Raw genomic sequence first — 55,444 nt, forward strand, 5'->3', positions numbered from 1 at the left:
GTCATGAGCGAGCTGTTACTGATAGATGATGACCAGGAGCTGTGCGAGCTGCTCGGCAGCTGGCTGACCCAGGAGGGGTTTACCGTGCGCGCCTGCCACGATGGCCAGAGCGCACGTCAGGCCTTGGCCACACATGCCCCGGCGGCCGTGGTGCTGGACGTGATGCTGCCCGACGGCAGTGGCCTGGAACTGCTCAAGCAGTTGCGCAGCGAGCATGCCGAACTGCCGGTACTGATGCTCTCGGCCCGCGGCGAGCCGCTGGACCGCATCCTCGGCCTGGAACTGGGCGCCGACGACTACCTGGCCAAACCTTGCGACCCGCGTGAACTCACCGCTCGCCTGCGTGCCGTGCTGCGCCGCAGCCACCCCACCGCCACCACCAGCCAGGTGGAGCTGGGCGACCTGGTCTATAGCCCTGCCCGTGGCGTGGCCAGCATCGATGGCCGTGAAATGACCCTGACCCTGTCCGAAAGCCGCATTCTCGAAGCGCTGCTGCGCCAACCCGGCGAGCCGTTGGACAAGCAGGAACTGGCGCAGATCAGCCTGGGCCGCAAGCTGACCCTGTACGACCGCAGCCTGGACATGCACGTCAGCAACCTGCGCAAGAAGATCGGCCCCCACGCCGATGGCCGGCCACGCATCGTCGCCCTGCGCAGCCGTGGCTATTACTACTGCCTCTGAACATCTTTACCGAGCCTTTACCATCCACTGACCGCGCTTGACGGTGATCTCCCTAGACTGTGCTCATCCGGTAACCACCGGCCCATGAAAGGAGAGACACCATGCGCAAGACCCTTATCGCCCTGATGTTCGCCGCCGCCCTGCCGACCGTGGCCATGGCCATGCCTGAAGGCGGCATGCGCCACGATGGCCCACATCATCGCGGTGATGCGCCTTTCCACCAGCTGGACCTGAGCCGTGACCAGCGCCAGCAGATCGGCAAGCTGATGGGCGAGCAGATGAAACAGCGCCGCGACATTACCGAGCGCTACCTGTCCAAACTGCCGGCCGCCGACCAGAAGGCGATGAAGGACGAACTGCAGGCCAACCGCGACAAGACCGACAGCGCGGTCCGCGCCCTGCTCAAGCCTGAGCAGCAGAAGAAATTCGACGAACTGCAGAAGGAACGCGCCGCACGGAAAGCCGAGTGGCAGGAGTTCCAGGCCTGGAAAGCTGAAAAAGGCAACAAGGCCCAGTAAGCTGTCCGCCCGATGCCCGGCCCGCCTCAGTGCGAGCCGGGCTTTTCTTGTTAGCAGGAGGTGCACTTGCGTTCACTGTTCTGGCGCATCCTGGCCAGCTTCTGGCTGGCCATCACCCTGGTTGCGGGCCTGTCGATCCTGCTGGGCCATATGCTCAACCAGGACGCCTGGATCCTCAGCCGCCACCCGGGCCTGAATACCCTGGCCAGCAAGTGGGCCAAGCATTACGAACAGGAAGGCCTGGCTTCGGCACAGCACTTCCTGGAACGGCGCAAGGACCGCTACAAGATCGACGTGCAGGTGCTCGACGACAGTGGCGAAGCCGTGGTGCCCGGCACCTTCCCGCGCCGTGCGGCGGCCTTCGAGGCGCGCCAGCACAATGACCAGCGGCGCCTGCCGTGGCGCCGGCTGACCGAGGAATACACCAGCCCCGACACCGGCCAGACGTACCTGCTGATCTACCGCATCCCCCACCCGGCGCTGGATGCCTGGCACCGCGAAAGCCTGCTGTGGCCGCTCAGTGCGCTGGGCATTGCCCTGGTGGTGCTGACCCTGTTCAGCCTGCTGGTGACCCTGTCCATCACCCGCCCGCTCAGCCGTCTGCGCAGCGCCGTGCATGACCTGGGCCAGACCACCTACCAGCAGAACAGCCTGGCGCAGCTGGCGGCGCGGCGTGACGAATTCGGCGTACTGGCCAAGGACTTCAACAAGATGGGCGCGCGCCTGCAAAGCACCATCGGCAGCCAGCGCCAGTTGCTGCGCGATGTGTCCCATGAATTGCGTTCACCGCTGGCCAGGCTGCGTATTGCCCTGGCCTTGGCCGAGCGCGCCGAGCCTGAGCAGCGTGAGGCGCTGTGGCCACGCCTGACCCGCGAATGCGACCGCCTGGAAGACCTGATAAGCGAAATTCTCGCCCTGGCACGGGTCGATGCCGAACAGGCCCATGCCGAGCCGGTGGACCTTAACGCCCTGCTCGGCAGCGTGCGCAAGGATGCCCAGCTCAGCGCACCGGAGCAGGATGTGCGCCTGGAGGCTCAGCCGGGGTTGACCTTGCAAGGTTGGCCAACGCTGATCGAGCGTGCCGTGGACAACCTGCTGCGCAATGCCCTGCGCTTCAACCCGCAGGGCCAGCCGATCGAAGTCAGCGCCGCGCGCGAGCAGGACCGTATCCTGATCAGCGTGCGTGACCATGGGCCGGGGGCGGCGGCGGAGCACCTTGCGCAGTTGGGGGAACCGTTCTTCCGTGCACCGGGGCAGGATGCGCCGGGACATGGGCTGGGGCTGGCGATTGCACGCAAGGCGGCGGAGCGACACGGTGGCAGCCTGGTACTGGAGAACCATCCACAGGGGGGCTTCGTGGCGCGGCTGGAGTTGCCTGTGACTGAAGCGACAGGCAGTTGATTTGATGTAAATGCATCCGGCCTCTTCGCGGGTAAACCCGCTCCCACAGGTAACCGCGCAAGGCCTGAAACTTGCGCCACACCCTGTGGGAGCGGGTTTACCCGCGAAAGGGCCGGATGCCTTGATACTGCAATCAGCCCAAGGCTGCGTTACTCGCCCCAGGCACTGACGAAATCAGCGGTTTCCAGAATCGGCGCGGTGCGCGGCTCGGTCAGCGGCGTACCCACATACAGGTAACCGATCAGCTCCTCGTTCGCGGCCAGCCCCAGGCCCTTGTGCACATGGGCATCGAAAGCCATGTCCCCGGTGCGCCATACCGCACCGATACCTTGCGCATGCGCCGCAATCAGGATGCCGTGCGCGGCACAGCCCGCCGCCAGCCGCTGCTCGGACTTGGGCACCTTGAAGTGGTCCTGCAGCTTGGCAATCACCACGATCAGCAACGGCGCCCGCAGGGGCATGGCGCGGGCCTTGTCCAGAGCTGCCTGGGTGGCATCCCCCTTGTGCTGCAGCGCTTCGGCGAACAGCTCACCCAGCTTCTCGCGGCCCTGGCCTTCGATGGTGAGAAAGCGCCACGGCCGCAGCTGGCCGTGGTCCGGGGCGCGCAGGGCGGCCTGGAACAGCGCCTCGCGCTGGGCGGCATTGGGCGCCGGGTCGGTCAGGCGTGGCACGGAAACACGGTTGAGCAATGCGTCGAGAGCCTCCATCGGCTACCCTCCTGGCAGGTAAATGTGCGGCCATTCTAGCGTTTACATCACCAGACCCATAGGTAGAATGGCGCCCTTCCGTTTCGAGTCAGAGCAGATCACATGGCGTTGCCGACCTTAAGGATCATTGGTTTCATCATCGGCATCTTCCTGATTACCCTCGCCGTCAGCATGGCCGTGCCCATGGCGACCCTGGTGATCTTCGAACGCACCCGTGACATGCCGTCGTTCCTCTGGTCGAGCCTGATCACCTTCATTGCCGGCCTGGCCCTGGTGCTTCAGGGTCGCCCCGAGCATGTGCACCTGCGCCCGCGCGACATGTACCTGCTGACCGTCAGCAGCTGGCTGGTGGTGTGCGTGTTCGCCGCCCTGCCTTTCCTGCTGACCCAGCACATCAGCTACACCGACGCCTTCTTCGAAAGCATGTCGGGCATCACCGCCACCGGCGCCACGGTGCTCAGCGGGCTGGACAACATGTCACCGGGCATCCTGATGTGGCGGTCGATGCTGCACTGGCTCGGCGGCATCGGCTTCATCGGCATGGCGGTAGCGATCCTGCCGCTGCTGCGCATCGGTGGCATGCGCCTGTTCCAGACCGAATCGTCCGACCGCTCGGAGAAGGTCATGCCGCGCTCGCACATGGTCGCCAAGTCGATCGTGGGGGTATACGTCGGCTTCTCGATCCTGGGCGCACTTGGCTTCTGGTGGGCCGGCATGAGCCCGTTCGATGCGATCAACCACGCCATGTCGGCGATTTCCACTGGCGGGTTTTCCACCTCCGACCAGTCGCTGGCCAAGTGGGATATCCCGGCCGTGCACTGGGTCGCGGTGGTGGTAATGATCCTCGGCAGCCTGCCCTTCACCCTTTACGTGGCGACCCTGCGCGGCAACCGCAAGGCACTGATCCGCGACCAGCAGGTGCAGGGTTTGCTGGGCATGCTGGTGGTTACCTGGCTGGTGCTCGGCACCTGGTACTGGGCCACCACCAACCTGCACTGGCTCGACGCGCTGCGCCACGTGGCGCTGAACGTGACCTCGGTGGTCACCACCACCGGCTTCGCCCTGGGTGACTACAGCCTGTGGGGCAACTTCTCGCTGATGCTGTTCTTCTACCTGGGCTTCGTCGGCGGCTGCTCCGGCTCGACGGCGGGTGGTATCAAGATCTTCCGCTTCCAGGTCGCCTACATCCTGCTCAAGGCCAGCCTCAATCAGCTGATCCACCCACGCGCGGTGATCAAGCAGAAGTACAACGGCCACCGCCTTGACGAAGAAATCGTGCGTTCGATCCTGACCTTCTCGTTCTTCTTCGCCATCACCATCTGCGTCATGGCGCTGCTGCTGTCTTTGCTTGGCGTGGACTGGATGACCGCCCTGACCGGCGCTGCGGGTACGGTTTCGGGTGTGGGGCCGGGCCTGGGTGAAGTGATCGGCCCATCGGGCAACTACGCCACGCTGCCGGATGCTGCCAAGTGGATTCTCGCCAGCGGCATGTTGCTCGGCCGATTGGAAATCATCACCGTGCTAGTGTTGTGCATGCCGGCGTTCTGGCGCCACTGACCACCTCGGGCTCGGCGCCCAGGCGGGCGCGGTACTCGCTGGGCGTGACATGGAACCAGCGGCGAAACGCACGGTAGAAATTGCTGGGGTCGGCAAAACCCAGCAGGTAAGCGGTTTCCAGCAGGGTCATGCCCGGCTGCGCCAGGTACTGTTCGGCCAGTTCGCGGCGGGTGTCGTCAAGCAGGGTCTGGAAGCTGGTGCCCTCCTCCTGCAGCCGCCGCTGCAAGGTGCGCTGCGACAGGTGCAGGGCCTGGGCCAGGGTTTCGCGCTTGGGCTCGCCCTGCGGCAGGATGCGGCACAGTACCTGGCGCACCCGGTGGGTGACCCGGCTTTCCGAGAAACGCGCCAGGTATTCGCCGGCAAAACGGTCATGCAGTATCGCCATGGCTTCATTGGCGGTGGGCAGCGGTGCCTCCATGTCGGCGCGCTCGAACACCAACGCATCGTGCGGCGCACCGAACACCAGCGGCGAATGGAACGCCACCTTGTAGGGTTCGATATTCTTTGGCTGCGGCCCTTGCACCAGCACCCGGCGCGGTTGCACCGGGCGACCGCTCAGCCAGCTGCACAGCGCCAGCGCACAGGCCAGCGATGCTTCGGCGCTGTGCCGGGTCGGTGGCAAGTGGTCGCCGTGTACGGTCAGGATCAGCGAATAGCCCTCGGGGCCGAGGACGAAGCTGAGGTCGGAGCTTTCGGCAATGATGCGCTGGTAACGCACCAGGCGCTCGAAGCCTTCGGCCAGGGTGCGGCTGGACATCAACGCATAACCCACCACATGGAACGATGCCGGGCGCACCACCCGCGCCATGTTAAGGCCTATGGCCTCGTTGCCCGACAGCTCCACCGCCAGTTGCCACAGCCGGGTCATGGAGTCCTGGGGGAAGCGCGCGTCGGGGTCGTCGAGGGCAGCGAAATCCAGCCCCAGCTGCTTGAACATGGCCCGGCAGTCCAGCCCTTCCAGTTCGAGTGCCTTCACGATCCCTGATGCCCAGCTGGCTGACGTGGTTCTTTCGCTCATGACAGGCTTCTTATGCTGACCGCTCCTGCGGTGAACCCCAAGGATATTCAATTGGCGCCTATTGTCACTGATAGGCTTCGCCAGTCACTCTAGACTCGAATCAGGCTCCACGCCGTGCATCTTGTCCAGAAGTGTTAATCCCGGAGCACAGCCATGAACCGCACAGCGCAGTTTCGCAGTTTTGCCGAGTTCTATCCTTACTACCTGGGGGAACACAGCAACCCCACCTGCCGCCGCCTGCACTTCGTCGGCACCAGCCTGGTGATTGCCCTGCTGGCCTACACCATCGGCAGTGGCAAATGGTTGCTGCTGCTGGCCTTGCCGGTGTTCGGCTACGGCTTTGCCTGGGTCGGGCATTTCTTTTTCGAAAGGAACCGACCTGCGACCTTTACCCATCCGCTGTACAGCCTGATCGGGGATTTCGTGATGTTCAGGGATATCCTGCTGGGCAAGATCAGCCTGTAGATCTTTTGGGGCTGCTTTGCAGCCCCTGGGCTATCAAGCCCTAAGCCGGTTCGCGCACCGCCGCTGCTGCCTTCACCTCTCGCGCCTGTGCTTCCGCCAGCCGATAAAGCTCGATCGTGCCATCCCAATGCTCGATCAACGCCGTGCACGACTCCACCCAATCCCCGCAATTGAGGTACTCCACCTCCCCCACCTGGCGAATCTCGGCATGGTGGATATGCCCACACACCACCCCATGAAAACCGCGGCGGGTGCACTCGTGGGCAATGGCATCTTCGAAGTCGCTGATGAAGTTCACCGCACCTTTGACCTTGTGCTTCAGGTACGCCGACAGTGACCAATAGCCGTATCCATAGCGGGCACGCCAGTGGTTGAGCCAGCGGTTGAGCACCAGGGTGAACTCGTAGGCACGGTCACCGAGGAACGCCAGCCAGCGGTGGTAACGGGTAATCACGTCGAACTGGTCGCCATGGATCACCAGCAGGCGGCGGCCATCGGCGGTCAGGTGCTCGGCCTCGTCCACCAGCTGGATGTTGCCGAGGATCAGCCTGGAGTAACGGCGCAGGAATTCGTCATGGTTGCCGGTGACGTAGATCACTTCGGTGCCACGCTTGCTCATGGTCAGCAGGCGGCGAATCACGTTTGTGTGGGCTTGAGGCCAGTAGATACCACCGCGCAGCTTCCAGCCGTCGATGATATCGCCCACCAGGTAGATACGGTCGGCCTGGTAGCCCTTGAGGAACTGCGACAGGTGTTCGGCCTGGCAGTCGCGGGTGCCCAGATGCACATCGGAAATCCACAGAGTACGCACGCGTTGCTTGCGCGAGGGACGTGACAGTTCGGCATGGGTCATGGGCAGGCTCCGGCGCAGTTTGCTGGAGACTGGCAGGCGCGGATGACAGATCGGTGGCAAAACCGTTACGAGTGATGGACTGCGGGGATTGAGGCACAATGCGGTTCTGCCCTGCGAGGACGACTCTCCCCATGACCGCCGGCCCGATCCTCTCGCTGCGCCATTACCGCGACAGCCTGATCGCCCACAGCCACGAACACCCGCAACTGGTGTTCGGCCTGCGCGGTCGTCTGGACTTCGAGGTGCAGGGGCATGGCGCCGGGATCGATCGACAGGGGTTGATCGTGGTACCGGCGGGCGCCCATCACACCTGCGCCAGCGATGGCGGCAGCGATTGCCTGGTGCTGGATGTACCAGGGGACCATTGGTTGCGCGAGCAACTGGGCGAACATGCAGATGCCAGCCGCCGCCTGCTCGACCGCCCCGCCGCCCTGGGCCTGGATGAGCGCCAGCAACAGTTGGTGGACTGGCTGGCGGCCAGCCCCATGCACGACCCGCTGATTGCCCGGCAAGGGGCAGCGCTGCTGCTGGCCAGCCTCAACCCCACGGCGGCCGCCAGCGTCACAGCCAGCCAGCGTCTGCCCTATGCCGCCTTCGATGCACATATCGAGCGGCATGCCGCCTACCCGCTGCAAGTGGCTGACCTGGCGCGCATCGCCGGGTTGTCCAGTGCCCGCCTGCATGCGCGCTTTACTGCGGAATGCGGGATGACGCCGATGGACTACATTCGCCAGCGGCGCTTGCTCAAGGCGCGACGGCTGGTGATGCAGACCTTGCTACCGATGGGGGAGATTGCGGCGCAGGTGGGGTACAGCTCGCAAAGTGCGTTTTCGGCGGCGATGTTGCGGGCGTTCGGGTGTACGCCGTTGGCTTTGCGGCGAGAGTCTGGCGACAAACCACACTAGCCTTGCGACAGAATGCATTCTCCTGAGCCTATACACTTGGTCTGTGCCGGCCCTTTCGCGGGTAAACCCGCTCCCACAGGTACTGCAAAGGCTTCGAAAGCGGTGCAGTAGCTATGGGAGCGGGTTTACCCGCGAAGAGGCCGGCACAGCCAGTAGAGATCTTGAGCAAGGACCACCCATGAACCACCGCACCGCCCTCGGCGCCCTGCACATCGGCGCGCTGTTCTTCGGCCTCACCGGCGTCTTCGGCAAACTGGCCGCCAGCGCCAGCCCGGCGATCATCGTCTTCGGCCGCGCCGCCTTCGCCGTGCTCGCCCTGGCCCTGTTCGCCAGCCTGGCCGGCCCGGGCTGGCAACGCCTGAGCGGCCAGGACACTCGCCGCCTGCTGCTCGGTGGCGTGCTGCTGGCCGGCCACTGGGTCAGCTTCTTCATCGCGGTAAAGGTTGCCGGCGTGGCCATCGCCACCCTCGGTTTCGCCAGCTTCCCGGCCTTTACCGTGATCCTCGAGGGCCTGCTGTTCCGCGAACGCATCCGCCGCAATGAGGCTTTGCTGGTACTGCTGGTCAGCATCGGCCTGGTACTGGTCACGCCGGCATTCGACCTGGCGAGTGAAGCCACCGGTGGCCTGCTCTGGTCATTGCTGTCGGGGCTGCTGTTCTCCCTGCTGTCACTCACCAACCGCGCCGGCTCCGGCCGCCTGCCTGCAGTGCAGGCGGCGCTGTGGCAGAACCTGGTGGTGGGCCTGTGCCTGCTGCCGTTCGCGGCACCGGACCTGGCCGGCGTAGCCACCATGGACTGGCTGTGGATCGCCCTGCTCGGCATCTTCTGCACCGGCGTGGCGCACAGCCTGTTCGTCGCCAGCCTGTCGGTGATCAAGGCGCGTACCGCCGCCGTGGTGTTCGGCATGGAACCGGTCTACGGCATCGCCGTGGCCTGGATGGTGTTCGCCGAAACCCCCACCCTGCGCATGTTGCTGGGCGGTGCACTGATCATCTTCGCCATCGTGCTTTCGAGCCGCCTGGCCGCCGAACAACCGCCCAGGCAGCGGCCACTGGCCGAAAGCGCCTGACTCAGCGGTCGTTGTGACCCAGGTCACGCTGCGGGTCGATCTGGTCGCGCACCCGCTGCTTCAGCACCTTGGCTTCGGGGAAGCCACCGTCGGCTTTGCGCTCCCAGATCTGCACGCCATTGCAGGTAATGCGGAAGATACCGCCGGTGCCAGGCTCCAGGGCCACTCGGCCGAGGTCGTCGGCAAAGGTGCTGAGCAGTTCCTGGGCCAGCCAGGCGGCCCTCAGCAGCCATTGGCACTGGGTGCAATACGTGATGACAATTTCCGGTTTGCTATCGGCCATGGTGAGGCATCTCCAGATGAGGGGCCGCTTATACTAGCGGTCTTTAGCCCACGGTTTGAGACTCACGATGCGCCGTTTGCTGTTCTGTTTCCTGCTCACCCTCTCCTCCTTCACAGCATTCGCCGCCGAACCGGCCAGGCCCAAGGTTGGCCTGGTGCTGTCGGGGGGCGCGGCCCGCGGCCTGGCCCATATCGGTGTGCTCAAGGCCCTGGAGGAACAGGGGGTACGCATCGACGCTATCGCAGGCACCAGCATGGGGGCGGTGATAGGCGGCCTGTATGCCTCTGGCTACAGCGTCGAAGAGCTGGAAAAGCTTGCCACCACCCTCGACTGGCAACAGGCGCTGTCCGATGCCCCGCCGCGCAAGGACGTGCCGTTCCGGCGCAAGCAGGATGACCGCGACTTTCTGGTCAAACAGAAGCTCAGCTTTCGCGACGACGGCAGCCTGGGCCTGCCGCTGGGGGTGATTCAGGGCCAGAACCTGGCGCTGCTGCTGGAAAGCAAGCTGGCGCACACCGCCGACACCCGTGACTTCGACAAGCTGCCAATCCCCTTCCGCGCCGTGGCCACCGACATTGCCAGTGGCGAAAAGGTGGTGTTCCGCCGTGGTCACCTGCCCCAGGTGATCCGCGCCAGCATGTCGATCCCGGCGGTGTTTGCCCCGGTCGAGCTGGACGGCCGGCTGCTGGTGGACGGCGGCATGGTCGACAACATCCCGGTGGACGTCGCCCGCGAAATGGGTGTGGACCTGGCCATCGTGGTCGACATCGGTACGCCGCTGCGTGACCGCAAGCAGCTGGCCACGGTAGTCGACGTGCTCAACCAGTCGATCACCCTGATGACCCGGCGCAACTCGGAAGAACAACTGGCCAGCCTGCACCGCGACGACATCCTCATCCAGCCACCGCTGACCGCCTTCGGCGTCACCGATTTTGGCCGCGCCCGGGAAATGATCGAGGCCGGCTACCGCGCCACCCGCCTGCTCGACCCGCGCCTTGTCGCCCTGCGCCAGCCCGAAGGTGACAGCAGCCTGGCCGTGGCCCGCTCGCCACGCCAACGCACGCCGACGATCACCGCGATCAGGATCGAAAACGACTCCAAGGTCAGCGACGAGGTCATCCGCTCGTACATCCGCCAGCCGATCGGTGCACCGCTGGAGCTAGGTCGCCTGCAGACCGACATGGGCACGCTGTACGGCCTGGACTACTTCGACCGGGTGCAGTACCGCGTGGTGCACAAGGGCGACGACAACACCCTGGTGATCAACGCCCGCGGCCGACGCGGTGGCACCGACTACCTGCGCCTGGGCCTGAACCTGTCGGACGACCTGCGCGGCGACAGCGCCTTCAATCTGGGCGCCAGCTACCGGGTAAACGGCATCAACAGCCTCGGCGCCGAATGGCTGACCCGTGGCCAGATCGGCGACCAGCAGGAGTTGTACAGCGAGTTCTACCAGCCGCTGGACGTGGGCTCGCGCTATTTCATCGCACCGTACCTGGACTTCAGCTCGCAGAACATCGAAGCCACCCTGGACAACGACCCGGTGGCCGAGTACCGCCTGGAGCGTTACGGTTTTGGCCTTAACGTGGGGCGGCAGATCGGTACCAACGGTGAAGTGCGCCTGGGCGTGGGCAAGGCCTGGGGCGAGGCCGAGGTGCGCATCGGCGACCAGGACCTGCCCAAGGTCAGTTTCAACGAAGGTTTCTACGAGCTGAAGTACTCGTTCGACACCCTGGACAACGTGTACTTCCCGCACAGTGGCGAGGATATCGGCCTGACCTTGCGCAAGTACGACCAGTCGCTGGATTCCGACCAGGATTACCGGCAGTGGATGTTCAACCTGGACAAGGCCATCAGCAGCGGGCCGAACACCTTCGTGCTGGGCGGGCGCTACGGGCGCACGCTGGATGATACCGAGGTGGTGACGTCGAGCTTCGTGCTGGGTGGCGCGCGGGAGCTGTCAGGCTTTCGCCAGGACTCGGTGTCAGGGCAGAACGTGAGCCTGATGCGCATGGTCTACTACCGCCGCCTGACGCCACGGGCCTACGTACCGCTGGACTTCCCGCTGTACATCGGCGGGTCGCTGGAGCGAGGGCGGGCGTGGAACAACGACAACGAGTTCGACAGTGGGTACATCAATGCGGCGAGCATCTTCCTGGGGCTGGAGACGCCGCTGGGGCCCTTGAACTTCACTTATGGTGCCAACAGTGCGCATGAGCAGGCGGTGTACCTGAACCTTGGGCATACCTTCTAGGGCCTGCACTGAACCTGTAGGAGCAGCCTTGTGCTGCGAAGAGGCAGGTTTGACAGAAGATGTTCTGTGCCTGGAATGACCTCTTCGCAGCACAAGGCTGCTCCTACAACGATCGCGGGTGCAGGTTGATCAGGATTTCTCCAGGTTGGCCAGAATCTTGGCATGCACCCGCATGCACACCTGCAGCTCCGCCTCATCCACCCCGGTGAACAGCTCTACCCGTAGTTGATTGGCAATGGTCTCGATCTGGTCGATCAGCGGCTTGGCCGGCGGGCACAGCACTATCTTCTTCGCCCGCCGGTCCTCCAGCACCGCCTGCCGGCGTACCAGCCCCTGCGCTTCCAGGCTATCGAGCAGGCGTGCCAGGGTCGGGCCTTCGACGCCCACGCTCTGGGCCAGCTCACGCTGGGTCGGGGCCTCTTCGAAACGGGCCAGGTGCAGCAACACCAGCCAGCGCGCCTGTGAAAGGTTGAGCCCGGCCAGGCGGCGGTCCAGCTCGGCACGCCAACCCCGGGACATCTGGGCCAGCTGCATGCCGAAGCGGTGTTGGTTGTCGGTCAGGGGCATAAGCAACTCATTGAATAGATCTAATTATTAGGCAGCTAACCATGGCCCGTCCCACGAGGCAAGGCTCGGGCACTCTGGAATGTTCGATAATCGTCAAAAAACATGACAAAGGTCAGCAGATGGCAGTTCTGCCTCCGATCCTGTCACCACTTACAGCTCGAACTCGGCCGCCAGCGCAGCCCGCACGCAGTACAGCACGCCCTCCGGTACCCGTCCCCCGAACAGCGGCACGATCGCAGACACCGGTGGCAGCTCGCCCTCGCCATCGAGGAAGGCATCCTGCACTTCCATCAACAGGTCTTCCGGGAGGTCCAGGGCCTGTTCCAGGCTCAGTTCCTGGCGCCCCAGGGCCTCGGCCAGCAGGCTGTAGACGTTCTTCTCGCTGCAGTTGAGCTGGCCGGCGATCTGCGCCGGGGTCATGCCAGCGCGTGCCAGGCTGACCAGTTCGTGGCGCAGGTCGAGCACCACTTTCGGTGCTTCGTCGGTGCCACCGCTATTGTTCAGCACCTCGAGGAAGGCCTGGCCATAACGCTCCAGCTTGCGCGCGCCCACGCCGCTGACCTGGGCCATGTCGCTGAGGCTGACCGGCTGGCTACGCAGCATCTCCAGCAGCGTCGAGTCGGGGAAGATGACATAGGGCGGCACGCTGTGCTCCTCGGCCAGCTTGCGCCGCAGGGTACGCAGTGCTTCCCACAGCTCGCGCTCTTCGGCACGCACCAGCTGGCTGGCCGGGCTGCCGCCACTGGACGACGACGTCCTGGCGGTGGTCTGCGGCTTGAGGTCACGGCGCAGCTGCAAGGTCACCTCGCCCCGCAGCAGCGGCCGGCAGCTGTCGGAGAGGCGCAGGCCACCGTAGCCTTCCAGGTCGATATCGACCAGGCCGCGCGCCACCAGCTGACGGAACAGCGAACGCCACTCGACCTCGGCCAGCCCCTTGCCGACGCCAAAAACCGAGAGTTTTTCGTGGCCGAAATTGCGCACCTTTTCGGTGTCCTTGCCCAGCAGCACGTCGACCAGGTGCCCGACGCCGTAGCGCTGGCCGGTGCGGAACACCGCCGACAGCGCCTGACGAGCAGGCTCGGTGGCATCCCAGGTCTGCACCTGGTCGACACAGTTGTCACAGTGCCCGCACGGTTGCTCGAGGGTTTCGTCGAAATAGGCCAGCAGTGACTGGCGGCGGCAGCGGGTTTCTTCGCACAGGGCCAGCATGGCATCGAGCTTGTGCTGCTCGATGCGCTTGTGGCGCTCGTCACCTTCGGAGTTCTGCAGCATCTGCTTGAGCATGACCATGTCCTGCAGCCCGTAGGCCATCCAGGCATCGGACGGCAGCCCGTCACGGCCGGCACGGCCGGTCTCCTGGTAGTACGCCTCGAGCGACTTGGGCAGGTCAAGGTGGGCGACAAAGCGCACGTTCGGCTTGTCGATGCCCATGCCGAAGGCAATGGTGGCGACCATGATCAGCCCTTCCTCGTTGAGGAAGCGGTGCTGGTTGGCCGCACGCGTCTCGGCAGCCAGGCCGGCGTGATAGGGCAGCGCGGGGAAGCCCTGGTCACAGAGGAAGGCAGCGGTTTCGTCGACCTTCTTGCGTGACAGGCAATAAACGATACCGGCGTTGCCGCGGCGCTCGCCGAGGAAAGCCATCAGCTGCTTGCGCGGCGCCTCCTTGGGCACGATGCGGTAGAAGATGTTGGGCCGGTCGAAACTCGACAGGAAGCGTTCGGCGCCTTGCAGGTGCAGGCGCTGGACGATCTCTTCACGGGTGCGCATGTCGGCGGTGGCGGTCAGCGCTATGCGCGGCACATGCGGGAACAGCTCGGCCAACTGGCCCAGTTGCAGGTATTCGGGGCGGAAATCGTGGCCCCATTGCGACACGCAGTGGGCCTCGTCGATGGCGAACAGCGAAATATCCAGATCACGCAGGAAGTCGAGCATGCGCGGCTGCACCAGGCGTTCCGGCGCCAGGTACAGCATCTTCACTTCGCCACGGCGCAGGCGCCCGGCCAGGTCACGCTGCTGCTCGGGGGTCAGCGTGGAGTTCAGCGCGGCGGCCGGCACACCCAGTTCGTCGAGCGTGGCGACCTGGTCGTCCATCAGCGCGATCAGTGGCGAGACCACCACTGTCAGGCCCGGACGCAACAGCCCCGGCACCTGGAAACACAACGACTTGCCGCCGCCGGTGGGCATCAGCACCAGGGCATCGCCGCCATTGGCCACGCAGTCGATGATCGCTGCCTGGCGCCCGCGGAAACTGTCGTAGCCAAAGACGTCCTTGAGAACGCGCTGAGCCTGTTCGAGCATGTGCAACTCCACAAATCGCCGTACCATCCCGGATACAGGCTGGACGAAAAACCCGCCCCGCACACGCCAAATGCGTAAGCGGTTTTTGCCAGGCGGCCGGCAAATCCTGCCCCTGGATGAAAAATCGCGGAGTATACCGCAGCGCCGCCCCGCGCAGGGCACCACGGCGATAGACGTTCCCTTTGCCCCGCTGCCGTCGCAAGGTGCTAGAATTCGTTATCGTTTATTCCCCAAGGTAGCCCTGTAATGTCCTTCGCCGAGCAACTGACCCGCCTGCAAGCCTTCCTCGACGCCGACGAGCTGCACGAAGAAGCGCTGGACTATGTCGCCGCCCACGGCTACCTCACCGCCCTGTCGATCAATGCCGAGGAAGTGCCCGAGCGCGAATGGATCGACGCCCTGTTCGCCGAAGAGCCGCACTACGCCAGCGACGCTCAGCGCACCGAGATCGAGGCCACCCTGGTGGCGCTCAAGGCACACATCGCCCGCCAGCTGGCCAGCGACGACGAGTTCGAGCTGCCATGCGACCTCGACCTGACCGACGAGCCAGACGATTCCGACCTGCGCGGCTGGTGCATCGGCTTCATGGAAGGCGTATTCCTGCGTGAAGAGGCCTGGTTCGAAAACGCCGAGGAAGAAGTCAGCGAGATGCTGCTGCCAATCATGGTCGGCTCGGGCCTGTTCGACGAGCAGCCGGAGTTCGCCGACATCGCCAGCAACGCCAACCTGCAGGACGACATGATCGTACAGATCCCCGAAGCACTGACGGCGCTGTTCCTGCTGCTGCATGCCCCTGACGAAAAGCCGGCACTGCTCAAGCCACGTCACCACTAAGTCGCCTGTGCGCTACCTGCTGCTGGCCACCGGCTGGCTCAGCGTCGCGTTGGGGGTGTTGGGGATATTCCTGCCGGTATTGCCCACCACCCCGTTCCTGCTATTGGCGGCTGCCTGCTTTGCCCGCAGTTCGCCGCGCTTTCACCACTGGCTGGTTCATCACCCCAAGCTCGGGCCATGGATCCGTGACTACCTAAGTGGTGAAGGTATCCCCCTCAAGGGCAAGGTCTACGCCATCGGCCTGATGTGGGCCAGCATCGGCCTGTCGTGCTATCTGGTGCCCCTGTTCTGGGCACGCATCTTCATGTTGTCCAGTGCCGTCCTGGTAAGCCTGTATATCCTCAGCCAGAAAACCCTGCACAAGCCAAAGTGACAATATTCTGTCGCCAAATATCACTTTCGCCTAATTCGTGCTTCCCTTATCCGAAATGATTCTGGAACTCGGTTAAAGCCCTGTATTCATTGGCCTTAATGGAGTTTTACGCCGCCATTTCCAAGGTTCACCTGCGAGCCTTTTAGATAATTTAATTAGGTTATGGCAATCTGATATGAATAAATCTTCTTGCCTATCGCGTTGAATGTACTTAGCTGTGTTATTAAAAACCTGCAACACTATATGAAATAACTTTATCGTCATTTTTTTGGCGATCAGCAGGATCAATTCCAGGATCAGGGAGATGTACCATGCGCGTTTTGAACCCCATCACCAGTGCATTACTGTTGGCCCTGGCGAGTGCCAACGTACAGGCGATGTCGATCACCGAGGCTGTCCAGAGCGCCGTGGACTACCACCCGCAGGTCAGCTCCAACCGCAACAGCAAGCTGTCTGCCGATGAAGATGTGAAGTTTGCGCGTGGTGGCTACTACCCTTCCGTGGATCTGGTTGCCGGCTATGGCCGCCAGCGTTCTGACAACACCACGACGCGTGCCGAGGGCAACCACAACAAGGAAACCCTCAACTACACCCAGTCCGAGCTGCGCCTGCGGCAGATGATCTTCGACGGCTTCAACACCTCGAATGAAGTGGGCCGCACCGAAGCGGTCTCCACCTCCCGCGCCTACTACACCCAGGCCGTTGCCCAGGATGTCGCCCTGCGTGCAGTCGAGGTGTACCTGGAAGTGCTCAAACGCCGTGAACTGGTGACCCTGGCCAGGAACAACCTGCAAGCCCACCTGCGCGTCAACGACCAGATCGGCCTGCGCAACGAGCGCGGCGTCGGTAGCACCGCCGACCTTGACCAGTCCCGCGCACGTCGCGCCCTGGCGGAAAACAACCTGGACACCGCCGAAGTCGACCTGGCCGATGCCGAGGCCAACTTCTTCAGCGTCGTCGGCCGCATGCCGGACGAGCTGGAAAGCCCGCAGTCCATCAAGGGCGAAGTGCCTGGCACCCTGGACGAAGCCCGCGACGGCATGCGTCAGAACAACCCGTACATCAAGTCTGCCCAGGCTGACGTCAATGCTGCCGAGCAGCAATACGAAGTGGCCAAGTCGACCTTCTACCCACGCTTCGACGCCATTCTGGCTACCGGTGCCAACAACAACACCGGTGGCGAGAAAGGCCACAACAACAACGACTGGCAAGCCGGCGTGGAGATGAACTACAACCTGTTCCGCGGCGGCAGCGACAAGGCTCGCCTGCAGTCCGACGCGCACAAGATCAACCAGGCCCTCGACATCCGCAACAACGCCCTGCGTGAGCTGACCGAAAACCTGAGCCTGGCGTGGAACGCCATGAACAACGCCAGCAAGCAGCTGCCGACTGCGCGTGAATACGCCGAGACCACCAAGCGCGTGCGTGCTGCCTACCAGGACCAGTTCGGCCTGGGTCAGCGCACCCTGCTTGACGTGCTGGACAGTGAAAACGAGCTGTACAACGCCGACCGTCGCTACACCGAGGTGCGTTATACCGAGGAGTTCTCGCGCTACCGCGTGCTTGCGACCATGGGCGAGCTGTTGACCAAGCAACGTATTTCGCTGCCGCCGGAAGCGCTGGCTACCACCGAAGTACGCACCGAGGCGCGTTTGCCTGATATGCGTTGATCGGGTTCGAGATAGCCGGGGCCGCTTTGCGGCCCATTCGCAGCACAAGGCTGCTCCTACAGATGTTGCGCGCTTTCCTGTAGGAGCAGCCTTGTGCTGCGAATGGGCTGCAAAGCAGCCCCCTACCCTCACTCACTGCCATGGTTACGCTGGAACGTCTCCAAACCCATGGCCCTGATTTGTCCCTCGATCAACGCCTCGAACGGTGCCAGCAGCGCATCGAAACAGGCAGGCTGCTCCAACGCATTCAGCGCTCCCACCACCGCCTCGATAGTCGACAACGCCCCCGCCTCCGGCGCCTTGCGCAAGCGGTAGCGTGAAGGCGCGACAGCCCCCAGCGTCACTCGCGGCAACGCCTCCAGCAATGGGTTCAGGTACAGCAGCTTGCGCGCCTTGCGCCAGGTGCCGTCGGGTACGATCAACAGCAAGGGTTTGTCTTCCGTCTCGCCATAGGCCACCAACTCTTGGGCGTCGTCGCCCGGGAACAGCAGGGCCGGCCGGTAACCGGGGGTCGCCAGCAATTCGTTCAGGTCATCGAATACCTCGCCTACCCGCAACTCGGCGTTGTTCAGGCCAAGGGCGGCCAGGCGGGCGGTATTCAGGGCATGGGCGGTTTCACTGGGGTGCTGCAGCAGGATGACGCGGGTACGGCTGTCGAGCGCAGGGATCAGTGAGCAGAGGCAATGGTCGAGCGGGCGCTGGCAGCGCTCGCAGCGGGGTCTGGGCATGGGGTTCTCCTTGGCGGGAACAGTTTGCCACAGAACCGGGGCCCGCTTTGCGGGCCCGGCGATCTCAACGGTTGAACCGCTCTGCCAGGCTATGCAGGTATTCCGCCATGCGCTCAAGGTCCTGGCTGATTTCCGCGCCCTGCCTGGCCTGCCCGGCACTCTGGTCGCACAGGTGGGCTATGCGCACGATCTGCTGGTTGATGTCCTCGGCCACATGGCTCTGCTGCTCCGACGCCGTCGCCATCTGCTGGCTCATGCCGGTGATGCGGCTGACCGCCTGGGCAATCCCGCTCAACGCTGCTTGCACCGCCTCGACACTTTGCACGCTGTCCCGCGAGATCTGCTCGCCGCGGCTGGCGGTGCTGACCGCGCGCGCTGCCCCGGCGCGCAACGAGGCGATGATCTGGTGGATCTCCTCGGTCGAGGCACGGGTGCGCTGGGCCAGCGAACGCACCTCGTCGGCCACCACGGCAAACCCGCGCCCCTGTTCGCCGGCACGCGCCGCCTCGATGGCTGCGTTGAGCGCCAGCAGGTTGGTCTGCTCGGCGATCGAGGTAATCACATCGACCACGCTGCCGATCGACTGGGTCTGCTCGGCCAGGGCATTGACCGCCTGGCCGATGTCGTTGACCGCATTGCTCATGCTGCCCATGGCTTGCAGGCTCTGCATCGCCAGCTCGCTGCCCTGTTGCGCCAGCTGGTCGGCATCGCCCGCTGCGTGCGCCGTGCTCTGCACGTTGTGGGTAACCTGCTGGATGGTCGCCGCCATCTGCGCGATGGCGGCGGCGGACTGGTCGGTCTCGTTGCGCTGGCGGTCGAGCATTTGTGCCTGGGCATCGGACAGGTCGGACGACTGCGCGGCCCGCGATTTCACTCCGACGCCGGCATCCACCAGGCGGGTCAAGGCCGTTTGCAGGCGTGCTTCTTCACTGATGATGGCAAGATCCAGCTGGCCTTGCAGGCCTGGGTTATCACTGTAGGTCAGTGCCACCAGCGGGCTGGTGAAGGCCTTGGGATGCTCGGCCAGCGTGCGGCGGACCGCCTGGTTCTGCCGGTGCTCGACCAGATACCAGGCCAGCAGCAGGCTGGCCATCAGCACCCCGAGCGCCGCGTAGGGCGGTAGCCACAGGTAGCCCGCCGCCGACAGCAGGCCCGCACCTATCAATGGCCAACCGTGGCCCAGGCCCTGCAGCAGGCGGGCCGCCCACGGCACCGGTGTGCGGCCGGCCCGCAGGCGCGCATACAACGCCTCGGCGCGACGGATCTGCTCGCGAGTGGGCACCGAGCGCACCGACTCGCAACCACTGATGCGGCCCTGCTCATAGATGGCCGTGACGTAGGCGCTGACCCAGTAGTAATCACCGTTCTTCGCCCGGTTCTTGACGACCCCCATCCACGGTTTGCCTTGCTTGATGGTTTCCCACATGTGGCCGAACACTGCCGGCGGCATGTCCGGGTGGCGCACCAGGTTGTGGGGTTGGCCGACCAGCTCGTCGTAGGTGAACCCGCTGATCGCCACGAAAGCGTCGTTGCAGTAGGTGATGCGGCTGTTGAGGTCAGTGGTGGAAATCAGGCGTTGATCGTTGGGAAAGGTTCTTTCGTGCTCAGTGACGGGCAAATTCATGCGCATCTTGGGCAATCCTTGCAGGATGAAAGGGAGTTAGACAGCAGCACACGCAAATTTGATATATAGCAGGACGCCATTATGTTGTCGGTCGACAGCACCAACAATTTAATGGGTGCCGACGAAATACAGCATATGCCGGGCTTCAGCCCACGTTGAGCTGGCTTTTGAGGAGGTCGCGGAAGGTCTGGATCAATGGCTCACGGCTGCGCCCACGGCGAATGATCAGCGAGAACGGAGCCTGGTAGCCGAAGGTCGACGGCGACAGCACGCGCAAGTCGCCCTTGTCGACCCAGGCCTGGGCATAGTGCTCGGGCAGGTAGCCGATGTAGGCCCCGGACAGGATCAGGATCAACTGCGCCTCCATGCTCTCCACCGTCGCCGCGCTGTGCTTGAAGCCATGCCGGGCCAGTTCGGCCTGGCTCCAGTAGCCACGCCCGACCATGCGCTGCTGGGTCACCACCTGCTCGGGGATGCGCCGTTCGGCATACAACGGGTGGCGGCTGCTGCAGTACAGCCAGTGCTGCTCACGGTACAGCGGCTGGTAGAGCAGCCCGCTCATGCGCGAGGAGAACGCCCCGATCGCCAGGTCCAGACGGTTGTCCTGCACGCCCAGTTGCAGCTCGTAAGGGCTGGATACCGACAAATGCAGGTGCACCGCCGGGTGTTCCTGGCTGTAGGCGCCGATGGCTTCGGCCAGCGGCAAGGCCCTGTCACCGACCGTGGAATCGATCACCCCCAGGTTGAGGGTGCCACGCAACTCGCCCTTGAGGGCGGCGGCGTACTGTTCGAAGCCGTCCAGCTCGGCCAGCAGGCGCAGGGTTTCCTGGTGGAACAGCTCACCCTTGCTGGTCAGGCTGAAGCCGCCACGGCCACGGTGGCACAGCACGATCCCCAGGGCACCTTCCAGCTGGCTCATGTAGGTGCTGATGGCCGAGGTCGACAGGTTCAGCTCGCGCTGGGCATTGGCAAAGCCCTGGTGGCGCACCACGCTGACGAAGATGCGCAGCAGTTTCAGGTCGGGCAAGGTCGAGGCCATGGTGCAACGGTTCCGCAGGGGGTATTAGCGCGCAGTCTAACCGCTCTGCCGCCTTTAGTTCAGAAATTCCTGAACTAAGTATTTGCCGGTAGCGATTTTTCCCCGGCACTACCTTCAGCAGACTTGGCCGAAATGTCCCTGCCCGCCGGCAAGACCACACCTGGAAGGCGCGCGGCGGCACAGGTTCGAACAAACAGAACAATCGACCGACTGATGAGGCCCACCGTGGACAAGATCCTCCACCAACCACTGGGCGGCAACGAAATGCCGCGTTTCGGCGGCATCGCCACCATGCTCCGTCTCCCCCACCTGCAAAGTGCCCAAGGCCTGGACGCCGCCTTCATCGGCGTGCCACTGGACATCGGTACTTCGCTGCGCTCCGGCACCCGTTTCGGCCCGCGTCAGATCCGCGCCGAATCGGTGATGATCCGCCCGTACAACATGGCCACGGGAGCTGCACCGTTCGACTCGCTGTCGGTGGCCGACATCGGTGACGTGGCGATCAACACCTTCAACCTGCTGGACGCCGTGCGCATCATCGAAGAAGCGTATGACGAGATCCTCGAGCACAACATCATCCCGCTGACCCTGGGTGGCGACCACACCATCACCCTGCCGATCCTGCGCGCGCTGCACAAGAAGCACGGCAAGATCGGCCTGGTGCACATCGATGCCCATGCCGACGTCAACGACCACATGTTCGGCGAGAAGATCGCCCACGGCACCACCTTCCGCCGTGCCGTGGAAGAAGGCCTGCTCGATTGCGAGCGCGTGGTGCAGATCGGCCTGCGCGCCCAGGGCTACACCGCCGATGACTTCAACTGGAGCCGCCGTCAGGGCTTCCGTGTAGTCCAGGCCGAAGAGTGCTGGCACAAGTCGCTGGAACCGCTGATGGCCGAAGTGCGCGAAAAGGTCGGCGGTGGCCCGGTGTACCTGTCGTTCGACATCGATGGCATCGACCCGGCCTGGGCTCCCGGTACCGGCACCCCGGAAATCGGCGGCTTGACCACCATCCAGGCGATGGAGATCATTCGCGGCTGCCACGGCCTGGACCTGATCGGCTGTGACCTCGTCGAAGTCTCCCCGCCTTACGACACCACCGGCAACACCTCGCTGCTCGGTGCCAACCTGCTGTTCGAGATGCTCTGCGTGCTACCGGGCGTAGTGCGTCGTTAATACCGCTATACCCCGGCAGGAGCCATGAGGGAGGGCCACAGAGGCCCGCCAACAACACGACAAGACCGCCGGGCGCCGTGAACCCGCCCGCGTGGTCGATCTCGCCATAATAAAGATAATCGGGAGACCCCCAATGGCCTTGGACATCATTGTTGTAATGATCTATACCGCCGGCATGCTCGGGCTTGGCTGGTACGGCATGCGGCGCGCGAAAACCCATGAGGACTACCTGGTGGCCGGGCGCAACCTCGGCCCGGTCCTGTACATGGGCACCATGGCCACCACCGTACTCGGTGGCGCTTCCACCGTCGGCACCGTGCGCCTGGGCTACGTCCACGGCATCTCCGGCTTCTGGCTGTGCGCAGCCCTGGGCCTGGGCATCATCGCCCTCAACCTGTTGCTGGCCAAACCCTTGCTGCGCCTGCGCATCTTCACCGTGACCCAGGTGCTGGAACAGCGCTACAACCCGGCCGCACGCCAGGCCAGCGCCGTGATCATGCTGGCCTACGCACTGATGATCGGCGTCACCTCGACCCTGGCCATGGCCACCGTATTGCAGGTGCTGCTCGACCTGCCGTTCTGGGCCTCGCTGCTGCTGGGCGGTGGTGTGGTAGTGCTGTACTCGACCATTGGTGGCATGTGGTCGCTGACGCTGACCGACATCGTCCAGTTCGTGATCAAGACCGTCGGCCTGATGTTCATCCTGCTGCCTGTGTGCCTGTACAAGGCCGGTGGCTGGGACACCCTGGTGGCCAAGCTGCCGGCGGCCAGCTTCCAGCTGACCACCATTGGCTGGGACACCATCATCACCTACTTCCTGATCTACTTCTTCGGCATCCTCATCGGCCAGGACATCTGGCAGCGGGTGTTCACTGCCCGTGACGAGAAGGTCTGCCAGCGTGCCGGCACCACCGCCGGTGTGTACTGCATACTGTACGGCCTGGCCTGCGCCGCGATCGGCATGGCTGCGCATGTGCTGATGCCCGACCTGGCCAACCCGAACAATGCCTTTGCCGAGATGATCAAGACCACGCTGCCCGATGGCATCCGTGGCCTGCTGATGGCAGCGGCGCTGGCCGCCATGATGTCCACCGCCAGCGCCGGCCTGCTGGCTGCGTCCACCACCCTGACCGAAGACCTGCTGCCCAAGCTGCGTGGCGGCAAGGCGTCGAGCCTGGGCGTCAGCCGCCTGTTCACCCTGCTCACCGGCCTGGTGGTGCTGGGCATTGCGCTGGTGGTGAACGATGTGATCAACGCCCTGACCCTGGCCTACAACCTGCTGGTCGGCGGTATGCTGATCCCGCTGATCGGGGCGATCTTCTGGAAGCGCGCTACCACCGCCGGGGCTATCGCCAGCATGTCGCTGGGCTTTGCCACCGCGCTGCTGTTCATGTTCAAGGATGGGCTGGAGGCCAATACGCCGATCTACTACAGCCTGGCAGTTGGTCTGGTCAGCTTTGTGGTGGTCAGCCTGATGTCGCGTAAATCGGTAGCGGCGGTTAAGCTGGCCTGATAGGTCCCGGCTGCCTTTACTGGCCCTTTCGCGGGTAAACCCGCTCCTACAGGAATATCACAGGCCTCGAGTGCTGTGGGTTACCTGTGGGAGCGGGCAAGCCCGCGAAGAGGCAGGTACAGGCAACACACAACTGGCAGACACAAAAAGGCCGCTGCACCCACCCAGGTGCAGCGGCCTTTGTCTGTATCAGCGACGACGCGGTTGGCGTTTGCGCTGCTCTTCATCAGTCGGGATCGGTACCGGCTGCAAGGGCGGTGGAATCAGCCCCAAGGCGACAGCCAGGTCATGGAGCCAGTTGGACAGTGGTTTATTCATAATGCCCCCTTGACGGGTCAGCCTCACGGCAATTCAATCCTGCGATGTTTCATACAGATCATAGCCCTATGTCCTGTATTACGCATGCCTCTAAAGCTACAGATACGGGCCATTTTGATACGGATCAAGCCGTAACGGCGCATTCCGACGACTGGTTAATCGTTTCGCTTTGTTGCAGGTCGATCCAGGCCTGCAAATTTGCCCCGCGCATGCCCTGGCGCCACATCAACCAGGTGACCGCCTGATCGAACGGCGCCTGCAGCTGGTGCACCCGCACCCGGTCGCGCCCGGGCAGGCTGTCGAGCATCGACCTGGCCATCATCGCCACACCCGCGCCGGCGATCACGCAGGCCAGCATGCTCTGGTACGACTCGATCTCCATCACCCTGCCCATGGGCGTATGGGCATGGGCATACCAGGCCTCCAGGCGCATGCGGTACGAGCAGCCCTGGCGGAAGGTGAACACCGCCTTGCCGGCCACATCCTTGGCAGTGTGTACCGCAGGGTGCTCGGGGCTGGTGATCAGCACCAACTGCTCATCGCAAAGCGGCACGCCATCCAGCCCGGCCAGGCTCGGTGGCCCGTCCACCAGGGCCGCGTCCAAGGTGTGGTTGAGCAGGCCTTCCAGCAACTCGCCACTGGGCGCCGCACGCACCTGCAAGTTAACCGCCGGGTAGGCCTGGTGATAACGCGCCAGCAACCCCGGCAAATGGGTCGCCGCCGTGCTGTACATGGTCCCCAGCACGAAGTCCCCGGCCGGTTGGCCGCCCCGCACGGCGGCCAGCGCCTCGTCGCGCAAGGCTGACATGCGGTTGGCGTAATCCAGCAGCACCTTGCCCGCGGGCGACAGCTGCAGGCGCTGGCGCTCGCGCAGGAACAGCTCGACACCCAGTTGCTCTTCGAGCTGGCGCAAGCGCGTCGACAGGTTCGACGGCACCCGATGCAGGCGCTCTGCGGCGCGGGTGACCGAACCTTCCTCGGCCACGGCCTGGAAGATACGCAGTTGGCTGAATTCCACGGCATTCTCCAAAACAGAACAACTTGATCATCATTATTCAATTTTATTGAAAAAGAAACCGTCCTAACCTGCCCGCCATCGCTTACATCCGTGCAGGAGACTTGTCATGTCGCCACTCATTCAACTGCTGGCCAGCGCCGTGGCGCTGATGATGGCCATGGGCATCGGCCGTTTCGCCCTGACCCCGCAGCTGCCGCAACTGATCGCCGAAGGCCAGTTCGACCTGACGGTCGCCGGGCTGGTGGCCGCGGCCAACTACCTGGGTTACTTCATCGGCGCGGTCGATGCCATGTTCGCCCGCTCGCCGGGCCAGGTGCGCCTGCGCCTGCACGGTGGGCTGTGGCTGTGCGTACTGCTGACTCTGGCCTCATGGGCCGCAGACGGGTTCTGGAGCCACCTGCTGCTGCGCTTCGGCACCGGCGTGGCCAGCGCCTGGGTGCTGGTGATGATCACCAGCCTCAGCCAACAGGTGGCCAATGCCGACAACCGCCAGCGCCTGGGTGCCCTGGTGTTCGCGGGGCCCGGCCTGGGCATTGCGCTGACTGGTTTGCTGGCGCTGGTGGCGCATTTGTGGGGGCTCGGCTCGGCAGCACTGTGGCTGATCTATGCCGTGGCCGCGCTGGTGATGCTGCTGGCGGTGCGGCCTTGGCTGCCCAGGGCGCTGCAAGCCGCGCCGGTATCGCCCGCTACACACCTGGGCCCGACCCGCAGTGTCGGCATCGGTCGCCTGGGGCTGGTATATGCGCTGTATGGCGTAGGTTACATCCTGCCGGCCACCTTCCTGTCGCAGATGGCCAACCAGCAGTTCCACGGGCAGTGGCTCGCAGACCTGTTCTGGCCGGCATTCGGCCTGGCGGCGGCGCTGGGGGTTCTGCTCGTGAGCCTGCGGCGTGGCGGCCGAACCGCGACCTGGCTCACCGCCACCCTGTGGCTGCAGGGGCTGGGTGTGCTGGCCTGCCTGATGGGCGGAGGTGTCGGGCTGGCGTTGGGCGTGGTGCTGTGTGGCGGGCCGTTCCTGGCCTGCATGCAACTGGTGATGCAACGTTCGCGGGAGCTGGCGCCGCATGCCACGCAGCGCAATGCCGGGCTGCTGACAGCCTGCTTTGCCCTGGGGCAGTTGAGCGGGCCGCTGCTGGCAGCGGTCAGCAGCCATTACAGCGGCGGGCTGCAGCCGGCGCTGATGGTGGCCGCGGGTGGGTTGGTGGTGGCTGGGGGGCTGGTGCTGTTTGGCAGCGCTGCACAGCAGGCCAACGCCTGTCAGGCCAAGGCTGCATCCTGAATCGTAGCTGCCTGTGCCGGCCTCTTCGCGGGTAAACCCGCTCCCACAGGTACTGCACAGGCCTTGAAGATTGTGCGGCCCCTGTGGGAGCGGGTTTACCCGCGAAGAGGCCGTAACAGGCTAGAACTCACCCCACAAACTTACGCAACTGCTGCTTCACCCAAGGCTCGGCACTCACCAGCACCACCCCCAGCAGCACCATCAACGCGCCAACCACAAAGTTCAGGCTAAGCGGCTCATCCAGCAACAACACGCCAAAGGTCACCCCGAACAGCGGGGTGATGAACGAGAACACTGCCAGGTTCGACGCCAGGTATTTGCGCAGCAACCAGAACCAGGTCAGGTAGCTGATGAACGACACCACAATCCCCTGGAACAGCACGCTGCCCATCGCCAGCGGCGTCAGCGTCACCGCGCCGATCTGGCCGCTGAGCAAGGCAATCAGCAGCAAGCCGGCAAAGCCCACCGCCAGCTGATAGAACAGGGTCAAGGTCGCCGGTGCTTCCGACAGCCGCGAGCAGCGCACCACCACCGTAGTCGCCCCCCAGGCCAGCCCGGCGATCACGCCAAAGGCATCCCCCAGCAGAGTGCGGCCATCCATGTGCTCGAACGACATACCGCCGGCAAACGCCATGGCAATGCCGCCGAACGCCAGCAGGATCCCAAGCCATTGCAGCAGCCGCAGGCGTTCGCTGGGCAGCCTGAAATGCAGGCCCAACGCGGTAAACACCGGCGCTGTATAGAGAAACACCGACATGTGCGCCGCCGACGTCAGCTTCAGCCCCTCGGCAATGAACAGGAACTCCAGGCCGAACAATCCGCCCGCCACCACCCCGGCACGCCAGGTGCTGCCGACCTGCTCCCAGCCCCCGCGCCAGCACAGCATCAGGCCCACCAGCACGGCGGCGATGCCGTTGCGCAGGGCCGCCTGCATCACCGGCGCGATATCGATGGCAGCAGTCTTGATCAGGACCTGCTGGCAGCCCCAGATCAGGCACAGCCCCAGCATCACCTGGAAGGCAAAGGCGTCAGGGTTCTTGCGGGCCGCGCTCATGAGCGGGCCTCTGCGATGGTCATTGGCATGGGCGAGGGCTCGGCAGTTATTCAGGAACTACCGATTATCGGGTTTCCATGGCCACCCTTGCCAGCCTCAAAACGACCTCAGGCGATCTGTGCCTTCGCCGACACCTGCTCGAAGGTGGTTTCATCCAGCGCATCCTCCTGCTCGTCCAGCACCTGCCGCGGGTGCTCGAAGCCGGGGATGCTGCTGTCGATCAGGCTCATCAACCGCGAGCCTCGTTCGGTCAGCACGAAATTCTCGCCATTACCACCATCTTCTTCGGGTCGGGTTTCGATGAAACCACGCTCGAACAACAGCCTCTCGTACTCGCAAGCACGGGTTTTCAGGTGGTCCAGGTCGCCCACCGGCTCCCCCTTGGCAGCCAGTGCCGCAGCGTGCTGCTCGGCATAGGGGCGTGGCGTGAAGCTGTGACCGGCGCCATTCTGCACCTCGTGCAGCAAACGCTCGATCAGGTCCCAGTCGTAGGCGATGCTCATGGCTACGGGCTCCTGCTGTGGACGGAAGGGGTACACAGGTTGGGACCTGCCGAGGTTGCCCGGCGTTCCGAAATATCTCAGCGCTGGCGTTTTTGCGCTTGCATGTACTGGCGCAGCAACTGGTTGATCCGGGTCTGGTAGCCGCTACCCTGCTCTTTGAACCAGGCGAGGACATCGGAATCGAGGCTAGGTCAGATGCCCAGCTGGGGACAGGCTGACCATGAGGTGCCACCGGTCGAAGGCGCTGAACTAACGGCCAGGCACATGCCTCCACCGGGCATCACCACCGCCGGAGGTAGAAGGATGAAACTGCTGCTGCCCATTGCCTGTGCCACTGCCCTGTCCTGCGCCCTGCCCGCCTGGGCCTGCACACCGGAAGAAGCAACGCAGAAACGCGAAGAGCTGGCCGGGTTGGTCACCCAGTTGACCGAGCAGAACCCGCAGAAGGCCAAGGAGATCAACGACGAGCTTCAAGGAATGGAGCTGGGGACGGCGAGCAAGGATTTGCCCGACAAATGCCAATTGATCGACAAGCGGATCAATGAACTCAAGGCTGCCGAGGATAAAACCGAGTAAATACGCTGCTTTCAGCTGTAATTGGATGGAAAGCGATGTTCGTCGGAAAACGCTGAAATCATGTGCGCAACTGTATAATTTACCGTGACCCACTGAGGCACAACCGTATACAGGAAGCCATGACCGTGACCAAGAAACCGCTGACCGACGCGACGGTGCGAGAAAAGAAGACCCCCGGCACGTACCCGGACGGCACTGTGCGCGGCCTGTACCTGATCGTCAGCGCGACCGGGACCAAATCCTGGCGGCTGCGTTATTGGGTGGACGGCACAGAGCGTGTGCATACCCTTGGCCGCTACTACGTCGCCAAGGCTGGCGTGCCATTGCCCCAGGATCATATGGGCCTGGTAGACGCCCGCGCTGCAGCGGAGGCAGCCAAGGCTGGTGCCAGGCAGGGTATCCACCCGAAGGATCAGAAAAAGGCACAGCAGGCCGCCCGAAAAGCAGACCGGGAACTGACCTTCCGTGTGGTGGCCGCTGAGTTCGTCGAGCACAACATGACGGCGAACGACTGGTCGCCCAGCACCGAGAAGGGCCACCGGTACGCGCTGGCTGCGATCAATGAAATCATCGGTGATGTGCCGGTGAAGCATCTCGACACGGACCATATCAAAGCCGTCCTCAAGCCCTACCAGCAGAAGGACGATAAGCGCCCCACAGCTGAGCGCTTTGCCTTCGGCGTGGTGAAGCGGGTACTGGCCTTCGCCAAGACTTCGAAGTACGTCAGCGAGAACATGGCCGTTGGCTGCGAAAGCTTCCTGTCCAAGCGCAAGAAAGGCGAACGGCGTTCACAGAGCAACCATGCCGCGATCCTTGATCCCGTCGAGCTGGGCGCCTTCCTGTGCAAACTGGAGGCACACCCGCTTCACAGCCCGAGCTGGTACGGGATGCGACTGCAGACCATGCTGCCGGTACGGCCGGGCGAACTGGCCGCGATGCGCTGGGAAGACCTGGACCTCGACGCCGGTTGGTGGGTCTACGTCATGCCCAAGGTGGACAAACCGCACCATGTGCCCCTCCCCCGACAAGCCATTGCCATATTGCGCGAGCTGCTGCAGCGGCGCATGGGCCACGCTGAATATGTGTTGCCGTCACGCCTCGACCCCGCCAAGCCGATGCACCCCGAAAGCATGCGCCTGTTACTCACCAAGCAATTGAAGTACGACGTTGGCACAGTGACCTGCCACGGTTTCCGGGCAACCTGGCGAACCTGCGGCAAGAAGTACCTCAAGATCGACCCCGATGTGCTGGAGCTGGCCATGGGGCATGAGACAGATGACCCGCTAGGCCGGGCCTACAACCGCGACGACCTCCTGCCGGAGCGGGTCGAAGCAGCGCAGCTCTACGCCGACTGGCTGGATGATTTGAGAAACAGAGACACCGCCGAATAACTTTTTCATTTTTACTGCAGCCCTTGTGCATTGAGGGCTGCAACTACATCTGACGGACGGTCGTTCGCAACTTCTCCGCCCTTGGCCGTTGACCTGCTGTATTTCGGAGTATGCTGAAAGTCACTTGGAGCTATTGGCTATTCCGGATAACCAACTAGGATAGTAGTCAATGGCGCCGGGGAAGTCCCGACATTTAAATTCGACAACTTTTTAAAAGTTTGTTGAGCGTCCACTGCTGTCCGAGAGGTAAAGGTCATGGCAAAACAGAACTCTCAAACCGCAACTAGCAAGACTGCGCCATCGAGCGCTGTGGTTTGTCCCTTCATGTCGTTCGAAGAAGTCTTGGCCATGACCGGCTACAAGAATCGCCCAACCCTCTATGCACAGATCGCCAATGGGTTTCCCGCCCCTGTTGCGCTCGGCCCGCTCCGCAGCAATGGCCGTGCAAGCAAGGTCGCCTGGGTGCGCGCCGAGGTTGAGCAGTGGATTGCCGATGTCATCGCCGCGCCGCGTCACTTGGACCGCAAAAGCCAGGTTCAGTCGGCCTGACACAAAAGAAAAAGCCCATGGCGTTTGGGGCCAGGGCTAGGGGGTGTTTCAAATGAGTAGTACCAACGTACCAGAAGGAGCCGACTCCATCAAGGCGATGCTCGACCGGCGCAGGGTCGAGAGCGAAGCCAAGGAAGCCGCTGCCGCCGAACGCAAGGCCGCCAAGAAAGCCGCAGCCCAAACCGGGGCTGCCTCCGTGCCGAACGCGGTGAAGACCACCCAATCGAGCAGCGCCGTGCTGCCCGACCTGCCGTCCTCTAACAGGCCACTGTATGACCTCCCCGCCGCTGTCGCATTCGGTGATCGCGCTGACGAACTGCAGGCCGCCCAGCAAGCAACTGTGCATCCGGCCCCGGTAACGCCTGGTGGAATTCTCATGGCACCGGGGGCTGTCCGACCATCGACGCCTGGCGAGCGGGCATTCCTGGAGTCTGTGGCGCGGGCACAGGACGACTTCAAGGCACTGCCGCCCGAGCAGCGGGAAGCGCACGCCAAGGCCGGTGGGTTTACGCCTGAGTCCTGGGCACTGCTTGAGGATGTGTCGCGTGACTTCGTGTTCGTCTCGGCGGGCCGGACCGCCTACGCCTACGAGCGGGCAACCGGGATCGAGCATGGTGACAAAGGGTTCGCCCAGGTAGTGAGGAACCGCTATGGCGTCATCACCCTGGTGGATGCCGAAGGCAAAGAGCAGACCGCTTCCCTCGGCAAAACCTGGTGGGAAAACGAGTTCAGTCATAAGCGGATCATCACCAAGATCGTCATGGAGCCGGTCAGCCTGTCGGCCTGCGAGGACGCCGAGCGACGGCCCAACATCCTCAACCTGTGGCACATCCACAAGCAGGCCATGGCCGCGCCCGACATGACCGCCAAGCATGAGGACATCGCGCCGCTGCTGGAACACCTCATGTACATCGCCGATGGCGACGAAGTGGTCGTGACCTACTTCCTGTGCTGGCTGGCACAGCTGTACCAGACGCCTGAAATCAAAATCCCTAGTGCCATCCTGATGTACTCGAAATACGGCGGCGTGGGCAAGTCCATGCTGTTCAAGCTGCTGGCGGCCGTGTTCGGGCACTCCATGGTAGGCAACTGCAGCGGCCGGGCGCTCACGAAGTCGTTCGACGATGTGACCGAAAACAAGCGCTTGCTGATGATCAACGAGGTGGCGAAGTCCGAGAAGGCGGACGGCTACGAGCACTTCAAGAACATGATTTCCGAGGAACAGACCAGCTTCGAGGGCAAGGGTCGAGCCGCAAAGGACATCGTGAACATCACCCACTTCATCGTCACGACCAACAATCTCGACGCACTGCCGCTGATGCAGGGGGACCGCCGCATTGCCGTGTTCATGTGCAACGCCCAGCCGAAACCAGCCGACTATTACGTCAGGATGCACGCCTGGATGGCCGGGCCTGGGCCGTCGCTGGTGGCCGGTGTGCTGGCACAGTGGCAATTCCCGGTCGGCTGGAATCCGCATGCACCTGTGCCACAAACCGACGCCACCAGAACGCTGCAGGACGCTGCACAGGGTGGACTCCATGAGCTGGTCAAGGAGCTGGTGGAGGACTACCGGCCACCGTTCGACCGCGACCTGATCGCCATTGATTCGGCGGTGGTCCAGCTGAATGAGCTGTATCCGACACTGAGCAAGGCAGCGAACAGGACCAGCCTCGGCAAGGTACTCAAGGCCATCTGCGGCGACCCGGAACAACTGCGGATTCGACGGAGTGAGGACGGCTCTACGCCAAACGTTCGTGTGTACCTGCTGCGCAATGCCAAGCAATGGAGAGGAACCGCAACACCCGAGCAACGCCGCGCTCACATTGACCATGGCGTGCGCGTTTTCCCAGTCCAGAATCAGCCCGAGGTGGCCAGCCATGACTAACACCCTTTCCGCCACCCCGTCGCTGCCGTTGCCTACCGTGGCGCTGTTCGACCGGTTCGGCAAGCCGATCAAGCCGACCGGTCCCAATGAGGAACTGGCCAAGCACCGCGCCACGGTGCGCAAGGCCAAGCACGAACTGGAGTTACAGGCCATCGAGTACGCTCGCATCATGCAGCAGAAGCACATCGAGGCCGCCCTAGACCCGAAGACCGATCCCAAGCTGGCGCGTCAGCTACGCCTGGACATCATCGAACGCGGTATCGGCAAGGTGCGAGAGTCCGAGCCGGACAACGATCCGAAACAGCGGGATGCCGTTGCACAGAATCTGCTGGATGTGCTGGCGTCGTTCTCCACGAAGGCCATGGCCATCGAGGCCGAAGGCAAGACCGCGCCGCGACTCGAAAAGGATGTGACGCCTGGCGGTCATCTGGAGATTGACCTGAGCGAGTTCGATGCGGGAGGTGATGACCATGAATAGCGCGACCGCAACGGCCACCATGGCCAGGCCTACCGCCCAGGTACTCGACTTCAATGCAGCGGCGCTGGCCGCCTACAAGCGGCGTCAGGCGGCCGGCAAAACAGAGGTCATGCTACCGGGCAACCCGCTGTTGGCATACGCCAAGGCACAGCCCGGTGAAGTGGTCATCAGCATCGACTGGATCGAGGAACAGCTAGGCCTCATGCCCGAGGACAAGGCCGACGCGCTGGGCGACATCGCCAGCGACCTGGCTGCACGGGTGCCTGGTGGTGCCACTCCTGCGGCATTCATCCGGGCGCTGCACGTACTGCTGCGGGAGGCTGAACGCCTGGACCTGCTGAAGGTGTGGCAATCCGACAATGCCGGTGCACCGGCAAGGGGTGACGTATGAAATGGGCCTGGCTGGACTGGTACGCCAATGCGCTGAAAATCGGACTCGCCGCCCTGGTGGTCTTCGGGCTGTATGGCTGGGCGCAAGATAGCGCAGCGAAGCATGAGGCGGTTTGCGGCGTACTGTATGAGGCAGCGGAAAGCACCGTTGCGGTGGAGGGTGCCGAGGACTGGACCGAGTACAGGCGCCTGCAGAGGGTCTACGATGATGAATGTTCTGGACCTGTCGAGGAAAGCGAATCGTGAATGACCTGGACAAGCAAAGGATGGATGCGCTCAGGGACGTATGGCGCAACCCGAAGACCGACCCGGACACCAAGCTACACTGCTTTGCAGAGTTCGTTGAGCTGGCGAAGAAGTACGGCGTAGACGTTCGGGCAATGTTGGCGCCCTATGCTGAGGAAATGGCCAGGATCGTGATGGCCGAGCAACGCGAAGCCGTAGCCGCGCTGGACGTCGGCGAGCTTACGAAAGAGAAACTGGTAGATGCATCGAGGAAGGTAGCCTTTGCGTCCGAGGTACTGGACCTGTGGCTGCGGGACCGCACCACGAAAAAGGGGCCGTGACAGCGCATGCGCTAGGGCCTCAGAACGGGCCGTTGAGGTCGGCGAAGATATTTTCCGCGTAAAGCCAATTTTCCCCGACCTTCGCCAAGGCTTTCAGGTAATCGAAGTCGTACGCCTGTGCATGCGCGTTTTCATGCAGGTAAGCGATCAGAAGGTAGCGCTGGCACGAGGACCTTGCATAGACCAAGCACCGGTCCGATGTCCGCCGCTTTTGCCATTTCTCCAGACTTTCTTTGGATGGGTTTAGCGGCTTGAGGTGCACATGCCGCAGATTTACGTCGGTCACAACTGTGCCGGGCGGCTGGTGATAGGGCGCGTCCTTTCCCGCGAGGGTGTGCTGCCGTTTTTCGATATAGGTTGAGAACAGAGCTATCAACCCATCGCAGAAGTCCTTTTCTTGAGGATCGTTCAGATCAAAAAAGGAATAGAAGTAGGGTGAAATCTCAAGCAAAGATTCACATCCTTAGAGGCGGCCGTCCTTTAGTGCAGCAACAAGAGCGTCACGCCCGCGCTTGGCTATCACCTTAGATTTTTGCTCGCTGATGCTCATGACAACGGCAATTTTTTGGGCGTTAGACGAATGCGAACGCAAGATCCCGAGGCTTTCCTCGGTATCCTCCTTCTTCACGAAACGCAGTGTCTTGTCCACAACATACTCCACATAGCTTTAGGGCGGCGGCAGGTCCCGGCGCTTGATACCAGTCTAACAAGTACCACTACCGAGGCAGTTGATTTTACCTATCGATGAATTGGGGTCGATAGTGGCATCCCTGCCCACTGTGCCCCTCACTCCCCATCCGACTGGCACAGTTCGTCGTCATCGTCATGGACCGGCAGCATCCTGAGTGGCCAGCCGAACAGCTCGGCCCTCAGCCCCTGCAGCACCTCGTCAATCGTCAGCCCCTGGCCGTCAGCCCATAGACCGGCGCGCATACCGCGCAGGACGGCCCGGCGCTGACGTTTCAGGGTCTCGTTCTTGCCTAGCTCGACATCATGCTGCAAGGTCGAGAGGCCTTGCAGGATGCGATCAACCCGCCCGCGCCGGGTGGTGATGACAATTGGGCTATCCATGGTTCACCCCCTCAAAACCCAAACCGAGGGGCGTCGTTGGCCCGCATCTGCTCGAATAGCCGATCGAAGTCCTCATTGCTCATCGACGCCACCTGGGAGGCAGAAAGCCGACCTTGCTCGTCAGGCGCCCGGCCGCCACCTGGAAGCGCGCCAAGGCTGGTCGGTGCACGCTTCATGCTCGGGGCGCGGTGCTGTGTCTGGTAGCCGAGTTCGGCGGCCTTGTTGTACAGCCGTTCCGCTGGGTTCTCCCCCTTGGCGGCACAGTCGCGGAGGAAGGCCAGCGATGCAATCTGCTTGGCGAAAGCGCGCTGCTCCGGGCTTGCGCCGGGGTACTGCTGGGCGATACGGGCGTCAACCTGACGGTCAAGGTGTTCATATGCCTGGTGGTAGTCGCTGTGCCGCGCTGCGAATTCGTTCTCCACAGCGACCAGCTGTGGCGCTAGCTGCGTCAGCTCATGCTGCACCTGGACGGCGGCCTGTTCCAGCTGCTGACGGTGCACAGTGGCTTGCTGCTGCCCCTGCATGTCGTTCAGGCGCTGCTCAAATTGCGCTCTCAGGGCGTTCACATGGCCTTCCGGGTCGTCGATAAACGCCGGGATTTCCGCCTGTTGCTGGGCCTGTTGTTGCTGAGCGGCGAGCTGCTGTTGCCACTGCTGGAACTGCTGCATCTGCGCCTGGTGTGCGGCCAGCTGTTCCTGCAGCAGGCGGACCTGTTCCTGTGCTGCCTGACGGGCGCGGCGTTCCTCCTGCATGGCAGCCAACGGCACACGTTGCTTGTGGCTTTGGGCTGGCTGTTCGTCATCCTGATCCGCTTCCTGCTCGGCCAGGTGGCTGTCGCGCTGCTCTGCATGCGCGGAGTATTCCTCCACCTCGTCTGCCAAGGCGTTCGGCACAGCGTCATCAGGGCCGGCGTCATTTGGCACGCCGACACTATTGGTCAATTCGGCAGCCAGGCCATCAACCGGCACGGGTTCATCAGGGCCGTCGATTGGTTCGACTTCAATGCTGCTCATGGTTCACCTCTTGGCGCGAAGCGCGCTTGGCTTTGCTTGGATGGCCACTGATCGCGGCGCTTGGGGTTTCAACGGCTTGCACAGTTGCTGCAGTGAGGCCGTACCTGGCGGCCAGCTGTTCGGCGGCGTTGGCGCTGCGTTCGCGGGCAGCCTGTTCGGCCAGGGCCTCGGCCAGCTCCCGCTGCAGTGCGGCGATCTTGGTGCTGGGGTTGGTGCGCGCCTTGAAGGCTGCGATTTCTTGTTCGGTCAGTGGAGTGCGGGCGATCTGGTCGCCGCCCATGCCACACACGGCGCCGTATCGCACACGACGACGTTCGGCCACGATCAGCTTGAGCAGGCCATCGAGCAGCGCGGCTTCTGCGCTCTCGGCGGAACGGTATCCGACAGTGCCGGACGGTACGTTCTCGCCCAGTTGCCCGAGCGGCACGATAGGCTGGCCGTGAGTAACCAGATACCCACCACCTTCCGGGTCGGCAATGAGCTTGGCGCGGCTGTAGTCGACCTGGTGGAACTCGCAGTCCTGGCGCAGGCGGTCGAGGTGTTGGATGTCATACATGGTGGCGGCCCTCTTTGACGGCGGCGATGGCGGCGGTGAGTCGGTCGATTTCAGCTTGTTGATTGGCAGCGGCGGCGCCGCCGTCCAGCAGGTTCAGTCGGCGCAGCTTCGCGACAGCGGCTTCAAGGGCCTGCTGCGCCTTTGGCAGTGCGTCGTTAACGTAGAGCCGAGCACTTTCCAGCTCGACCACTTGTGCGCGGGCGGCTTGCACAGCTGCCTGTGCCTGTTCGATTTCGGTGTTCATCGTTGTGCCTCCATCTGGTCGCGCAATTTGTCGAGGGCGGCGCGCTTGCCCGAAGTGACATAAGGGATCGCGGCCATTCGCACAGCGGCGCGGGCCTTGGTTGCCATCTTTTCGAGCTGGTCGCGCTTCTGGTCGTCATCCAGCGATGCCCAGCCCTGGGAGCGCATCAGGCGTTGCGCGCCACGGTGGGTCAGGCGGCCGGTCAGCTGCGCCAGCTCATGGTGTTGGTCTGCTGGAATCTCGATCTTGCGGCCATTGAGGGTCAGTACCTTCTGGAACTCGGTGGGGTCCCAGCCGATACGGCCGGCCATCTGGCGCACCGGGTCGCTGCTTTCCTGCGACTGAGCGATGGGTGCGGCAATCGAGAACGGGCCGCCTGGATAGGTGCGGTTCGGCACCGGTTCTCCAAAGCCATCGAGCGTGGTCGGCAGGTCTTGGCGCAGGCCTGGAGTCCTGTACTTGATGGCGTCGAGGATAGAGTTACCTTCGCGGGCGTAGGGGTCGTTCTCGCTGGCGATGTTGGACAGCAAGGTAAGCGGCTGCGCGACGGTGCCGGCCATCTGCCGGGAGTACCACTCGGCATTGCGCTTCGGGTCTTGCATGAACTCGACGAAGTTCGACAGGCCCTGCATGTAGGTCTTGTTTACCGTGTTGTTCACCAGCGACCCAAGCGCGGCAACGGCAACATCAGCCGCGTCTTTGTGCTGGTAGTCCATGGTCGCCATGTCGCTCGCAAGGCCGAGCCACTGGGCAAAGGGGTCAAGGCGGTTGTATTCGTGGTAGGTGCCATCGCTCCCGCGCACCGAGTACGGGCGCCAGCCGGTGTTGAGCAGGGCCTGCTTTTCCTTCTTGTCGTCGGGACCGGCCCCGGTGATGTACCCAGCCTGGGCCGCCATGCCGGCCATGACCATCACTCCAGTGCCCCATACGATTCGGGCGGCGGCGCGTTCCTGCCGTGCGCCACCAGCGGCGAAGTCTTCCCGCACTTCCTTGAAGAACGGCGCCAGCGGGGTGCGCTGCAGTCCGAACTTGACCACGTTGGCCGGGGTGCGGACGAAGGGCACAATCAGGTTCAGCCAGGGCGCCTTGGACTTCGCCGCCATGACCGCTGCGGCAAAGGTGCCTGCCTTGCTGTTGAACGTGTTGGTGCGGGCGTGATTGCCTGCCGCTTCGATCATCTTGGGTGTGGGGTTCTGTGCGATCTGCTCGATACGCTGGCTGAACTTCACACCGTCAGGCAGGCGGCCTTGGCGTTTCTCCTCCAGTGCTTCGCGGCGGGCCAAGGTGCGCAACTCGGCCTCGTAGTTGAGGGTGGCGAAGAAGGCATCTTCCGCACCAAGCGCACGGTATGGCAGGCTGGCAAGGCGGTCAGCGGTGAAGGCTGCACCACCCAGCACGCCGGGGCGGCGTGGGGCGTTGTTCAGGCCTTGGCTGTTGTCCTGTTTAGCCTGGCCTCCCAGCACAGCGGATTCGCCAGTGCGGAAAGCATCGACGGCTGCGGTGCCGGCCTTCGCCATGCCCCGGCTCATGCCGATCAGCAGGTCGAGGGGTTCAGCGAAAACGGTCTGGCCGGACTTGCCCCCGGTCAAGGCGCGCTTGGTCGCACCGATGCCAGCAGCAATGCTGCGCTCGATAACTTCATTGCCAAGGGTGGCGGTGTTGCTGGTGATGTTCACTGCATGGGTGCGCACGCCACTGAGCAGGGCTGCCCGGAAGTAATACCCGAACAGGCGTTGCATCTTGCTCTCGGGCTGGCCGACCAGCTTGGCCAGGTTCTGTACGCCGCCGGCCTGGACTGCCTTGCCGATGGCAGCGGCCAGGTCGTCAGCGCCTTGCACGCCGCCGATACCCTCAAGGATTCGGGCGGCTTCGTTGATGTTCTGCACCTGCCGGCGCTGTGCTGCCAGTGCTCGGCCACTCTCGGCGCGTGCGCCCATGAGTTCACCGAATACGGTTTTCAGGTCGCCCAGGTCTTGCACAAAGGTGGCCTTCTCGATGTCGCTTGCCTGGCCGCTAGCGATGCGTTGTTGCTGCTCCATGACCGTTTTCAGGCGGTCGCTTACAAGGTCGGTGCCGGCGATGATCTGTTCTGCATTCCAGGCCTGGCCGATCCTGCGGCTGAATGCCTGCGCCTGGGCACCGTCGAGGCCGATCAGGTTAGCCAGGCGGCGCTGCTCGTCCATGGTGACGACACCACGGCGGCGGGCCTCGATGTCTTGTTCTGCAGGGCGCAGCAGGTCGAGCGAGCGGGTGCGCTGTTCGCCTTCCACGCCCAGGTTATCGAGTAGCGGTGTGATGTCCCGGCTACCAGCGAATGGCACGGGTTGCGGGGTTGGCTGGGGCGCTGGCCGTGGCGGGGTTGGCGGGGTAGCCGGCGCAGGGGGTGCCTGCTCGGCGGTGCCTAGATACTGCCTGATCGCGTTCGGCACAGCTGCGCGGGCAGCTTCGATACGCGGATCAACCTGCGGGACTTCGGGCTGCTGGGCCTGGGCAACGTTCGGTCGGGTCAGCAGGTTTGCAGCGCCGCCCATCACGCCACCAGTGATACCGCCCAAGGTCGCAGCCTTGGACACGCCAGCGAGTGGGTCTTTGCCCAGTGCGATGTTCCCCAGCACCTGGTCGGAGGTACCTTGCCCAGCCTCTTCCAGTGCCTCTAGCGTGGTACCGCCGAGCACTCGGGATACCAGACTGCGGGCGAAGTCGGCGCCGTTCTGGCCGGCCAACATTGCGTCCACATCACCGATGCCGAGGGCCTTGCCGATCTTGGCGCCAGCAGCGCCGAGCAGGCCAGTGGCAGCGCCAGATGCGACGGCTGCACCAGTCTGACCGAGGGTCAGGCCACCAGTCTCTTGCACAGTACGGGATGCGTTCTGCCCGGATGCCACCAGCCCTTCACCGGCCCCGGCGCCGACCATGCCAGCCAGGCCTGGAGCAGCACCAAGGGCTTTCGCACCGAGTGCGATACCACGGCCAGCGACGCCGCCCAGCGCCATGCTCGGCAGGGATTCGGCAATGGCATGCGGGATCAGGGATGGATTGTCGCGCAGCGCCTGCAGCGTACCGGCGAAGCCCTGGGCGCGGTCGAGCTGTTGCATGGCCTGCTGGTGTTCGGGCGTTGCCATGCGGTCCAGTTCTGCGCGACGGCCAGCTGGGTCATAGCCCAGGCCGGATTTCATGGCCGGCGATACCCGACCACCTGACACGATGTCGCCCAGGCCGGTGGCGGCTTCGGCAGCGCCGACAAAACCCTTGCTCAGGCTCAGGCCGTAGTCGTCGATTGCCTGGCCGATGGGGCGAAGGCTTTCCGGCAACAAGTCGTTGGCGTTCCAGGGCTGGGCTGCTGCAGGTGGCACAGGTTGGGTCGGCTCGTCATCGAGGGCGTCACCGAACGCGCTGATGGGGTCGCCGAATGCGCTTACCTGTGGCTGCGCTGGCGCCGGTTGCGGTTGGCGCGCAGCAGGGCCAGGCGCCACTGGGTCGTCGGGAATTTCGTCACCGAAAGCACTGGTGGCCATTGCACGTTAACCTCGCTTAGTGGCGGTCTTGCCACTTACTGGGTCGATGTACTGGGCGCCGGCCGGCAGGGCGTCGTAATCCGCTTTGGTGAGCGGACGGGCGATCTGCGCCTGGCCGGGTACGCGCATACCAGCTTTGGGGGCTGGCTTCACTGCAGCGCCACCGCCTTGTGCGGCCATCGGCATGACTCCAATCGGCGCCTGCTGTTGTCCTGGTGCATACGACTGGAGGTTGCCGGTACCTGGCAGCGCGGACGTATCCGGCACCGGTTCGGCCTCGGCGCCCATGATCGCCTCAGTGGCAGCGTCAGCACCGGTTGCAGCTTTACGGCCAGGGCTGTATTGCGGGAATGGCTCGCCCCAAGGGGCATAGTCCCCGGTCTGCGCGTCGTACTTGTGGCGCTGCATCATGCCGTTGCCGACAGGCTGGTCGATGTAGGGGCGCGGTGCTGGGGTTCTTGGACCAGACGAGCCGCCACCGGCACCGGCGTGGCGCTGGGCGAACTGTGCCTGATCCTGCTGCAGCGTGGCCTGGCGATGCTGGGCCAGGTTGTCGGCGTTGGTGGCGCGGATCAGGTCGGCCGGGTCGACGCCCAGCTGGGCCATCTGGCGTGCCATCGGAGACAAGCTGTTGAGGAAGTTCGGGTCTTGCAAGCGCTGCTGGTACTGCCGTTGCCGTTCAGTCTCGGCCTGGGCCGCCTGCTGCCGCATCTGCATCTGTTGCTGTTGTACCTGCATCATCTGGTCGCGGTACTGCTGCAGGGCTTGCTGGTGTTGGGCCTGTTGCACAGCTTGAAGGCCTACCATGCCGCCGCGTCCAAGCGCCTGGGCGGCACTGCCTTGACGCCCTTGCGCCATCAAAGCCAGGCCGATGTTCAGCATCGGGTTACTGGCGAGGGAGTTCATTCCCTCCGGGGTGAATAAATCGCTGAAACCGGCCATCTCCTTTCGCTCCCCTGACGCATGGTCAGGAATCAATGAATGGTGAATCCGCCCTGGTCGCGTTCTTCCAGGGCAATGAGCTGCATCAGCACAAGTTCACGTTCCAGGCCGCGCAGAATCTTGGCGCAGCTTTCCTCATACAGCTCTATGAGTCCCGTGAAGGTTTCGAGCGGCAGGCCGCCGACAGTGGGCGCGGGCGGCGTGGCGAAGGCTTCGGCGAAGCTCATGGTCGTTGTTCTCCATGGACGAGGCCGCGCAGGGCGGCTTGGTCTTCAAGGCTGTAATCGTCTGGTACCCGCTGCGGCACAACGTTGAAACCGCCTTGGTCGTTCGGCACCAGACGGTGCGGGCGCTTCGTGGCGTGGCGGGTGCGGGGCGGGGCGGTGCGGCCTGCAAGAGCGAGCCTCAAGCGAACCTCACACTCGCTGAGGTGCGCGGTCTGGTCGAAGGCGAACGCGGCCAGGTCTTCCAGGGTGAAAGCATGCTGCGGTTTGCCGGGGCGGCCGGTATGCACAGGGGTGGCCTGTGGCAGCTCGGGGTGGTGGCAAAGGGCGCTAGGGGTAATAGCCAGAAGATCAGCCAGTTGCTGGCTGGTGACTGCGGCTGTTGCGCTGATAGTTGGCTGTAAGTTCATCGGCGCATCCCCCGGATGTTTCGCTGAGTGCATTTACGTTAATATTGAATAGTTGCTCACACAATAACTTTCCGACGAGCGGTATGATTTTTGCATGTAGTCCTTGCGGCGTAAAAAGTTGCATGTTAACAAAGGGTTGGAGTTACCGTTTTAACTTTGCGATTAATTTAAATTAAGGGTTGGCACAAGTTATTGATTGGGTGGCGGAATTTTAAGTTGCGTTCGTTAGTTACCGTTTGCGAGTTGCACAGTTTTATGTGGCCGGGACGCAGGTTTAACTGGTCAGGGCTTGGATTTTTGGCCGAATTTTTGGAAAATTTTTGTGGGGACTCACCCCTAGATATACGTACAGCGCGGCGCGCAAAGGACGCATGGCGGTGGGGGCGGGTCCGATTTCTGACCACTCGGCCAGTTTTCTGCAGCCACCCCGCCAGCCTGCCGCCGTCCGCTTCCTGGCGGCGATGCTCGTTGCGAGTGGCCGTCTCGCCTCCGCTGAATCGATTCAGTTTCAACGATCATTCTTTGGTGATGCACACACCCACAGAGTCAGAGCCACCCCCTGTTTTTGGTGGGCATGGTGCCGAAGGGCTGGGTCCAACAATCGTTCCCTAAGTGCTACCGCTGATCGCCCCGATTATCGGTGCCAACAAATAGGCATTGACCGTTTGTTGGCACTGGTCTAGGTTGGTACTACGTTTGTTGGCACCATTAGAGAGGTGATCGCCATGTCACGGACGTTTGCTTACTGCCGCGTATCCACCAGCGACCAGACCGCCGAGAACCAGGTCCAGGAACTCAAGGCCGCTGGCTTCACTGTGGAGCCCAAGCGCGTGGTCACTGAGACGATTTCAGGTAGCACAGTGGCCGCCCAGCGACCTCAGTTCGCCAAGCTGCTGGAACGCATGGAGGAAGGCGACATCTTGGCTGTAACCAAGCTGGACCGCCTGGGGCGTAACGCCATCGACGTACAGTTCACAGTCAGGGTGCTGGCCGAGCGCGGGGTGAAGGTCGTGTGCCTGGCCCTCGGCGGGATGGACCTGAACAGCCCAGCCGGCAAGATGACCATGGGCGTCCTGACTGCGGTAGCCGAATTCGAGCGTGACCTGATCGTCGAGCGCACCCAAGCAGGGCTGCAGCGGGTCAGGGACGAAGGGAAGAAGCTGGGGCGGCCGGTAGCTGTTGGCACAGTGAAGAAGGTTCAGGAACTCAAACCGGGTCGGTCACAGAGCGAGGTGGCACAGTTGTCGGGGCTGAGCCTGACGACGGTGAAGCGATACTGGAACGTTTGATCGTGGTTCTCGGGACCATGGATGGCACAATGATGGCCATGATGGCACGTGTAGCGCAGTTGTAGCGCAGTTGTAGCAAACTCTGCTACATGAGCGCAGAGGCTCTAGCACAGGTGTTTCAGCGATCCTTGTAGCGATGTCGCTATGTTTTTCCTATTTTGGCTACGTATGGCACAGTTAGCCTATATAACCCTATAGTAGCTATAGGCTTTTTACCCGTTATCCCTTTTCCATCAATTCAATAAAAACATAGCTACATAGCTACAAAATAAGCCAAAGCACTGTGCTAGACGTTCCCGAGCCTGTCGCTATGTTATTCCGAACCTCGCTACAGACCCTGCTACATCGCTACACGCTGTGCCATCATGCCGAAGCCCTGAAAACTTCGTTCCCAGCCCCCGGAAAGTCGGCTACCGTAGAAAGACCTCCCGCCCGGCGCCCCACCAGCCACAGCGCCAAGACCGTAGATAAAACCGTATAACGGGCATCCCCTCCCCCGCTGCACCGAAGCACCAAGACCCCGGACCAGAGCCTCTCGATCCTCCATGAGTCGAGCCACCAAGCACTTGCCCGACAAGTGTCAGCTGATCGACAAGCGGATCAAGGAGTTGAAAGAGGCGGAGAAAAAGGCTGAATAGTTGTCGCCTGTGCTGGCCTCTTCGCGGGTAAACCCGCTCCCACAGGGATCGCACAGGCCTGGAAGCCTGTGGGGTCGCTGTGGGAGCGGGTTCACCCGCGAAGAAGCTAACACCGTTACCGAGCGTTACTCAGCCGCAGGCTTGCGCTTCTTCAGCGGCGCCAGGCCGTCAGCGCTGGCCAGCGGTGCATTGGCCTTCGGCTTGGCGGTTGGCTTGCGCTTGGCGGCCGCCTTCTTGTCACCGGTCTTCTTCTCGACCTTTTTCTTCTTGCTGCCAGCCGCCTTGCCCGAGGCCTTGACCTTCTTAGGCCCGTTGTAGGTGCCCTTCACTTCCTTGATCACCCGGCGCTCGAACTGCTGCTTGAGGTAGCGCTCGATGCTCGACATCAGGTTCCAGTCGTTGTGGGTGATCAGCGAGATCGCCAGGCCTTCGCCACCGGCACGGCCGGTACGGCCCACGCGGTGCACGTACTCGTCACCGCTGCGCGGCATGTCGAAGTTGATCACCAGGTCCAGGCCGTCGATGTCCAGGCCACGGGCCGCAACGTCGGTAGCCACCAGTACCTTGGAGCTGCCCTGCTTGAAGCGGTCCAGGGCCAGCTTGCGGTCCTTCTGGTCCTTCTCGCCGTGCAGCACGAAGGCCTTCACGTCCTTGGCCACCAGGTGGCCGTAGATGCGGTCGGCCAGGGCGCGGGTGTTGGTGAAGATGATCGCCTTGTCGAAGGTTTCGTTGGCCAGCAGCCACTGCACGATCTGCTCTTTGTGCTGGTCGTGGTCAGCGGTGATGATCTGCTGGCGGGTGCCTTCGGCCAGCTGCGAGACGCTGTTGAGCATCAGGTGCTCTGGGTCTTTCAGCACCTTGCCGATGATGTCGCGCAGGGCCGCACCACCGGTGGTGGCGGAGAACAGCAGGGTCTGCTGGCGGTTCTCGCACTCCTTGCACAGGCGCTCCATGTCTTCGGCAAAGCCCATGTCGAGCATGCGGTCGGCTTCGTCGAGGATCAGCACCTGTACGTGAGACAGGTCGAGGTTGCCGGCATTGAGCTGCTCGAGCAGGCGGCCCGGGGTGCCGATCAGCACATCCGGCACCTTGCGCAGCATGGCGGCCTGTTCCTTGAAGTCTTCACCGCCGGTCACCAGGCCCGACTTGATGTAGGTGAACTGCGAGAACAGCTGTACCTGCTTGAGGGTCTGCTGGGCCAGTTCACGGGTCGGCAGCAGGATCAGCGCGCGGATCTCGACGCGGCGTTCGCGCAGGTCGACCAGGCGGTTGAGCAGCGGCAGCACGAAGGCCGCGGTCTTGCCGCTGCCGGTCTGCGCGGTCACGCGCAGGTCACGCCCTTGCAGGGCCAGGGGGATGGCCGCGGCCTGCACCGGGGTTGGCTCGACAAAGTTAAGCTCGGCCACGGCTTTAAGCAGGCGTTCGTGCAGGGCGAATTGGGAGAACACGGAGGTAACCTCAGGCAAGTGCGGAAAATTCAGTTGCATAGGGTAACGTTTTCTGCCGCCTTAGCCGAATTTCTTTTGGCAACTTTGTCGCCATCCGCGCTCTAATGGCGCTTCGTTTGGCAACAAAGACTGTACGCAAGCCCATGGATATCCAACGAATCTGGCGCGACTCACTAGACCTGTGGGGCACCCTTGACCAACATCCGATGCTGCACGCGGCCATCGGCCTGGCGGTGCTGCTGCTCATTTCCCTGGTCATCGGCCGCCTGGCACGCTTCCTGGTGCTGCACGGCGCCCGCCTGCTGGCCCGCCAGCCAGCGCTGAAGTGGCTGGACGACCTGCGCAACAACAAGGTGTTCCACCGCCTGGCACAGACCACGCCGTCACTGGTGCTGCAGTTCGGCCTGAAACTGGTGCCCGAGCTGTCCGACACCGCCCAGCACTTCCTCGGCAATGTCGCCCTGGCCTTTACCCTGCTGTTCATGACCATGGCGCTGTCGTGCCTGCTGGATGCCCTGCTAGACATCTACGCCCGCACCGAACACGCCCGCACCCGCTCGATCAAGGGTTACGTGCAACTGGCCAAGATGATGCTGTGGATCTTCGCCTCCATCGTCATCGTCGCCACCCTGATTGACCGCTCGCCACTGTTGCTGCTGTCGGGTCTGGGTGCCATGTCGGCGGTGCTGCTGTTGGTGTACAAGGACACCCTGCTGTCGTTCGTCGCCAGTGTGCAGCTGACCAGCAACGACATGCTGCACGTGGGCGACTGGATCGAAATGCCCCAGGTGGGCGCCGATGGCGATGTGGTGGACATCACCCTGCACACGGTGAAGGTGCAGAATTTCGACAAGACCATCGTCTCCATCCCCACCTGGCGCCTGATGAGCGAGTCGTTCCGCAACTACCGCGGCATGCAGCAGTCCGGTGGCCGACGCATCAAGCGCAGCCTGTTCATCGATGCAGCCGGCGTGCGGTTCCTGACTCGCGAGGAAGAACAGCGGCTGAGCCAGGTGCACTTGCTGGCCGACTACCTGGCCGGCAAGCGCCAGGAGCTGCAGCGCTGGAACGAGGCCATGGGGCCGGTGGCCGAGCTGTCGGCCAATCGCCGCAAGCTCACCAACATCGGCACCTTCCGGGCGTTTGCCCTGGCCTATCTGAAGAATCATCCCAACGTGCACCCGAACATGACCTGCATGGTGCGGCAGATGCAGACCACCGCCGAGGGCGTGCCGCTGGAGATCTACTGCTTTACCACCACCACGGTGTGGGCGGATTACGAGCGGATTCAGGGGGATATCTTCGATTATCTGCTGGCGGTGTTGCCGGAGTTCGGCTTGAGCCTGTATCAGCAGCCGAGTGGCAACGACATGCGGGTGGGGTTGAGTGGGCGTGTATCGCAAGAGCCTGTGCCGCGTCGGCTGGAAGACATGAGCGAGGCTTGATATTGCCGGGGCTGCTTCGCAGCCCATCGCCTGCAAGCCAGCTCCCACAGAGGTCACGCAGATCGTGAGATCTTCGTTGTACCTGTGGGAGCGGCTTTAGCCGCGAAGAATCCAACGCGGTGCATGGCACCGGCTGCGCCGGTGTTCGCGGCTAAAGCCGCTCCCACAGGGCCCCTGCTAATTCAATGAGTTATGTGCAGTTCGATGAGAGCTGGCTTGCCGGCGATGGGCCGCAAAGCGGCCCAAAATTGTTTGACTGACAGGCATTACGAGGGTGGTGTTTAAGCAGCCCTTTTCGTGTCAGGGCCGAGTCAGGGGTGCGCATTCATGGTTGTCGAAAGCCGGTTGCTCCCGCGCCCATGGACCATGCAATACAGCGCACCGGCCAGGATCAACCCCATCGCCCAACTGATATCCGCCCCCAGCCACTCGGCCACGAAGCCCGTGTAGAACGACAGTTTCATGAACGGGATGGTACCGATGATCGACACGGCGTACACCGCCAGGCTTCGACGATTGAAGCAGCCATAACGCCCCTTGGCGTCATACAGCGCCCCCACATCATAGTGGCCTCGGCATACCCAGTAGTAATCCACCAGGTTGATGGCGCTCCATGGGATCAACAGGTACAGCTGGCCGATCAGGATGTCGGCAAAGAACGTATCGAAATTGTACTGGGTGGCGATGGCGATCATCGTTGCCGCTGCGGTCAGCCCAGCCATTACCAAGGCTTTGGCCGTCGCGGTCACGCGCCGGATGGTCTTGAAGGCGCCAAAAATCGTGACCGACGACATGTAGGCGCTGTACAGGCACAGCACGTTGTACTGGATCACCCCCAGCGCTATCACTGCCAGCGCCAACGGCGCCCACGGGCCGAACAACGCGGCAATGGCTGTGGCCGGGTCATGCCCCAGTGCCGAGGGCAATTCCACCGCCACCAGCGCGCCCAGAGCCATCATGGCGAAGGAGCCCAGCGCACAACCGCAATAGGTGGCCCAGAACGTGGCGCGTGGGTTGACGTTGGCTGGGAGGTAGCGCGAGTAATCGGCTACATAGGGGCCATACCCCAGCGTCCAGGAGGCCGACTGGGCCACGATCAGGTTGAAGGCGGTGAACGAGAAGCCGGTACTCACTGCCGTCGTGGTTGCCATGTCGCCGGGGTGCAGCAGGATCAGCACCAGGGCGCCGGCAAATACCAGCGTGGACAACAGGCTCATCCACGCGCCCAGGCGGTGGATCAGCTCGTAGCCGACAAAGCCGATGACAAAAGTCAGCAAGCCGACCACCACGATCGCCTGGTCATCGCTCATGGGCACCAGCGCCTGCAGGGCATTGCGCATCAGCACGCCGCTGGCGGCGAGGAACAGGACTGCGGCCGTGACCATCACCAGCAGAGGGAGCGCGGCACCATGGACACCGAACTGGGCCCGGCTCTGGATCATCTGTGGCACGCCCAGGTGAGGCCCCTGGGCAGAATGCGCGGCCATGAACACGGTGCCGATCAGGTTGCCGACCAACAGGCCCAGCAAGGTCCAACTTAGACTTAGCCCCGACGCAGCGCCCAGGGTGCCGACCATCAGGGCGGTTATCTGGAAATTGGAGCTGAACCAGATGGTGAACAATCGTTTAGGCGTGCCATAACGCTCGGCGTGTGGGACAAATTCGATACTTCGCGTTTCTAGCTTCACGCCGGTCTCCCGATTTGGTTTTCCGGATTATCGGGTAGGGACCGGCGGAATTTGGGTTCAGTAACGAACGCGTCATAGCTGGCTGCGCCATGGCTTGCTTGATAACGTCAGGGTACCCAGGCGGCTCATCCACACCGACGCCAGGATCACTGCCCCGCCGATGAACAGCCTGCCCAATGGCTCGTCCTGGTTCCAGATCAGCAAATTGAGCAGCAACCCTACCGGCACATGCAGGTTGTTCATCACCGCCAGCGTCCCGCCCGAAACCAGGCAGGCGCCCTTGTTCCACCAGTACAGGCCCAGCGCCGTCGGGCACAGGCCCAGGAACAGCAGCACCAGCCACTGCACATCGGTGGTCGGCAGGTGCTGGGCGTTGCCAAACAGCAGGAAGGCCGGCAACACCACGATCAACGCGCCCAGGTAGAAGTAGCCAAAGCGCTTGTAGTGCGGCAGGTCGCTGGGGTGGCGTGCAACCAGATGGCGGTACAGCACCTGGCCGGCGGCGTAGGTGAAGTTGGCCAGCTGCAGCAGCAGGAAGCCGATGAAGAACTCGCCGCTGATGGTGTCGAAGCGGATAACCGCCGCGCCGGCCACCGCCACCAGCGCTGCCAGCAGCGCCCACGGGTTGAAGCGCCGGTTCATGGCGTCTTCGATCAGCGTCACGTGCAACGGCGTGAGAATAGTGAACAGCAGCACCTCCGGCACGGTGAGCACGCGAAAGCTCAGGTACAGGCAGACGTAGGTGATGCCGTACTGCAGCGCGCCGATCAGCAGCATCGAGCGCATGAAGCGCGGCTCGACCTGGCGCCAGCGCGTCAGCGGCAGGAACACCAGGCCAGCCAGCACCACGCGCGCGAGCACGGCAAAGTAGCTGTCGACGTGCCCGGCCAGGTACTCGCCGATCAGGCTGAAGGAAAACGCCTGGATCAGCGCGACGATTATCAGGTAGCCCATGGTTGCCTCTCGTGGATCAAGGCCGCGACCTTAGCGGGTTGCGGCAAATGAGTTCAACCATGAGGAATGTAAGGGCTGTGCCGGCCTCTTCGCGGGTAAACCCGCTCCCACAGGGACACCACAGGCCTCAGGTGCCGTGATATCCCTGTGGGAGCGGGTTTACCCGCGAAGAGGCCGGCACAGGCACCCATGAAATTCCAGGCATAAAAAAAAAGCCCGGCCATGCAGGCCGGGCAGGTACACCCAAAGGAGCAAAAACAGGTGTCAGGGTTGGGAATTCGCTAAGCCTCAGGCCACCGCCGCCAGCTTGGCCTTGGCCTGGTTGACGCCCTTCTCGTGGAAGTCAGCGCTCATGTTCAGGCCTTCGGCATGGATGAAGTCGACATCGTGAATGCCGATGAAGGCCATTACCTGGCGCAGGTACGGTTCCTGGTGGTCGCTGGTGGCGCCGGCGTGGATGCCGCCACGGGCAGTCAGGACGATGGCGCGTTTGCCGGTCAGCAAACCCTGCGGGCCGGTGGGGGTGTACTTGAAGGTGATGCCGGCACGCAGCACATGGTCCAGCCAGGCCTTCAGGGTGCTGGGGATGGTGAAGTTGTACATCGGCGCAGCCATCACCAGCACGTCGGCGGCGAGCAGTTCATCGGTCAGTTCGTTGGAGCGGGCCAAGGCGTCCAGTTCCGCCGCACTGCGCTGTTCTTCGGGCTTCATCCAGCCACCCAGCAGGTTGGCGTCCAGGTGCGGCACCGGGTTCACGGCCAGGTCGCGCACACTGATCTGATCGGCCGGGTGGGCGGCCTGCCACTGCTGGATGAAATCACGGGTCAGCTGACGGGAAACGGAATCCTGCTGGCGGGCGCTGCTTTCGATGATCAGTACGCGGGACATGGGGGGCCTCCATCGGCAAAAAGGGTTGCGATTCGATGGAGGTGAGATTACGGCTTGACCTATCGATAAAAAAGCGTAAAAAGTGGGTTCAATCTATCGATTTATCAGTTTATTCTGCACTGCAGTTCAAGGCGATCCGTAATTTGATGATCTGCCGGTTGAACTTGGCAGTGACATCGACGCTTTTACCGGCCGGTACGTTCACCCGGCGCACCCTTGGTGCCTCGGGGCCATTGCGGAAGGTCACCTTGCACGCGGCCGGTACCTGCCCATAGTTGTTGAGGGTGATGGCGCCAATGTCATAGGCCGTGTCATAGGCGGTGTAATCGAGCTTTACCCCGGTCAGTTCCTTCTCAACGTCGATGGGATAAGCCATGGCCCCGAGGGGCAGGCACATCAGTATTGCCGCACAACATTTCTTCATTGGCCGCTCTCCTTGAAAGAGCGCAGCTTAGGACAACAGGAGCGAAAGATGAAAGCGCCGCGCGTAACCCTTGACCAGTGGCGAACCCTGCAGGCAGTGGTCGATCACGGCGGGTTTGCCCAGGCCGCCGAGGCACTGCACCGCTCGCAGTCATCGGTCAGTTACACCGTGGCCCGCATGCAGGAGCAACTGGGCGTGCCGCTGCTGCGTATCGACGGCCGCAAGGCGGTGCTCACCGAGGCCGGCAGTGTGCTGCTGCGCCGTTCGCGCCACTTGGTCAAGCAGGCCAGCCAACTCGAAGACCTTGCCCACCACATGGAACAGGGCTGGGAAGCCGAGGTACGCCTGGTGGTCGATGCCGCCTACCCCAGTGCCCGCCTGGTACGCGCCCTGGCCGCGTTCATGCCGCAGAGCCGTGGCTGCCGGGTGCGCCTGCGTGAAGAAGTGCTGTCTGGCGTCGAGGAAGTGATGCACGAAGGCATCGCAGACCTGGCCATCAGCAGCTACAGCATCGGCGGCTACCTGGGCGCCGAACTGAGCGCGGTGGAGTTCGTCGCTGTCGCCCACCCCGAACACAGCCTGCACCGCCTGGGCCGCGAACTTACCTTCCAGGACCTGGAAAGCCAGTTGCAGGTGGTAATCCGCGACTCCGGCCGCGCCCAGCCGCGCGATGTCGGCTGGCTGGGTGCCGAGCAACGCTGGACCGTCGGCAGCCTGGGCACCGCCGCTACCTTCGTCAGCAGTGGCCTGGGCTTTGCCTGGCTGCCCCGCCACATGATCGAGCGCGAGCTACGCGAAGGCGTGCTCAAGCCGTTGCCGCTGGATCAGGGTGGCAGCCGCCACCCACTGTTCTACCTTTATTCGAGCAAAGAGAAGACCTTGGGCCCGGCTACGCAGATTCTCATAGACCTGCTGCGCAATTTCGACACCGCGCCACTGGACGTGCCCTTCGCAGCCCCCCCGCAAGCCTGAGAGGACCGCGCCCATGGCCTATTTCGAACACGAAGGATGCACACTGCATTACGAGGAATACGGCCAGGGCGAACCCCTGGTATTGCTGCATGGCCTGGGCTCCAGCTGCCAGGACTGGGAGCTGCAGGTGCCGGTGCTCAGCCGCCACTACCGGGTAATCCTCATGGACATCCGCGGCCACGGCCGCTCCGACAAGCCACGCGACGGTTACCAGATCGCCACCTTCAGTGCCGACCTGCTGGCCCTGCTCGAACACCTGCACACCGGCCCGGTGCACATCGTCGGCCTGTCCATGGGTGGCATGGTCGCCTTCCAGTTCGCTGTCGACCACCCGCAGTGGCTGCGCAGCCTGTGCATCGTCAACAGCGCCCCCGAGGTCAAGCGCCGCACTCGCAGTGACTGGGTATGGTGGCTCAAGCGCTGGGGCCTGGCGCGCCTGCTCAGTGTCGAAACGGTCGGCAAGGGCCTGGCCGAGCGGCTGTTTCCCAAACCGCAGCAGGCCGAACTGCGGCACAAGATGGCCCTGCGCTGGGCACGCAACGACAAGCGTGCGTACCTCAAGAGTTTCGACGCCATCGTCGACTGGGGCGTGCAGGAACGCATCGGCCAGGTTCACTGTCCTACCCTGGTGATCGCAGCCGACCAGGATTACACCCCGATACAACTGAAAGAACGCTACGTCGCCCTGATGCCTCACGCCAGGCTGGTGGTCATCGACGATTCCCGGCACGCTACACCCCTCGACCAACCCGAGGTCTTCAACCAGACCCTGCTGCAGTTCCTTGCAGCCGCTTCCACCTCTCAAGGATCTTTGAGCCCATGCTGAAAAAACTCCTGCTCACCGCCTGCTCGGTCGCCTTCGCCACCAGCGTCATGGCCTCCGACAAGACCCCGCACGTACTGCTGGACACCAGCTTCGGCCAGGTCGAAATCGAGCTGAATGCCGAGAAGGCACCGATCAGTACCAAGAACTTCCTCGAATACGTCGACAGCGGCTTCTACAACAACACCATCTTCCACCGTGTAATCCCGGGCTTCATGGTCCAGGGCGGCGGCTTCACCGACCAGATGGTGCAGAAGAACACCCGAGCCCCGATCACCAACGAAGCCGGCAACGGCCTGCAGAACACCCGTGGCACGCTGTCCATGGCCCGTACCCAGGACCCGAACTCGGCCACCAGCCAGTTCTTCATCAACGTGGCCGACAACGACTTCCTCAACCCTGGGCGTGACCGTGGCTATGCCGTATTCGGCAAGGTGACCAAGGGCATGGAAGTGGTCGACCAGATCGTCAATTCGCCGACCACCATCAAGAAAGGCATGCGCGATGTACCGGCCGATCCGGTCTACATCAAGTCGGCCAAACGCATCGACTGACCGCAGGCTTCACAGGGACGTGAAACCGCCTGAGGGTCGGATGAAACAGGAGTGTCGTCATCCATGCTGTACCGCCGTTTCGAGCAGTTGATCGATATCTTCCGCGACGCGCCCAGCGAGTCGCCACCCGGCCAGGTCTGGCCGTTCTACCTGTACTACCTGCGCCAGGTGTGGCCGAGTTTTGTCGCCCTGCTGGTGGTGGGCCTGGTCGCCTCGCTGATCGAGGTGGCGATGTTCAGCTACCTCAGCCGCATCATCGACCTGGCACAGGGCACGCCCAATGCCAGTTTCTTCAGCGAACACAGCGGCGAACTGATCTGGATGCTGGTGGTGATCCTGCTGCTGCGGCCGGTATTCTTCGGCCTGCACGACCTGCTGGTGCACCAGACCATCAACCCCGGCATGACCAGCCTGATCCGCTGGCAGAACCACACCTATGTACTCAAGCAGAGCCTGAACTTCTTCCAGAGCGACTTCGCCGGGCGCATCGCCCAGCGCATCATGCAGACCGGCAACTCACTGCGCGACTCTGCGGTGCAGGCGGTGGATGCGCTATGGCACGTGCTGATCTATGCCATTACCTCGCTGGTGCTGTTCGCCGAGGCCGACTGGCGCCTGATGTTGCCGCTGCTGCTATGGATCGCAGGCTACATCGCCGCGCTGTTCTACTTCGTCCCCCGGGTGAAGGAGCGTTCGGTGATTTCCTCCGATGCCCGCTCCAAGCTGATGGGCCGCATCGTCGACGGCTACACCAACATCGCCACCCTCAAGCTGTTCGCCCACACCGACTTCGAACAGCAGTACGCGCGCGAAGCGATCCGCGAACAGACAGAGAAAACCCAGCTGGCCGCACGCGTGGTCACCAGCATGGACGTGGTCATAACCACCCTCAATGGCTTGCTGGTGGTCGCCACCACAGGCCTGGCGCTGTGGCTGTGGAGCCAGTCGCTGATCACCGTCGGCGCCATCGCCCTGGCCACCGGCCTGGTGATCCGCATCGTCAACATGTCGGGCTGGATCATGTGGGTGGTCAACGGCATCTTCGAGAACATCGGCATGGTCCAGGACGGCCTGCAGACCATCGCCCAGCCGGTCACCGTCACCGACCGGCCCAACGCACCGGCGCTCAAGGTCAGCCGCGGTGCGGTGCGTTTCGATGATGTGGACTTCCATTACGGCAAGGCCGCCAACGTGATCGAAGGGCTCAGCCTGGACATACGCCCGGGCGAGAAGATCGGCCTGATCGGCCCGTCAGGGGCAGGCAAGTCGACCCTGGTCAACCTGCTGCTGCGGCTGTATGACGTGCAGGGCGGGCGCATTCTCATCGACGGCCAGGACATTGCCGAGGTAAGCCAGGCCAGCCTGCGCGCGCAGATCGGCATGATCACCCAGGACACCTCGCTGCTGCACCGCTCGATCCGTGACAACCTGCTGTATGGCCGCCCCGATGCCAGCGAGGCCGCGCTTCATGAAGCGGTGCGCCGGGCCCGCGCCGACGAGTTCATCCCGCAGCTGTCGGACGCTCAGGGTCGCACCGGTTTCGATGCCCATGTGGGCGAGCGCGGGGTCAAGCTGTCGGGCGGCCAGCGCCAGCGCATCGCCATTGCCCGGGTGCTGCTGAAGAATGCACCGATCCTGATCATGGACGAGGCCACTTCGGCGCTGGACTCGGAGGTGGAGGCAGCAATCCAGGAAAGCCTGGAGACGCTGATGCAGGGCAAGACTGTGATCGCCATTGCCCACCGGCTTTCCACCATTGCGCGGATGGACCGGCTGGTGGTGCTGGACAAGGGGCGGATTGTCGAGAGTGGCAGCCACAGTGAACTGCTGGAGCAGCAAGGCTTGTATGCCCGGTTGTGGCATCACCAGACCGGGGGGTTTGTCGGAGTGGATTGACCCCTGCTCAGGCCTCACAGCCCCCTTGAAGCCTGTGCGGTCCATGTAGGAGCAGCCTTGTGCTGCGAAGAGTCCATCAGTGCCAAAGGAGATTTTTTGCCCTACCGGCCTCTTCGCAGCACAAGGCTGCTCCTACAGGTCCTGGATAGCCATTACAAATGGATCAGTCCCGGCGATAGGGCAACATCCCCCTGGCCTCCTCGGCATACGCCAGCACCCCTTCCCGCTCCTGCGCCAGAAAATCCTCTACCGCCCGCCGCAGCCCCGGGTGCAGCAGGTAGTGCCACGACCGCGTCAGCACCGGCTCGAACCCTCGAATCAGCTTGTGCTCCCCCTGTGCCCCGGCATCGAAACGCTGCAGCCCTTCGGCAATGGCAAAGTCCATGCCCTGGTAGAAACAGGTTTCGAAATGCAGCCGGTCGAACTCGTCCAGGCACCCCCAATAACGGCCAAACAGGCTGTCGCCCCCCACCAGGCTCAGGGCCATGGCCACATCACGGCCACCCTGCCGCGCCATCACCACGCGCAACGCTTCGGGCATGCGCTCGGCAAGCAGGCTGAAGAACTCGCGTGTCAGGTAGGGCGCACGGCGGCGCACCGCGTAGGTATTGGCGTAGCAGCGGTAGACGAAATCCCACTGCGCCTCATCCAGTTCAGCCCCACGGTACCAGCGGAATTCAATACCGTGCCCGGCCACCTGTTCACGCTCCTTGCGCATCTGCTTGCGCTTGCGCGAACTCAGGCTGTCGAGAAAATCCTGGAAGTCACGGTAGCCGTGGTTGCGCCAATGAAACTGGCAGCCCAGGCGCTCCATCCAGCCAGGCTGGCCTGCCAGTTGTTCGTCCAGCGCCGGCTCGGTGAAATTGATGTGCGCGCCAGACAGCCCGCCCTTGGCCAGGTACTCCGGCAA

57 protein-coding genes and 1 pseudogene (1 of these 58 cut by a window edge) are annotated in these 55,444 nt (G+C 63.1%); 28 read left to right on the forward strand and 30 right to left on the reverse strand.

All coding sequences use genetic code 11. From position 1 onward, the window contains the following. Nucleotides 1–3 precede the first annotated feature (3 nt). The 3 genes from E5221_RS20365 to E5221_RS20375 all read left to right on the forward strand — a co-directional run bounded on the left by E5221_RS20365 (nt 4) and on the right by E5221_RS20375 (nt 2,600). Nucleotides 4–681, forward strand: a complete 678-nt coding sequence (locus E5221_RS20365) for a response regulator transcription factor (RefSeq protein WP_013973673.1) — start codon at nt 4–6, stop codon at nt 679–681. A gap of 101 nt (nt 682–782) precedes the next feature. Next, complete coding sequence (locus E5221_RS20370) at nt 783–1,199, forward strand: Spy/CpxP family protein refolding chaperone (protein WP_247846323.1); 417 nt, start codon at nt 783–785, stop codon at nt 1,197–1,199. A 60-nt stretch (nt 1,200–1,259) separates the two neighbouring features. Next, a complete protein-coding gene (locus E5221_RS20375; RefSeq protein WP_054573796.1) occupies nt 1,260–2,600 on the forward strand; it encodes a HAMP domain-containing sensor histidine kinase in 1,341 nt (446 codons plus the stop codon). 149 nt (nt 2,601–2,749) lie between these two features. Here E5221_RS20375 and E5221_RS20380 read toward each other — a convergent pair whose 3' ends face one another. Then, complete coding sequence (locus tag E5221_RS20380; protein ID WP_013973676.1) at nt 2,750–3,307, reverse strand: nitroreductase family protein; 558 nt, start codon at nt 3,305–3,307, stop codon at nt 2,750–2,752. Between the two features lie 102 nt (nt 3,308–3,409). Here E5221_RS20380 and E5221_RS20385 point away from each other — a divergent pair, with 102 nt between their 5' ends. Beyond that, on the forward strand, nt 3,410–4,864 hold the full coding sequence (locus E5221_RS20385; protein WP_013973677.1) for a TrkH family potassium uptake protein: 1,455 nt from the start codon (nt 3,410–3,412) through the stop codon (nt 4,862–4,864). Here E5221_RS20385 and E5221_RS20390 read toward each other — a convergent pair. Continuing rightward, a complete protein-coding gene (locus tag E5221_RS20390; RefSeq protein ID WP_023662138.1) occupies nt 4,821–5,882 on the reverse strand; it encodes an AraC family transcriptional regulator in 1,062 nt (353 codons plus the stop codon). The genes E5221_RS20385 and E5221_RS20390 overlap by 44 nt on opposite strands. Nucleotides 5,883–6,035: 153 nt before the next feature. Between E5221_RS20390 and E5221_RS20395 the strand changes: the two genes are divergently transcribed. Beyond that, the gene (locus E5221_RS20395) at nt 6,036–6,347 is read left to right on the forward strand and encodes a DUF962 domain-containing protein (protein ID WP_013973679.1); all 312 of its coding nucleotides are present in this window, start codon (nt 6,036–6,038) and stop codon (nt 6,345–6,347) included. 40 nt (nt 6,348–6,387) lie between these two features. Here E5221_RS20395 and E5221_RS20400 read toward each other — a convergent pair whose 3' ends face one another. After that, the gene (locus E5221_RS20400; RefSeq protein ID WP_039612598.1) at nt 6,388–7,200 is read right to left on the reverse strand and encodes a UDP-2,3-diacylglucosamine diphosphatase; all 813 of its coding nucleotides are present in this window, start codon (nt 7,198–7,200) and stop codon (nt 6,388–6,390) included. Nucleotides 7,201–7,331: 131 nt separating this feature from the next. Between E5221_RS20400 and E5221_RS20405 the strand changes: the two genes are divergently transcribed. Further along, nucleotides 7,332–8,105 carry an AraC family transcriptional regulator gene (locus E5221_RS20405; RefSeq protein ID WP_039612597.1) on the forward strand — a complete coding sequence of 258 codons (774 nt, stop codon included), beginning with the start codon at nt 7,332–7,334 and terminating at the stop codon, nt 8,103–8,105. 178 nt (nt 8,106–8,283) lie between these two features. Beyond that, complete coding sequence (locus E5221_RS20410) at nt 8,284–9,174, forward strand: DMT family transporter (RefSeq protein WP_061551282.1); 891 nt, start codon at nt 8,284–8,286, stop codon at nt 9,172–9,174. 1 nt (nt 9,175) lies between these two features. On the opposite strand, the gene E5221_RS20415 is transcribed toward E5221_RS20410, so the two are convergent. Then, nucleotides 9,176–9,457 (reverse strand): SelT/SelW/SelH family protein, encoded by a 282-nt coding sequence (locus tag E5221_RS20415; RefSeq protein ID WP_003259082.1) that lies wholly within the window; start codon nt 9,455–9,457, stop codon nt 9,176–9,178. A gap of 67 nt (nt 9,458–9,524) precedes the next feature. Between E5221_RS20415 and E5221_RS20420 the strand changes: the two genes are divergently transcribed. Beyond that, the gene (locus tag E5221_RS20420) at nt 9,525–11,711 is read left to right on the forward strand and encodes a patatin-like phospholipase family protein (protein WP_013973684.1); all 2,187 of its coding nucleotides are present in this window, start codon (nt 9,525–9,527) and stop codon (nt 11,709–11,711) included. A 129-nt stretch (nt 11,712–11,840) separates the two neighbouring features. On the opposite strand, the gene E5221_RS20425 is transcribed toward E5221_RS20420, so the two are convergent. Together E5221_RS20425 and recQ are read right to left on the reverse strand one after the other, a co-directional pair. Next, nucleotides 11,841–12,278, reverse strand: a complete 438-nt coding sequence (locus E5221_RS20425; RefSeq protein ID WP_013973685.1) for a MarR family transcriptional regulator — start codon at nt 12,276–12,278, stop codon at nt 11,841–11,843. A gap of 150 nt (nt 12,279–12,428) precedes the next feature. After that, entirely contained in the window at nt 12,429–14,576 is a 2,148-nt protein-coding gene (gene recQ, locus E5221_RS20430; protein ID WP_039612594.1) for a DNA helicase RecQ, read from the reverse strand. Nucleotides 14,577–14,822: 246 nt separating this feature from the next. Between recQ and E5221_RS20435 the strand changes: the two genes are divergently transcribed. From E5221_RS20435 to E5221_RS20445, 3 genes are all read left to right on the forward strand, one after another. Next, the gene (locus tag E5221_RS20435; protein WP_025340148.1) at nt 14,823–15,410 is read left to right on the forward strand and encodes a YecA family protein; all 588 of its coding nucleotides are present in this window, start codon (nt 14,823–14,825) and stop codon (nt 15,408–15,410) included. After that, a complete protein-coding gene (locus E5221_RS20440) occupies nt 15,364–15,783 on the forward strand; it encodes a YbaN family protein (RefSeq protein WP_161551430.1) in 420 nt (139 codons plus the stop codon). Before E5221_RS20435 ends, E5221_RS20440 begins: the two co-directional genes overlap by 47 nt. Nucleotides 15,784–16,094: 311 nt before the next feature. After that, entirely contained in the window at nt 16,095–17,453 is a 1,359-nt protein-coding gene (locus tag E5221_RS20445; protein ID WP_003259075.1) for a TolC family outer membrane protein, read from the forward strand. 128 nt (nt 17,454–17,581) lie between these two features. Here the strand turns inward: E5221_RS20445 and E5221_RS20450 are convergent, their stop codons facing one another. The 3 genes from E5221_RS20450 to E5221_RS20460 all read right to left on the reverse strand — a co-directional run bounded on the left by E5221_RS20450 (nt 17,582) and on the right by E5221_RS20460 (nt 20,844). Next, on the reverse strand, nt 17,582–18,181 hold the full coding sequence (locus E5221_RS20450) for a DTW domain-containing protein (protein ID WP_247846324.1): 600 nt from the start codon (nt 18,179–18,181) through the stop codon (nt 17,582–17,584). 64 nt (nt 18,182–18,245) lie between these two features. Further along, a complete protein-coding gene (locus E5221_RS20455; protein ID WP_247846325.1) occupies nt 18,246–19,811 on the reverse strand; it encodes a PAS domain-containing methyl-accepting chemotaxis protein in 1,566 nt (521 codons plus the stop codon). Between the two features lie 139 nt (nt 19,812–19,950). Further along, nucleotides 19,951–20,844: a LysR family transcriptional regulator gene (locus tag E5221_RS20460; RefSeq protein ID WP_013973692.1), complete on the reverse strand. Its 894-nt coding sequence runs from the start codon at nt 20,842–20,844 to the stop codon at nt 19,951–19,953. 225 nt (nt 20,845–21,069) lie between these two features. Between E5221_RS20460 and speB the strand changes: the two genes are divergently transcribed. Next, nucleotides 21,070–22,020, forward strand: coding sequence for an agmatinase (gene speB / locus E5221_RS20465; protein WP_013973693.1), 951 nt, complete (start codon nt 21,070–21,072; stop codon nt 22,018–22,020). Nucleotides 22,021–22,153: 133 nt separating this feature from the next. Continuing rightward, entirely contained in the window at nt 22,154–23,533 is a 1,380-nt protein-coding gene (locus tag E5221_RS20470; RefSeq protein ID WP_013973694.1) for a sodium:solute symporter, read from the forward strand. A gap of 189 nt (nt 23,534–23,722) precedes the next feature. On the opposite strand, the gene E5221_RS28835 is transcribed toward E5221_RS20470, so the two are convergent. Both E5221_RS28835 and E5221_RS20475 read right to left on the reverse strand, forming a co-directional pair. Beyond that, nucleotides 23,723–23,851 (reverse strand): PA1414 family protein, encoded by a 129-nt coding sequence (locus E5221_RS28835; protein WP_009683677.1) that lies wholly within the window; start codon nt 23,849–23,851, stop codon nt 23,723–23,725. Between the two features lie 124 nt (nt 23,852–23,975). After that, entirely contained in the window at nt 23,976–24,869 is an 894-nt protein-coding gene (locus E5221_RS20475; protein WP_015271294.1) for a LysR family transcriptional regulator, read from the reverse strand. A 106-nt stretch (nt 24,870–24,975) separates the two neighbouring features. Between E5221_RS20475 and E5221_RS20480 the strand changes: the two genes are divergently transcribed. After that, a complete protein-coding gene (locus tag E5221_RS20480) occupies nt 24,976–26,148 on the forward strand; it encodes an MFS transporter (protein WP_247846326.1) in 1,173 nt (390 codons plus the stop codon). A gap of 127 nt (nt 26,149–26,275) precedes the next feature. Here the strand turns inward: E5221_RS20480 and E5221_RS20485 are convergent, their stop codons facing one another. The 3 genes and pseudogenes from E5221_RS20485 to E5221_RS20495 form a co-directional block, all read right to left on the reverse strand. Next, nucleotides 26,276–27,202, reverse strand: a complete 927-nt coding sequence (locus E5221_RS20485; RefSeq protein WP_013973697.1) for a DMT family transporter — start codon at nt 27,200–27,202, stop codon at nt 26,276–26,278. Between the two features lie 107 nt (nt 27,203–27,309). Further along, nucleotides 27,310–27,705, reverse strand: coding sequence for a hypothetical protein (locus tag E5221_RS20490; protein ID WP_013973698.1), 396 nt, complete (start codon nt 27,703–27,705; stop codon nt 27,310–27,312). 77 nt (nt 27,706–27,782) lie between these two features. Then, nucleotides 27,783–27,890 (reverse strand): annotated as a pseudogene (locus E5221_RS20495) (BrnA antitoxin family protein); the annotation flags it as partial. Between the two features lie 118 nt (nt 27,891–28,008). Between E5221_RS20495 and E5221_RS20500 the strand changes: the two are divergent. The 8 genes from E5221_RS20500 to E5221_RS20535 all read left to right on the forward strand — a co-directional run bounded on the left by E5221_RS20500 (nt 28,009) and on the right by E5221_RS20535 (nt 33,540). Continuing rightward, on the forward strand, nt 28,009–28,281 hold the full coding sequence (locus E5221_RS20500; RefSeq protein WP_247846327.1) for a hypothetical protein: 273 nt from the start codon (nt 28,009–28,011) through the stop codon (nt 28,279–28,281). A gap of 119 nt (nt 28,282–28,400) precedes the next feature. Continuing rightward, nucleotides 28,401–29,672 carry a site-specific integrase gene (locus tag E5221_RS20505; protein WP_247846328.1) on the forward strand — a complete coding sequence of 424 codons (1,272 nt, stop codon included), beginning with the start codon at nt 28,401–28,403 and terminating at the stop codon, nt 29,670–29,672. Between the two features lie 255 nt (nt 29,673–29,927). Further along, entirely contained in the window at nt 29,928–30,221 is a 294-nt protein-coding gene (locus E5221_RS20510; RefSeq protein ID WP_247846330.1) for an AlpA family phage regulatory protein, read from the forward strand. Nucleotides 30,222–30,273: 52 nt separating this feature from the next. Further along, on the forward strand, nt 30,274–32,106 hold the full coding sequence (locus tag E5221_RS20515; RefSeq protein WP_247846332.1) for a primase-helicase family protein: 1,833 nt from the start codon (nt 30,274–30,276) through the stop codon (nt 32,104–32,106). Then, nucleotides 32,099–32,584 carry a hypothetical protein gene (locus E5221_RS20520; protein WP_247846334.1) on the forward strand — a complete coding sequence of 162 codons (486 nt, stop codon included), beginning with the start codon at nt 32,099–32,101 and terminating at the stop codon, nt 32,582–32,584. The genes E5221_RS20515 and E5221_RS20520 overlap by 8 nt, the downstream gene beginning before the upstream one ends. Further along, nucleotides 32,577–32,975 carry a hypothetical protein gene (locus E5221_RS20525; RefSeq protein ID WP_247846336.1) on the forward strand — a complete coding sequence of 133 codons (399 nt, stop codon included), beginning with the start codon at nt 32,577–32,579 and terminating at the stop codon, nt 32,973–32,975. Before E5221_RS20520 ends, E5221_RS20525 begins: the two co-directional genes overlap by 8 nt. Further along, complete coding sequence (locus tag E5221_RS20530; protein WP_247846338.1) at nt 32,972–33,220, forward strand: hypothetical protein; 249 nt, start codon at nt 32,972–32,974, stop codon at nt 33,218–33,220. The genes E5221_RS20525 and E5221_RS20530 overlap by 4 nt, the downstream gene beginning before the upstream one ends. After that, nucleotides 33,217–33,540 carry a hypothetical protein gene (locus E5221_RS20535; protein WP_247846340.1) on the forward strand — a complete coding sequence of 108 codons (324 nt, stop codon included), beginning with the start codon at nt 33,217–33,219 and terminating at the stop codon, nt 33,538–33,540. The genes E5221_RS20530 and E5221_RS20535 overlap by 4 nt, the downstream gene beginning before the upstream one ends. Nucleotides 33,541–33,559: 19 nt before the next feature. On the opposite strand, the gene E5221_RS20540 is transcribed toward E5221_RS20535, so the two are convergent. The 10 genes from E5221_RS20540 to E5221_RS20585 form a co-directional block, all read right to left on the reverse strand. Continuing rightward, complete coding sequence (locus E5221_RS20540) at nt 33,560–33,991, reverse strand: type II toxin-antitoxin system YafO family toxin (RefSeq protein ID WP_247846341.1); 432 nt, start codon at nt 33,989–33,991, stop codon at nt 33,560–33,562. 12 nt (nt 33,992–34,003) lie between these two features. Then, entirely contained in the window at nt 34,004–34,189 is a 186-nt protein-coding gene (locus tag E5221_RS20545) for a hypothetical protein (protein WP_247846342.1), read from the reverse strand. A gap of 137 nt (nt 34,190–34,326) precedes the next feature. Next, nucleotides 34,327–34,611, reverse strand: coding sequence for a hypothetical protein (locus E5221_RS20550; RefSeq protein ID WP_247846344.1), 285 nt, complete (start codon nt 34,609–34,611; stop codon nt 34,327–34,329). Between the two features lie 11 nt (nt 34,612–34,622). Further along, nucleotides 34,623–35,624 carry a hypothetical protein gene (locus tag E5221_RS20555; protein ID WP_247846345.1) on the reverse strand — a complete coding sequence of 334 codons (1,002 nt, stop codon included), beginning with the start codon at nt 35,622–35,624 and terminating at the stop codon, nt 34,623–34,625. After that, entirely contained in the window at nt 35,611–36,180 is a 570-nt protein-coding gene (locus E5221_RS20560; RefSeq protein ID WP_061552557.1) for a hypothetical protein, read from the reverse strand. Before E5221_RS20560 ends, E5221_RS20555 begins: the two co-directional genes overlap by 14 nt. Beyond that, entirely contained in the window at nt 36,173–36,424 is a 252-nt protein-coding gene (locus tag E5221_RS20565; protein WP_247846346.1) for a hypothetical protein, read from the reverse strand. Before E5221_RS20565 ends, E5221_RS20560 begins: the two co-directional genes overlap by 8 nt. Beyond that, on the reverse strand, nt 36,421–39,939 hold the full coding sequence (locus E5221_RS20570; RefSeq protein ID WP_247846348.1) for a hypothetical protein: 3,519 nt from the start codon (nt 39,937–39,939) through the stop codon (nt 36,421–36,423). The genes E5221_RS20565 and E5221_RS20570 overlap by 4 nt, the downstream gene beginning before the upstream one ends. A gap of 6 nt (nt 39,940–39,945) precedes the next feature. Further along, a complete protein-coding gene (locus E5221_RS20575; RefSeq protein ID WP_247846350.1) occupies nt 39,946–40,845 on the reverse strand; it encodes a hypothetical protein in 900 nt (299 codons plus the stop codon). A gap of 68 nt (nt 40,846–40,913) precedes the next feature. Continuing rightward, nucleotides 40,914–41,108, reverse strand: a complete 195-nt coding sequence (locus E5221_RS20580) for a hypothetical protein (RefSeq protein WP_247846352.1) — start codon at nt 41,106–41,108, stop codon at nt 40,914–40,916. Then, a complete protein-coding gene (locus tag E5221_RS20585) occupies nt 41,105–41,515 on the reverse strand; it encodes a hypothetical protein (protein ID WP_247846353.1) in 411 nt (136 codons plus the stop codon). The genes E5221_RS20580 and E5221_RS20585 overlap by 4 nt, the downstream gene beginning before the upstream one ends. Nucleotides 41,516–42,240: 725 nt before the next feature. Between E5221_RS20585 and E5221_RS20590 the strand changes: the two genes are divergently transcribed. Continuing rightward, entirely contained in the window at nt 42,241–42,804 is a 564-nt protein-coding gene (locus E5221_RS20590) for a recombinase family protein (RefSeq protein WP_247846355.1), read from the forward strand. 763 nt (nt 42,805–43,567) lie between these two features. Here E5221_RS20590 and E5221_RS20595 read toward each other — a convergent pair. Continuing rightward, nucleotides 43,568–44,929: a DEAD/DEAH box helicase gene (locus E5221_RS20595; RefSeq protein ID WP_039612590.1), complete on the reverse strand. Its 1,362-nt coding sequence runs from the start codon at nt 44,927–44,929 to the stop codon at nt 43,568–43,570. Between the two features lie 104 nt (nt 44,930–45,033). On the opposite strand from E5221_RS20595, the gene E5221_RS20600 reads away from it, so the two are divergent. Continuing rightward, a complete protein-coding gene (locus tag E5221_RS20600; RefSeq protein WP_061551288.1) occupies nt 45,034–46,335 on the forward strand; it encodes a mechanosensitive ion channel family protein in 1,302 nt (433 codons plus the stop codon). Nucleotides 46,336–46,646: 311 nt separating this feature from the next. Here the strand turns inward: E5221_RS20600 and E5221_RS20605 are convergent, their stop codons facing one another. The 4 genes from E5221_RS20605 to E5221_RS20620 all read right to left on the reverse strand — a co-directional run bounded on the left by E5221_RS20605 (nt 46,647) and on the right by E5221_RS20620 (nt 50,289). After that, a complete protein-coding gene (locus E5221_RS20605) occupies nt 46,647–48,023 on the reverse strand; it encodes a cytosine permease (protein WP_247846356.1) in 1,377 nt (458 codons plus the stop codon). Between the two features lie 72 nt (nt 48,024–48,095). Then, nucleotides 48,096–48,977 carry a carboxylate/amino acid/amine transporter gene (locus E5221_RS20610; protein WP_025340169.1) on the reverse strand — a complete coding sequence of 294 codons (882 nt, stop codon included), beginning with the start codon at nt 48,975–48,977 and terminating at the stop codon, nt 48,096–48,098. A 288-nt stretch (nt 48,978–49,265) separates the two neighbouring features. Next, nucleotides 49,266–49,865: an FMN-dependent NADH-azoreductase gene (locus E5221_RS20615; RefSeq protein WP_013973705.1), complete on the reverse strand. Its 600-nt coding sequence runs from the start codon at nt 49,863–49,865 to the stop codon at nt 49,266–49,268. Nucleotides 49,866–49,974: 109 nt separating this feature from the next. After that, nucleotides 49,975–50,289, reverse strand: a complete 315-nt coding sequence (locus E5221_RS20620) for a hypothetical protein (RefSeq protein ID WP_012051530.1) — start codon at nt 50,287–50,289, stop codon at nt 49,975–49,977. Nucleotides 50,290–50,337: 48 nt separating this feature from the next. On the opposite strand from E5221_RS20620, the gene E5221_RS20625 reads away from it, so the two are divergent. The 4 genes from E5221_RS20625 (at nt 50,338) to E5221_RS20640 (ending at nt 54,534) form a co-directional block, all read left to right on the forward strand. Further along, on the forward strand, nt 50,338–51,261 hold the full coding sequence (locus tag E5221_RS20625; protein WP_009683100.1) for a LysR family transcriptional regulator: 924 nt from the start codon (nt 50,338–50,340) through the stop codon (nt 51,259–51,261). A gap of 13 nt (nt 51,262–51,274) precedes the next feature. Then, nucleotides 51,275–52,087: an alpha/beta hydrolase gene (locus E5221_RS20630; protein WP_247846358.1), complete on the forward strand. Its 813-nt coding sequence runs from the start codon at nt 51,275–51,277 to the stop codon at nt 52,085–52,087. Then, nucleotides 52,081–52,638, forward strand: a complete 558-nt coding sequence (locus tag E5221_RS20635; RefSeq protein ID WP_047595757.1) for a peptidylprolyl isomerase — start codon at nt 52,081–52,083, stop codon at nt 52,636–52,638. The genes E5221_RS20630 and E5221_RS20635 overlap by 7 nt, the downstream gene beginning before the upstream one ends. 63 nt (nt 52,639–52,701) lie before the next feature. Next, nucleotides 52,702–54,534: an ABC transporter ATP-binding protein gene (locus tag E5221_RS20640; protein ID WP_015271302.1), complete on the forward strand. Its 1,833-nt coding sequence runs from the start codon at nt 52,702–52,704 to the stop codon at nt 54,532–54,534. A gap of 163 nt (nt 54,535–54,697) precedes the next feature. Here E5221_RS20640 and E5221_RS20645 read toward each other — a convergent pair whose 3' ends face one another. Continuing rightward, on the reverse strand, nt 54,698–55,444 hold the 3' portion of the coding sequence (locus E5221_RS20645; RefSeq protein WP_247847756.1) for a GNAT family N-acetyltransferase. 381 nt of this gene lie beyond the right edge of the window; the window shows 747 of its 1,128 coding nt (coding positions 382–1,128); its start codon lies beyond the right edge, outside the window — the gene reads right to left on this strand; its stop codon occupies nt 54,698–54,700.

Origin of the sequence: Pseudomonas sp. A2 (assembly GCF_023100865.1) — a bacterium.
GTDB classification, from domain to species: domain Bacteria; phylum Pseudomonadota; class Gammaproteobacteria; order Pseudomonadales; family Pseudomonadaceae; genus Aquipseudomonas; species Aquipseudomonas asiatica.

Bases quoted from the DNA above. Each gene is read 5' to 3' on its own strand.
- E5221_RS20560 (WP_061552557.1), bottom strand. From the start codon at position 36,180: ATGTATGACATCCAACACCTCGACCGCCTGCGCCAGGACTGCGAGTTC.
- E5221_RS20630 (WP_247846358.1), top strand. From the start codon at position 51,275: ATGGCCTATTTCGAACACGAAGGATGCACACTGCATTACGAGGAATAC.
- E5221_RS20370 (WP_247846323.1), top strand. From the start codon at position 783: ATGCGCAAGACCCTTATCGCCCTGATGTTCGCCGCCGCCCTGCCGACC.
- E5221_RS20400 (WP_039612598.1), bottom strand. From the start codon at position 7,200: ATGACCCATGCCGAACTGTCACGTCCCTCGCGCAAGCAACGCGTGCGT.
- E5221_RS20550 (WP_247846344.1), bottom strand. From the start codon at position 34,611: ATGGATAGCCCAATTGTCATCACCACCCGGCGCGGGCGGGTTGATCGC.
- E5221_RS20490 (WP_013973698.1), bottom strand. From the start codon at position 27,705: ATGAGCATCGCCTACGACTGGGACCTGATCGAGCGTTTGCTGCACGAG.
- E5221_RS20420 (WP_013973684.1), top strand. From the start codon at position 9,525: ATGCGCCGTTTGCTGTTCTGTTTCCTGCTCACCCTCTCCTCCTTCACA.
- E5221_RS20380 (WP_013973676.1), bottom strand. From the start codon at position 3,307: ATGGAGGCTCTCGACGCATTGCTCAACCGTGTTTCCGTGCCACGCCTG.
- E5221_RS20365 (WP_013973673.1), top strand. From the start codon at position 4: ATGAGCGAGCTGTTACTGATAGATGATGACCAGGAGCTGTGCGAGCTG.
- recQ (WP_039612594.1), bottom strand. From the start codon at position 14,576: ATGCTCGAACAGGCTCAGCGCGTTCTCAAGGACGTCTTTGGCTACGAC.
- E5221_RS20450 (WP_247846324.1), bottom strand. From the start codon at position 18,181: ATGCCCAGACCCCGCTGCGAGCGCTGCCAGCGCCCGCTCGACCATTGC.
- E5221_RS20390 (WP_023662138.1), bottom strand. From the start codon at position 5,882: ATGAGCGAAAGAACCACGTCAGCCAGCTGGGCATCAGGGATCGTGAAG.
- E5221_RS20620 (WP_012051530.1), bottom strand. From the start codon at position 50,289: ATGAAGAAATGTTGTGCGGCAATACTGATGTGCCTGCCCCTCGGGGCC.
- E5221_RS20640 (WP_015271302.1), top strand. From the start codon at position 52,702: ATGCTGTACCGCCGTTTCGAGCAGTTGATCGATATCTTCCGCGACGCG.
- E5221_RS20565 (WP_247846346.1), bottom strand. From the start codon at position 36,424: ATGAACACCGAAATCGAACAGGCACAGGCAGCTGTGCAAGCCGCCCGC.
- E5221_RS20610 (WP_025340169.1), bottom strand. From the start codon at position 48,977: ATGGGCTACCTGATAATCGTCGCGCTGATCCAGGCGTTTTCCTTCAGC.
- E5221_RS20395 (WP_013973679.1), top strand. From the start codon at position 6,036: ATGAACCGCACAGCGCAGTTTCGCAGTTTTGCCGAGTTCTATCCTTAC.
- E5221_RS20505 (WP_247846328.1), top strand. From the start codon at position 28,401: ATGACCGTGACCAAGAAACCGCTGACCGACGCGACGGTGCGAGAAAAG.
- E5221_RS20425 (WP_013973685.1), bottom strand. From the start codon at position 12,278: ATGCCCCTGACCGACAACCAACACCGCTTCGGCATGCAGCTGGCCCAG.
- E5221_RS20460 (WP_013973692.1), bottom strand. From the start codon at position 20,844: ATGGCCTCGACCTTGCCCGACCTGAAACTGCTGCGCATCTTCGTCAGC.
- E5221_RS20590 (WP_247846355.1), top strand. From the start codon at position 42,241: ATGTCACGGACGTTTGCTTACTGCCGCGTATCCACCAGCGACCAGACC.
- E5221_RS20525 (WP_247846336.1), top strand. From the start codon at position 32,577: ATGAATAGCGCGACCGCAACGGCCACCATGGCCAGGCCTACCGCCCAG.
- E5221_RS20500 (WP_247846327.1), top strand. From the start codon at position 28,009: ATGAAACTGCTGCTGCCCATTGCCTGTGCCACTGCCCTGTCCTGCGCC.
- E5221_RS20625 (WP_009683100.1), top strand. From the start codon at position 50,338: ATGAAAGCGCCGCGCGTAACCCTTGACCAGTGGCGAACCCTGCAGGCA.
- E5221_RS20520 (WP_247846334.1), top strand. From the start codon at position 32,099: ATGACTAACACCCTTTCCGCCACCCCGTCGCTGCCGTTGCCTACCGTG.
- E5221_RS20600 (WP_061551288.1), top strand. From the start codon at position 45,034: ATGGATATCCAACGAATCTGGCGCGACTCACTAGACCTGTGGGGCACC.
- E5221_RS20440 (WP_161551430.1), top strand. From the start codon at position 15,364: ATGCCCCTGACGAAAAGCCGGCACTGCTCAAGCCACGTCACCACTAAG.
- E5221_RS20595 (WP_039612590.1), bottom strand. From the start codon at position 44,929: ATGCAACTGAATTTTCCGCACTTGCCTGAGGTTACCTCCGTGTTCTCC.
- E5221_RS20585 (WP_247846353.1), bottom strand. From the start codon at position 41,515: ATGAACTTACAGCCAACTATCAGCGCAACAGCCGCAGTCACCAGCCAG.
- E5221_RS20385 (WP_013973677.1), top strand. From the start codon at position 3,410: ATGGCGTTGCCGACCTTAAGGATCATTGGTTTCATCATCGGCATCTTC.
- E5221_RS20410 (WP_061551282.1), top strand. From the start codon at position 8,284: ATGAACCACCGCACCGCCCTCGGCGCCCTGCACATCGGCGCGCTGTTC.
- E5221_RS20415 (WP_003259082.1), bottom strand. From the start codon at position 9,457: ATGGCCGATAGCAAACCGGAAATTGTCATCACGTATTGCACCCAGTGC.
- E5221_RS20570 (WP_247846348.1), bottom strand. From the start codon at position 39,939: ATGGCCACCAGTGCTTTCGGTGACGAAATTCCCGACGACCCAGTGGCG.
- E5221_RS20445 (WP_003259075.1), top strand. From the start codon at position 16,095: ATGCGCGTTTTGAACCCCATCACCAGTGCATTACTGTTGGCCCTGGCG.
- E5221_RS20555 (WP_247846345.1), bottom strand. From the start codon at position 35,624: ATGAGCAGCATTGAAGTCGAACCAATCGACGGCCCTGATGAACCCGTG.
- E5221_RS20470 (WP_013973694.1), top strand. From the start codon at position 22,154: ATGGCCTTGGACATCATTGTTGTAATGATCTATACCGCCGGCATGCTC.
- E5221_RS20405 (WP_039612597.1), top strand. From the start codon at position 7,332: ATGACCGCCGGCCCGATCCTCTCGCTGCGCCATTACCGCGACAGCCTG.
- E5221_RS20435 (WP_025340148.1), top strand. From the start codon at position 14,823: ATGTCCTTCGCCGAGCAACTGACCCGCCTGCAAGCCTTCCTCGACGCC.
- E5221_RS20510 (WP_247846330.1), top strand. From the start codon at position 29,928: ATGGCAAAACAGAACTCTCAAACCGCAACTAGCAAGACTGCGCCATCG.
- E5221_RS20615 (WP_013973705.1), bottom strand. From the start codon at position 49,865: ATGTCCCGCGTACTGATCATCGAAAGCAGCGCCCGCCAGCAGGATTCC.
- E5221_RS28835 (WP_009683677.1), bottom strand. From the start codon at position 23,851: ATGAATAAACCACTGTCCAACTGGCTCCATGACCTGGCTGTCGCCTTG.
- E5221_RS20455 (WP_247846325.1), bottom strand. From the start codon at position 19,811: ATGCGCATGAATTTGCCCGTCACTGAGCACGAAAGAACCTTTCCCAAC.
- E5221_RS20485 (WP_013973697.1), bottom strand. From the start codon at position 27,202: ATGAGCGCGGCCCGCAAGAACCCTGACGCCTTTGCCTTCCAGGTGATG.
- E5221_RS20515 (WP_247846332.1), top strand. From the start codon at position 30,274: ATGAGTAGTACCAACGTACCAGAAGGAGCCGACTCCATCAAGGCGATG.
- E5221_RS20530 (WP_247846338.1), top strand. From the start codon at position 32,972: ATGAAATGGGCCTGGCTGGACTGGTACGCCAATGCGCTGAAAATCGGA.
- E5221_RS20480 (WP_247846326.1), top strand. From the start codon at position 24,976: ATGTCGCCACTCATTCAACTGCTGGCCAGCGCCGTGGCGCTGATGATG.
- E5221_RS20575 (WP_247846350.1), bottom strand. From the start codon at position 40,845: ATGAACTCCCTCGCCAGTAACCCGATGCTGAACATCGGCCTGGCTTTG.
- E5221_RS20635 (WP_047595757.1), top strand. From the start codon at position 52,081: ATGCTGAAAAAACTCCTGCTCACCGCCTGCTCGGTCGCCTTCGCCACC.
- E5221_RS20580 (WP_247846352.1), bottom strand. From the start codon at position 41,108: ATGAGCTTCGCCGAAGCCTTCGCCACGCCGCCCGCGCCCACTGTCGGC.